Source organism: Olivibacter sitiensis DSM 17696, assembly GCF_000427965.1.
In the GTDB taxonomy this organism is placed as follows: Bacteria; Bacteroidota; Bacteroidia; order Sphingobacteriales; family Sphingobacteriaceae; genus Olivibacter; species Olivibacter sitiensis.
This window is the reverse complement of sequence record NZ_ATZA01000013.1, coordinates 1-57,671: the sequence shown is the minus strand read 5'-3', so window position 1 is coordinate 57,671 and position 57,671 is coordinate 1. Positions and strand designations below refer to the sequence as shown.

General features: G+C 44.7%; 40 protein-coding genes and 1 pseudogene (1 of these 41 running past the window's edge). 9 read left to right on the top strand and 32 right to left on the bottom strand.

Annotated elements, in window-relative coordinates; all coding sequences use genetic code 11:
* From A37S_RS0108950 to A37S_RS0108935, 4 genes are all read right to left on the bottom strand, one after another.
* On the bottom strand, positions 1-1,780 hold the 5' portion of the coding sequence (locus tag A37S_RS0108950) for a GH92 family glycosyl hydrolase (protein WP_157278530.1). The gene continues 509 nt to the left of window position 1, outside the view; only the first 1,780 of its 2,289 coding nucleotides appear in the window; the start codon lies at positions 1,778-1,780; the stop codon falls past the left edge of the window.
* Between the two features lie 92 nt (positions 1,781-1,872).
* Positions 1,873-2,586: a basic secretory protein-like protein gene (locus tag A37S_RS0108945; RefSeq protein ID WP_084163828.1), complete on the bottom strand. Its 714-nt coding sequence runs from the start codon at positions 2,584-2,586 to the stop codon at positions 1,873-1,875.
* A 233-nt stretch (positions 2,587-2,819) separates the two neighbouring features.
* On the bottom strand, positions 2,820-4,451 hold the full coding sequence (locus A37S_RS0108940; RefSeq protein ID WP_028296691.1) for a RagB/SusD family nutrient uptake outer membrane protein: 1,632 nt from the start codon (positions 4,449-4,451) through the stop codon (positions 2,820-2,822).
* A 61-nt stretch (positions 4,452-4,512) separates the two neighbouring features.
* Positions 4,513-7,509, bottom strand: coding sequence for a SusC/RagA family TonB-linked outer membrane protein (locus tag A37S_RS0108935; RefSeq protein WP_051292910.1), 2,997 nt, complete (start codon positions 7,507-7,509; stop codon positions 4,513-4,515).
* 329 nt (positions 7,510-7,838) lie between these two features.
* On the opposite strand from A37S_RS0108935, the gene A37S_RS0108930 reads away from it, so the two are divergent.
* Together A37S_RS0108930 and A37S_RS0108925 are read left to right on the top strand one after the other, a co-directional pair.
* On the top strand, positions 7,839-9,233 hold the full coding sequence (locus tag A37S_RS0108930) for a sensor histidine kinase (RefSeq protein ID WP_028296689.1): 1,395 nt from the start codon (positions 7,839-7,841) through the stop codon (positions 9,231-9,233).
* Positions 9,234-9,244: 11 nt separating this feature from the next.
* Positions 9,245-9,946: a response regulator transcription factor gene (locus A37S_RS0108925; RefSeq protein ID WP_028296688.1), complete on the top strand. Its 702-nt coding sequence runs from the start codon at positions 9,245-9,247 to the stop codon at positions 9,944-9,946.
* 141 nt (positions 9,947-10,087) lie between these two features.
* Here A37S_RS0108925 and A37S_RS0108920 read toward each other — a convergent pair whose 3' ends face one another.
* A complete protein-coding gene (locus A37S_RS0108920) occupies positions 10,088-12,016 on the bottom strand; it encodes a RagB/SusD family nutrient uptake outer membrane protein (protein WP_028296687.1) in 1,929 nt (642 codons plus the stop codon).
* Between the two features lie 29 nt (positions 12,017-12,045).
* A complete protein-coding gene (locus tag A37S_RS0108915) occupies positions 12,046-15,333 on the bottom strand; it encodes a SusC/RagA family TonB-linked outer membrane protein (protein ID WP_211229749.1) in 3,288 nt (1,095 codons plus the stop codon).
* A 644-nt stretch (positions 15,334-15,977) separates the two neighbouring features.
* On the opposite strand from A37S_RS0108915, the gene A37S_RS24130 reads away from it, so the two are divergent.
* A complete protein-coding gene (locus tag A37S_RS24130) occupies positions 15,978-16,253 on the top strand; it encodes a winged helix-turn-helix domain-containing protein (protein ID WP_028296685.1) in 276 nt (91 codons plus the stop codon).
* On the opposite strand, the gene A37S_RS0108905 is transcribed toward A37S_RS24130, so the two are convergent.
* The 11 genes from A37S_RS0108905 to A37S_RS0108855 all read right to left on the bottom strand — a co-directional run bounded on the left by A37S_RS0108905 (position 16,240) and on the right by A37S_RS0108855 (position 31,355).
* Entirely contained in the window at positions 16,240-17,100 is an 861-nt protein-coding gene (locus tag A37S_RS0108905) for an ROK family protein (RefSeq protein ID WP_028296684.1), read from the bottom strand. The two genes, A37S_RS24130 and A37S_RS0108905, sit on opposite strands and share 14 nt — an antisense overlap.
* 33 nt (positions 17,101-17,133) lie before the next feature.
* Positions 17,134-18,159 (bottom strand): LacI family DNA-binding transcriptional regulator, encoded by a 1,026-nt coding sequence (locus A37S_RS0108900; protein ID WP_036601937.1) that lies wholly within the window; start codon positions 18,157-18,159, stop codon positions 17,134-17,136.
* Positions 18,160-18,240: 81 nt separating this feature from the next.
* The gene (locus tag A37S_RS0108895; RefSeq protein ID WP_028296682.1) at positions 18,241-20,556 is read right to left on the bottom strand and encodes a GH92 family glycosyl hydrolase; all 2,316 of its coding nucleotides are present in this window, start codon (positions 20,554-20,556) and stop codon (positions 18,241-18,243) included.
* A gap of 105 nt (positions 20,557-20,661) precedes the next feature.
* Entirely contained in the window at positions 20,662-22,080 is a 1,419-nt protein-coding gene (locus A37S_RS0108890) for a glycoside hydrolase family 125 protein (protein WP_028296681.1), read from the bottom strand.
* A 372-nt stretch (positions 22,081-22,452) separates the two neighbouring features.
* Positions 22,453-24,768: a GH92 family glycosyl hydrolase gene (locus tag A37S_RS0108885; RefSeq protein WP_245586343.1), complete on the bottom strand. Its 2,316-nt coding sequence runs from the start codon at positions 24,766-24,768 to the stop codon at positions 22,453-22,455.
* Between the two features lie 220 nt (positions 24,769-24,988).
* Complete coding sequence (locus A37S_RS0108880; protein ID WP_211229748.1) at positions 24,989-27,514, bottom strand: M1 family metallopeptidase; 2,526 nt, start codon at positions 27,512-27,514, stop codon at positions 24,989-24,991.
* A 64-nt stretch (positions 27,515-27,578) separates the two neighbouring features.
* Positions 27,579-27,908, bottom strand: a complete 330-nt coding sequence (locus tag A37S_RS0108875) for a type II toxin-antitoxin system RelE/ParE family toxin (RefSeq protein WP_028296678.1) — start codon at positions 27,906-27,908, stop codon at positions 27,579-27,581.
* On the bottom strand, positions 27,898-28,107 hold the full coding sequence (locus A37S_RS24125) for a DUF2683 family protein (protein WP_036601933.1): 210 nt from the start codon (positions 28,105-28,107) through the stop codon (positions 27,898-27,900). Before A37S_RS24125 ends, A37S_RS0108875 begins: the two co-directional genes overlap by 11 nt.
* Before the next feature lie 578 nt (positions 28,108-28,685).
* Positions 28,686-29,243 carry an REP-associated tyrosine transposase gene (locus A37S_RS0108865; protein WP_028296677.1) on the bottom strand — a complete coding sequence of 186 codons (558 nt, stop codon included), beginning with the start codon at positions 29,241-29,243 and terminating at the stop codon, positions 28,686-28,688.
* A gap of 157 nt (positions 29,244-29,400) precedes the next feature.
* A complete protein-coding gene (locus A37S_RS0108860) occupies positions 29,401-30,576 on the bottom strand; it encodes an NRAMP family divalent metal transporter (RefSeq protein ID WP_028296676.1) in 1,176 nt (391 codons plus the stop codon).
* Positions 30,573-31,355 (bottom strand): LamB/YcsF family protein, encoded by a 783-nt coding sequence (locus A37S_RS0108855; RefSeq protein ID WP_281169862.1) that lies wholly within the window; start codon positions 31,353-31,355, stop codon positions 30,573-30,575. Before A37S_RS0108855 ends, A37S_RS0108860 begins: the two co-directional genes overlap by 4 nt.
* 215 nt (positions 31,356-31,570) lie before the next feature.
* Here A37S_RS0108855 and pxpB point away from each other — a divergent pair, with 215 nt between their 5' ends.
* The 3 genes from pxpB to A37S_RS0108840 all read left to right on the top strand — a co-directional run bounded on the left by pxpB (position 31,571) and on the right by A37S_RS0108840 (position 34,845).
* Entirely contained in the window at positions 31,571-32,290 is a 720-nt protein-coding gene (gene pxpB / locus A37S_RS24120) for a 5-oxoprolinase subunit PxpB (RefSeq protein ID WP_036601931.1), read from the top strand.
* Positions 32,281-33,282: a 5-oxoprolinase subunit C family protein gene (locus A37S_RS0108845; protein ID WP_028296674.1), complete on the top strand. Its 1,002-nt coding sequence runs from the start codon at positions 32,281-32,283 to the stop codon at positions 33,280-33,282. Before pxpB ends, A37S_RS0108845 begins: the two co-directional genes overlap by 10 nt.
* A 138-nt stretch (positions 33,283-33,420) precedes the next feature.
* On the top strand, positions 33,421-34,845 hold the full coding sequence (locus tag A37S_RS0108840; protein WP_028296673.1) for an AAA family ATPase: 1,425 nt from the start codon (positions 33,421-33,423) through the stop codon (positions 34,843-34,845).
* Between the two features lie 7 nt (positions 34,846-34,852).
* Here the strand turns inward: A37S_RS0108840 and A37S_RS0108835 are convergent, their stop codons facing one another.
* From A37S_RS0108835 to murB, 13 genes are all read right to left on the bottom strand, one after another.
* Positions 34,853-36,190, bottom strand: a complete 1,338-nt coding sequence (locus tag A37S_RS0108835; protein ID WP_028296672.1) for an MFS transporter — start codon at positions 36,188-36,190, stop codon at positions 34,853-34,855.
* 180 nt (positions 36,191-36,370) lie between these two features.
* The gene (locus tag A37S_RS24115; protein WP_084163825.1) at positions 36,371-38,200 is read right to left on the bottom strand and encodes an alpha-amylase family glycosyl hydrolase; all 1,830 of its coding nucleotides are present in this window, start codon (positions 38,198-38,200) and stop codon (positions 36,371-36,373) included.
* Positions 38,197-40,512 carry a glycoside hydrolase family 65 protein gene (locus tag A37S_RS0108825; protein ID WP_028296671.1) on the bottom strand — a complete coding sequence of 772 codons (2,316 nt, stop codon included), beginning with the start codon at positions 40,510-40,512 and terminating at the stop codon, positions 38,197-38,199. Before A37S_RS0108825 ends, A37S_RS24115 begins: the two co-directional genes overlap by 4 nt.
* Positions 40,513-40,659: 147 nt before the next feature.
* A complete protein-coding gene (pgmB, locus tag A37S_RS0108820; protein WP_028296670.1) occupies positions 40,660-41,313 on the bottom strand; it encodes a beta-phosphoglucomutase in 654 nt (217 codons plus the stop codon).
* A 102-nt stretch (positions 41,314-41,415) separates the two neighbouring features.
* Complete coding sequence (locus A37S_RS0108815) at positions 41,416-43,266, bottom strand: glycoside hydrolase family 13 protein (RefSeq protein ID WP_028296669.1); 1,851 nt, start codon at positions 43,264-43,266, stop codon at positions 41,416-41,418.
* A gap of 140 nt (positions 43,267-43,406) precedes the next feature.
* Entirely contained in the window at positions 43,407-44,387 is a 981-nt protein-coding gene (locus A37S_RS26195; protein WP_051292908.1) for a cadherin repeat domain-containing protein, read from the bottom strand.
* Positions 44,388-44,433: 46 nt separating this feature from the next.
* Complete coding sequence (locus A37S_RS0108805) at positions 44,434-45,981, bottom strand: RagB/SusD family nutrient uptake outer membrane protein (RefSeq protein WP_051292906.1); 1,548 nt, start codon at positions 45,979-45,981, stop codon at positions 44,434-44,436.
* A 19-nt stretch (positions 45,982-46,000) separates the two neighbouring features.
* The gene (locus A37S_RS0108800) at positions 46,001-48,991 is read right to left on the bottom strand and encodes a SusC/RagA family TonB-linked outer membrane protein (RefSeq protein WP_028296667.1); all 2,991 of its coding nucleotides are present in this window, start codon (positions 48,989-48,991) and stop codon (positions 46,001-46,003) included.
* Between the two features lie 179 nt (positions 48,992-49,170).
* On the bottom strand, positions 49,171-51,060 hold the full coding sequence (locus A37S_RS24105) for an alpha-amylase family glycosyl hydrolase (protein WP_051292904.1): 1,890 nt from the start codon (positions 51,058-51,060) through the stop codon (positions 49,171-49,173).
* A gap of 234 nt (positions 51,061-51,294) precedes the next feature.
* Complete coding sequence (locus tag A37S_RS0108790; RefSeq protein ID WP_028296666.1) at positions 51,295-52,305, bottom strand: LacI family DNA-binding transcriptional regulator; 1,011 nt, start codon at positions 52,303-52,305, stop codon at positions 51,295-51,297.
* 240 nt (positions 52,306-52,545) lie between these two features.
* A complete protein-coding gene (locus A37S_RS0108785; protein WP_028296665.1) occupies positions 52,546-52,800 on the bottom strand; it encodes a cytochrome b5 domain-containing protein in 255 nt (84 codons plus the stop codon).
* A gap of 251 nt (positions 52,801-53,051) precedes the next feature.
* A complete protein-coding gene (locus tag A37S_RS24100) occupies positions 53,052-53,591 on the bottom strand; it encodes an RNA polymerase sigma factor (RefSeq protein ID WP_036601928.1) in 540 nt (179 codons plus the stop codon).
* Between the two features lie 172 nt (positions 53,592-53,763).
* The gene (gene murB, locus A37S_RS0108775; protein ID WP_051292902.1) at positions 53,764-54,798 is read right to left on the bottom strand and encodes a UDP-N-acetylmuramate dehydrogenase; all 1,035 of its coding nucleotides are present in this window, start codon (positions 54,796-54,798) and stop codon (positions 53,764-53,766) included.
* A gap of 172 nt (positions 54,799-54,970) precedes the next feature.
* Here murB and A37S_RS0108770 point away from each other — a divergent pair, with 172 nt between their 5' ends.
* A complete protein-coding gene (locus tag A37S_RS0108770) occupies positions 54,971-55,579 on the top strand; it encodes a TetR/AcrR family transcriptional regulator (RefSeq protein WP_028296663.1) in 609 nt (202 codons plus the stop codon).
* A gap of 96 nt (positions 55,580-55,675) precedes the next feature.
* On the top strand, positions 55,676-56,293 hold the full coding sequence (locus A37S_RS0108765; RefSeq protein ID WP_084163822.1) for a TetR/AcrR family transcriptional regulator: 618 nt from the start codon (positions 55,676-55,678) through the stop codon (positions 56,291-56,293).
* 39 nt (positions 56,294-56,332) lie between these two features.
* Here the strand turns inward: A37S_RS0108765 and A37S_RS24095 are convergent, their stop codons facing one another.
* Positions 56,333-57,016 carry an IS630 family transposase gene (locus A37S_RS24095; RefSeq protein ID WP_157278527.1) on the bottom strand — a complete coding sequence of 228 codons (684 nt, stop codon included), beginning with the start codon at positions 57,014-57,016 and terminating at the stop codon, positions 56,333-56,335.
* Positions 56,932-57,348: a helix-turn-helix domain-containing protein gene (locus A37S_RS0108755; RefSeq protein ID WP_028296661.1), complete on the bottom strand. Its 417-nt coding sequence runs from the start codon at positions 57,346-57,348 to the stop codon at positions 56,932-56,934. The genes A37S_RS24095 and A37S_RS0108755 overlap by 85 nt, the downstream gene beginning before the upstream one ends.
* 147 nt (positions 57,349-57,495) lie before the next feature.
* Here A37S_RS0108755 and A37S_RS28285 point away from each other — a divergent pair.
* Positions 57,496-57,671 (top strand): annotated as a pseudogene (locus A37S_RS28285) (IS982 family transposase); the annotation flags it as partial.

Sequence of the window (57,671 nt, the reverse complement as noted above, 5' to 3'; positions counted from 1 at the left end):
GATAGCGGGAAAGGCGCTTCTTGCCTCCCATATTCTCCATCATAGCGACGGGGTCATGTGGTACATAGAGACTGAAATTCCATGAATTGCCCTCTATGAAACCTTGACCATGCGTTTCCAATACGTCAAATTCCTTCTTAAAGCTGCCATCGGCCAGTTTGGGTCGCATAAAGCCAATGGATGGGTCATACACATTTTTCCAGCTGGCAGCCCTTTTTATGAAGGTATCGTATATATCGGTCTTGCCCAAATGTTTGGCCAATTGCGCAATGCACCAGTCATCGTAGGCGTATTCCAAGGTATTGGAAACCGACGTACCTGACTTTTCTGCCGGCACGTAGCCTTTGTCGATGTATTCGCCTATTCCTTCATAGCTCCTCCTGTTGGCCGTAGTGACACAGGCCTCCAACGCTTTTTCCGCGTCACCCTGATAGACCCCCTTGATGATGGCATCGGCCACTACGGAGACACTATGATAACCACTCATGCACCAATTATCATTGGCATAATGCGACCATACTGGCAACATGGGCAAGGCGCTCTGATCGTAATGCGCCATCACGGAAGCCACCATATCGGCATTGCGCGAGGGATTGATAAGGTTGAGATAAGGATGGAAAGCCCTGAAGGTATCCCAAATGGAGAAAGAGGTATAGTTGGTAAATCCTTCTGCCTTGTGCACTTCTTGATCTAGTCCCTTATACTCCCCATTCACATCCATGTAAATGCTAGGCATCAGCGCCGCATGGTACATGGCCGTATAGAAGTTGATACGATCTTCGTCCGTAGGTACATCCACCCTGATTTTTTCCAGTTCCTTTTGCCACTGCGTTTGTCCATCTAGCTTCACTTTGTCGAAATCCCAGTGAGGTACTTCGGCCTGCATGTTTTCCAGCGCATTGCGCATGCTCACCGGGCTCAGTGCCATTTTCACCTTGATCTGCTCACCTTCCTGGGTATCAAAATCGAAATGCATGCGCAGCTTCTTGCCCGCTACGTCCGGAAAGTTCTTGGACTGGTCAAATTTGCCCCAGAAACCTCGGTACACCTTAGGCCCATCGTTATTCTGTGTACCGTACTCTTTGAAAGGCTTGGAAAAGCTCATGGCAAAATAGACGGTTCGCGTGCGGGCCCAACCGTTGGTCTGGCGGTAGCCTGTGATCAGGGTATCGTTTACCACGCGTACCACCGTCCACACATTCTTGTCATCATAGTTGTATATCCCCGCCATCAGGTCTAGGATAATATGCGATTGATCCGACTTGGGAAAGGTGTATTGATGGAAACCTACACGCGTGCTGGTGGTGAGTTCGGCCAAGATGTTGTCGTCATCCAACTTCACCTTATAATAATTTGCCTCGGCTACTTCATTGTCGTGGCTATAGGCCGAACGATAACCACCCTTTGGATTATCGGCTGTGCCGGGATTCATCTGTAAAGCACCCACGGTGGGCATGATCAAAAAGTCGCCCAGATCGGAATGCCCTACCCCACTAAAATGGGTGTGGCTAAAACCAACGATGGTAGGGTCGTCATATTGATAACCTGCACAATAGCGATATACCTCACCATTGTACCTACCGTCTACGGCATAGGGAATGGTATCGGTATCGGGACTGAGCTGCACGGAGCCAAAGGGCACCGTAGGCCCTGGATAAGTGTGCCCCATTTTAGCCGTACCGATTATGGGCTTCACATAAGGTACCAAATCATTTGTTTGCGCCCATATGGCAGCAGGCGACAATAGCAACAACGTAATTAAGCTTTTCTTATCAATCATTCTTTCTATCTATCTAGATAAATACTAAAAACGATGACAATTTAGGTATTAATACCTAATTGCCACCGTTCACAACACACAAATCAAATTTATTATTTCAACACTGGGTTTTGGGCATACTGAGCCCACCACTCGTCGACGGTCTTTCCAGTTTCGTCTTTCCAGAAAGCATCGGTATATGTCTTGCTACGCATGGCATGATCCAATTTCTTCACCAAGTTTTTTTGTCCTTGCTGTTCCATCCAATAGAAAAACCGAGCGGTGATGCGGTAAGCATTTTCATAGGATTGCTTCTCGTTAAATGGAGTCAAAGACCATCCAGCGCCTTCATTGTCCACACCCATGGTATAGCGTACATAATCGGCTATACCTTCGGTTATCCATCCCGGACCAGCGCCACGGGGATAGCTTTGTACCAAATGCATCACCTCGTGCGTGACCACGTCGATGTCATTTGGACTTTTCTTGAACCATTGTGGGTTGAAACGTACCAAGCCTCCGCCAGCAGCTGCTACACCGTCATATGCGGGATCGACAAAAAAGGTTACCTGACGAGTAGTCTTGGGGTTATATTTTTTTGCCTCTTTGGGGTACACCTCAAAGAACGTCTCAATCAAGCGCTGCTTCAATTCGGGATTGAAATCGGGCGATTTGTCAATGAAGATCAAGGTATATTTACCTTTCTTTAACGTGTCTACGATAGCTCCCGTAAGATCCATATCGTTCCAACTTTTTCTCTGTGCCTTACCTTCTTGTACCGCAATGACAGCGATAATTACTACGGCTAATAATGTTTTTCTAAGCATATAAATAGTATCTTTTATCTTGTGAAGATACAGCAAATTTGCTACTAATCTTGTCAATGAATCGCTAACGAATTGTTAATAGAACACAAATGAACAGAAAATGAAATCTTTATAGGCCAAGGCTACCGTTTTATTCGGCTCGCTAAGGAGAAAGACAACAAAATAGATATAAAAAAGGGCGATTACCTCTATAGTAATCACCCTTTCTCACTAATCAAAACAACAAACCACAATTAATTATAGCCAGGATTCTGCTGTAAATTGGGGTTCATATCTATTTGCTGCTGAGGAATAGGGAACAAGCTTCTAGTAGCTTGACTAGCTTGGTGATCCCACCACGATTCTGAAGTGAACTTACCGAAGCGTATCAGGTCATTCCTTCTAAAGCCCTCAAAAATAAATTCCCTTCCCCTTTCTGCCAACAGCTCGTCCAATGTCAAAGTAGCTGGCGTATAGGCATTAGCCGCCCAATCTGCCTCTGCAAATGCTCTCTTCCTACACGTATTTATCAGGTCTACGGCCTCTTGATTGGCCGTTCCTCCATTTTGACGAATGATAGCTTCTGCCTTTGCAAAGTAAATCCAAGTGAGGCGATAGATATTCCAATCGTTGTTGTTATAGTTCAGGTCGATGGGAGTACCATCATGCCCAACTAGCTGATTGCCCAATTTATATTTATTGAAACGAACACCGCTATTTTCTTCACCATCACTCATGGTTGAAGACGTCTCATTGACCGAATTTCTCCTGATGTTGTCAACAAAAACTAATGGCCGTTCATTATACTCTTCGGATCCGGTTACAACGGCACCCGTAGCAAAGTTGTATTGCGTACCTTCAAGCAACCATTCAGATTTTCTCAAGTCCTGGTCAGAGTACGTAGTATAAACCCCTGGGATCAAAACGATACCGTTATTGCCATTTCTTGCTCCACCGTATATTTCGCGCTGTTTGAAATGGAAAAATTCTCCTGGCCAAGAAGGTTGAAAATTGGCGGTCGTATAATCATATGCGATAGACATGATTACTTCCTTGGACAGGTCATTGGTATTTTTAAACTGGTCGATAATATTCGGATCCAATTCCATGGTACCATTTTGTCCTCCGGCTTCGCTATTGATCAACTTGTTGGCAGCGGCGATACAGTCATCCCAACGTGGTGTTCCAGTCCAAACTTCTGCGTTGAGATAAAGCTCTACGAGCATGGCGTAGGCTCCAGCTTGTGACATCCTTCCCATCATTCCTCTGGACAATACGGGAGCTTGATTTACATTTTCCAGAATCTCAGATTCTATGAAATTAAAAACCTCCGCTCTTGGCCTAGTTTCTGGTTGTGCGGGTATGCCCACTTGAGTTACAATAGGAATATTTCCAAACAAGTCCATTAACTTCAGGTAATGAAATGCCCTTAACAACTTCAATTCAGCAATAAAAGCAGCCTTTTCTTCATCGGATATACCCATGTCTGCGCTTTCCCGCGCTTCTAGATTTTCTATCGGGTCATTACACAAGCCCATCCCCCAATACATTAATCTCCAGGCATTGTTCAGCCCTCCTTCATCCACTGTCCAGGTATGGTAATGTAAACGTTTCCATTTGCCTCCGTCTTCACCATGCCTCCCTTTGGTAGGCCATGCCAATTGATCTCCTGACAATTCAGCAGGCCGCCACCAACCATCTTGTCCCGAAGGTGTAACCCAGGCATTGGCATGGGTATAAGGCCTCAAGACTGCCGAAAGTACTTCGTTCCGATTATTGTAAAAATCATCGGTCAACATTTGATCATATGCATTTTCCGTTAAATCGGTACAGCTGGCAAACGCGAGCATACCTAAGAAAACTGCTTTAAATAAATTCTTTTTCATCTGTATATCTTTTGTACGTGACATTAAAGTCACCTAACAATTAGCCTTTAATTATTTATCCCTAGAATCCAAAATTAACACCTATCAAAAATGAGCGAGTACTTGGATAAGCTCCCCGACTATCTATCCCAGGTCCTAAACCAGTATCCTGAATAAAATCAGGGTCATTGCCAGAGTAGCCAGTGATAGTCGCCAAATTCTGTCCTGTAAAGTACACGCGTAAGTTACGGAAATAAGTAGCGGGCAATTTGAAGGTATAGCCGATAGTGACTTCATCTATTTTCCAGTGGCTGCCACTTTCTATGTAGTAATCGGAATACATATAGGTATCGTCAATCTCCGCGTATTTTGTAAAGGCATCCTGCAACAAATTACCTTGCCATACCTTATTGCCATAGCTCAAAGCCATGGTATTTAGGATGTCGTAATCAAACTTACCTCGCATGAACACCCTAAAATCAAAACGTTTATAGGTAAAACTATTATTGATGGACAACAGGTATTTGGGAACCGCATTACCAATAGGTGCTAGGTCAGTTAATTCACGATTTCTGGAATTATTGATCTGGTCGTTGCGAACGGCTTCGCCATTCCGATTATAGAACAACCATTTCCCGTCTTCCGTAAACCCTGCAAAGCGCTTGCCCCAAAATTCACCTACACGCTCCCCTTCGTAGGTGACAATGGCATTACCCAATGCTCCCGCGCCACCTATACTTCCAAATTCCTTGTAATCGAGTGTATAGATATCATTGGAATAGCTATCCAAGGTATTCTTGGTAGTGCTCCCCACGAGATCTACAGACCAAGAGAAGTCTTTCTTGTCGATCGCTTTATAGCTCAAGCCAAGTTCTATACCTTTTGAAGAAATAGTACCCACATTGGTATAGATATTTGATTGGATAAAGGGCGGCTGTGGTGTGGTATAAGTGTCCAGCAAATCAACCGTCTTACGTTGGAAAACATCTAAATTACCGTTCAATTTTTGATCAAATAGCGTAAAATCCAGCCCTAGGTTATATTCCCTTTTGCTCTCCCATCTCAAATTTGGATTCGGATTTCTGTTTGGGCCATAGGTTTCCCTATAAGCCTCATCTGGGTAGAGATACCTTCCTCCGCCACCCAAAGTTACACGAGAAGCATTGTTGCTAAATCCAGAGTTACCCGTTTCGCCATAGCCCACGCGAAGTTTCAAGTAATTGACAAAATTTACGTTTTGCATAAACTCTTCCTCAGAAACGTTCCAACCAGCGGAAACTGCTGGGAAATTGCCCCATTTATTGTTGGTACCGAAGCGAGATGAGCCTTCACGACGTATTACGGCTTGCAGCATATATTTGCCGTTAAAAGCATAGTTAACTCTTCCGAAGAATGCGATCAGCTTATTGTCGTTCTTAAAACTACCCATACCGGCCCTACCGTCTATCAATGCGGTTCCTTGTCCCAAATTGTCTTCGTGAAAAAGGTCGTTGATAAAGCCACGGTTGGAAGCGCTCATCCCTTCTTCCTTATAATAGCGGTAGCTATATCCACCTATAACAGTGAAATTATGTTTTTCTGCAAACAGCCGATCGTATTGCAAGGTAGGTTCGAACGCATAAGCTTGGGACAGAAAATCGCTTTTTGCTGCCCAGGCTCCTCCTGGGTAATCCGTATTTTCAATGGAGGTTTCGCTATCTTGCGGTGCATATTGACTATCATTCCAAGAATTTCGCTGATAAGAGCCAAAAACCGTCCCTTTCAATCCTGCGATGATATCTAGGTCTGCTTTGAAATCGGCCGAGGTTGTCTGCTGTTTTCTAAAACTTGTCTCCTGCATCAAACGCGCGTACTCATTGGTGCTTTGCAGATCAAAATAATACGATCCGTCGTCGTTAAAGTTAGAGAACGTGGGATTTTTAAACAGTTCACTTTCCCATGCGCCACCACCTAGCAAATTAGCATTGTTGAAGTTGTTAACCAAATTCAGCTGCACATTCAAGCGATCGTTAAATCCTCTTTGATTCATGTTCAACCTAGCACCGAACTCCTGACGGCCATTTTCGAGGCCTATGCCTTCCAGATTTCTGTAGTTTACACTTGCCCGGTAATTGGTATTGTTGGTACCTCCGCTCATGGCAAAGTTGTGGTTATGCGATAGATTGTCATGATTGATCATCATATCGTAGAAGTCCGTACTGTAACCCCTATCTGCCCGAGATGAGCTAAGCTCGCCCGATGCAATTTTGTCCCTGAACTCCTGTGCGGTAAGTACGTTAGGTTTCCGTTGTACGTATTCCTTCCTTACATAATTGTTGTAGTCAAAACTAGCGGCTCCGGGTTTGCCTTTCTTGGTTGTCACCAAGATAACGCCCGCGTTAGCACTAGATCCATATATGGCCGCACCTGAACCATCTTTCAATACGTCAATGGACAAAATATCGTCCTGCTGCAATAGATCCATATTGCCCCCTGGGATTCCATCAATTACATAAAGAGGGCTGGCAGAACCTGTTACCGTAACCACACCACGCAGTTGCACGCTGGGACTGGAGTTGGGATTAGATCCGCTGGTACGCGTCACCTGCAGACCAGGGACTTTGCCCTGTATCAAATCCAGTGCATTTCTAGAACCACTTTGCCTAAATTGAGAGGTATCCACGTGTGCCACAGCAGAAGTCACTTCTTTTTGCTTCAGATTTCCGTAGCCCACTTGGACCACTACTGTCTCCAAGGATTGAATGTCAGAGTCAAGGGACACATTGATACTTGACCTACCATTCACTGCCAATTCTTGCCCCACATAGCCTATGGATGAAAATACCAATGTTGCCTGTGCAGAAGCATTAATTTCATAACGCCCATTGCCATCGGTGCGCACGGTCTGTCCACCTCCTTTTACAGTTACCGTTACCCCTGGCAAAAGTTCTTTTGTTTGCACATCTCTAACAACACCACTTACTTTGATGTCTTGTGCAGAAAGATTTCCACTTAAAATAATAAGCGAAAATAGCATTATGAGCCCTCGTTTGAACCCGATTAATGCCGTTGTCAATTTTTTGAGTTGATAATTGTCCATAATTTACAAATTTTAGTTTAGTCAATTCTTACATGTCAAATTGCGAAAGCGAGGTTATAGTTATAGGTTTAGTTTAAATAAAAATTTTAATTTAACTCCAATTTTAAAACGATTTAGCAATTACAACTAACCCAATATTGAATCTCCTTGCTTAAATTCTCCACTCATAATTGGTAACGGTAAAATTACTTTAATTGGCCTAACCTAGTTGTCAACAGAAACCCAACGAATTGTTAATACATCTTTAACAAGCTCTTTTTTGATTGTATTTTTAACAATATTTGTATATCATATTTCATGATCACTAAATGGAATTAAGATTTAGTTAAATGCACAAAACAATCGCTTTCATAAGCTTGCTCATTTTATTTTTTGTTCAGTATAGACTCATCTATAACACCTATGAATTGAAGGATAGGGAATATCAGTTACAGGAAAAAAGCATCATAAACGAAGCCTATTCCAGCGCCATTAGAAACGATAAAATTTTTCCGGGTGGTCAAGTAATCATAGATCGCTATCTTAAGGGAAACATTCTCACACTGGAGAAACTATACAAAACCGATCGTGTACTATTTGAAAAAGAAAGGCAATTGATTTGTGACAGTTTGCTAAATGCATTACGTCAGTCCAGCACTATGGACAGTCTATTTCATTCCATTATAGAGCAACATCAATTGGAGGAAAACCTACATTATCTGTTGGTAGTAGATAACATAGGTATTACATTTAACGGAACAGATTATATTACACTCTACAGTAAACAATCTTCAAAAAAAGATAAAAGCAACAGTACTAATATTATAATAAGTGGCGATTTAACGAACACCAACAAGCAGAATCTGGTTTCCTCTATTACGGTAAGTGCTCCATCGGCTTATAGCAACAAAATCAGTTTCTCGCTCTATGTAGACAAGAACAATAGACGATTGGCCATCATTGAACAAATGCTGCCCACTTTTCTTCTGTCTATTTTGTCCATGACATCAATCGTAGGCATTTTCTTAGTCACCTATAACAATTGGCTCAAACAAAAAAAACTGGCAGAAATGAAGTCCGATTTCCTAAATAGTATCACACATGAGTTCAACACGCCACTTTCAACCATATTTGTTGCCAACAAAAGTCTACAAAATAAAGATATAAATGCGAAAAGTGAAAACATTCAGTCGCTCACCGAAGTGATACAAAGGCAAGCCAGTAGACTACAGCTACTCATAGGACAAGCTCTAGACATCACTTCCCTACATAAGGAAACGGTAGTGACGCAAAAGTACGATCTACATCCACTCCTGGAAGAAATAGCGTATGATTATAACCTAAAAGCCGAGGATCACGTAAACATCCTATTCAAAGAAACATCGCCAAGTACCGTTATATCATTGAACAAATTTTCCTTTACTACCATGATTTATAATATCATGGACAATGCACTCAAATACAATCTATCTAGTCAAAAAGAAATATGGATTACTACCTATGAAGAGGGGAGCTATATCGTTATTAGTATCAGAGACAATGGCATAGGAATGGATAAAGTCACTACCAAACGAATATTGGAAAAATTCTATAGAGGTAAACACGAAAATGTTCGTGCCGCCGGACTTGGGTTGGGGTTGTTCTACGTAAAGGAATGCTTGGAGGCCCATGGATGGCGATTGGAAATAAAGAGCGAAGAAGATGTGGGAAGTGAATTCATTATATTTATTCCCAAAAGCAATTAATAAAATACAGGATGAAAAAGCATCTACTATTTGTAGAAGACGAAATAGATCTGGGAAACGTCGTGAAACAATACCTTGAAATCATGGACTTTCAAGTGAGTTGGTTCAAAACGGCAAAAGAGGCTTTAAATTGTTATTGGAACAAACCACAGCTATTTCATTTATTAATTATAGACATTCAGTTACCCGACATGGAAGGCTTTGAATTGGCCGAAAAGATCTTGAAACGCAATAAGGATCAAGCGTTTCTGTTCCTTACTGCGAGGAATGAAAAAAAGGACCGTATTAAAGGACTAAAAATCGGTGCGGATGACTATATCAATAAACCTTTTGACATTGACGAGTTGGTATTGAGAATCAAAAACATTTTAAAACGCTATGAACTTACGGCTTCAAATGTTCAAAATGAGGAAGGCTTGACAGTAATGGGCGACATTACATTCCACAAAAACATGCTGAAGCTCCTCATGCCAACAGGCGATGAAGTAGATTTGACCGCTAAGGAGGCGGAATTGCTTGGATATTTGTCCCAAAACCAAAATAGAGTGTTGAAACGAGAAGAGATACTAATCACGCTATGGGGGGAGAACGACTATTTCCTAGGCAGAAGCCTTGACGTTTTTATTTCCAGGCTTCGAAAAGTTTTAAAGGCATCGTCAACCGTGAGCATAGAAAATGTCTATGGAGTAGGTTTTGTTTTCCGCGTATCTTAATATAAAATAGACATTCCAAATGCGGTGTCCACTTCTTTACGGAAATAGAAGATGTGCTTGAGCGATAATAAAAACTATCTTATATAAGCAAGAAAAATAAGGGACCAATATACCCACTGATAGACTGGTCCCTTATTTTCTTTACCAACCTGGATTTTGTACCAGCGTGGGCGATTGTTGTATCTCAGAAATCATTATTGGAAAAAGATAATGCCTAGGAGCAATGAATACCCTTTCCTCTACGCAATAGCGTTCCATTCTATACCTTTTGCCATTTACTTCTATTTTGCCGTTGGGGTCTTCCACTGGCTGCATACCATTGATCATACGCTGTGTCTTAGGATACGGGCCATAGCCATTTTCCCAATACCGACGCGAACGTTCATTGTTGTTAGCTCCTGCACTTCTCCATACTTCCTCTTTGTTCAACTCATCTTGTACAGTGGGCTCCAAATATAAGCGAAAATCAAAAGCACGTTTATTTTCATAGAAAAACTCCACCCTACGTTCTCGCTTGATGTACTCACGCATTAAATCTTGATCTGCTAGCGTTGAAGGAGGCATAGGAGCCATAAAAGAGCGAGCCCGCACTTGATTGACCAGGCCATATATTTCTGCATTTGGCCCATCTATTTCGTTGACGGCTTCGGCATAGATATAGATGAAGTCGGGCAAACGCCATATCGCTGGAGCACTGATACTGACACTTCCGTTCCGATTCCAAGCCTCTTGCAAATACTTACGCAGGTAATAACCTGTACGGGTAGCGTTAGACGCATTGATACGATCGCTTCCCTCTGCTGTATTAACGACAGAAGGGTTATTGTTGCCTCCCCGAAAAGGCGCACCATGGTACACAATATCTCTATAAAAACGGGGATCGCGCTTCACTGATTTATAGGGATCTCCGTCATCGTACCCGTCGTCTTTGGCACGGCTCGAATAAATAGGATAACCATAACCATCTGGGCCAATATACTCATATTCATCCACTTGTTCCTGTACAGGTTGCTGCCGAGACCCGCCACCTCTACTGGGAGGATATACATCTCCGAACCATCCTTCCCCTTTATCCCTGGTCACGAACCATACGGCTTCGTTTTGGAAAGATTCCATGTCATAGTACATTTGCCATAATCGCGTATACACTGTAGAGTTACTGGTATTTTGACCACCACTGTCGTTGAAATCCTGCTCACCATATCTTTGATATAGGCTGTATCGTGGTCCAGCGTCACCTTGCAAGTCCAACAACGCCTTAGCCGCGTCGCGCGCCCTTACCCAGCGCTCGACATTGTAACCATATTCACCTTCAAATTCCCTTTGACCCGTATATCCATAGTTGTTCGCGCCATTCCATAGCGGCGTAGCTACGGCCCATCGAGTCATGGCTATCAAACCTAGGCATGCGCCCTTATCAACCCTGCCAAAATCTTGATTCCCCCATCTTACTGGCACTCGATTGAATGCTTCTTGCGCATCACTTACTATTTTATCTGCAAGGGTATGTACCGATTCACGGTGAAACTCCATAGACTGGTTTACATCTACGACATAATCGATATAAGGTGCTTCGCCATAGATGCGAAAAACCAGATAATGCAGGTAAGCACGATGAAAATAGGCTTCACCGATCCGTCTTTCCAAATCTCCAGGCTGTATAGGGTTATCCGGAGTGTTATGTTCAGCTATACCAGCTAAAATAACATTCGCCCTCCTAATACTAGCATACAAATCATGCCAATATTGTCCTCTGCTACCAGGGATTCCATTTATATTCCAATCTCCTGTATTGAAGTTATTGGTTAGGTTACCTTCCACTGTCGTTCCCTCTGCTTCATCGGTAATGGCAGCACTAGAAAAGTGAGCAAACCAAGTTAATGGGCTATTTGCAGCTTTTGATCTAGCATACAAATCCGTCACCAGCTCATTCACCCGTTCAAATCTAGTAAACACTTCTTCTTCAGACAATTGATCGTCAGGCAATTTATCTAAGTACTTTTGACAAGACATGATGGCCGTGCAGATTAAAATCAAAAACAATAAGCCAATATTAATTGATGTTTTCATAATATACTATCTTTTTTCTATCATATCATTTAAAAATTCACACTAACCCCGAAGTTGTAGACTTTCAGAATGGGGTACCAATAGCCACTGGAACTGCCAGTTTCCGGATCCAAATCCACTTCATCTAATCCATCCCAAGTAATCAAATTTTGCCCTTGGGCATAAAAACGTATTTGATTAAAACCAATCTTCTGAACCCACTGACGAGGCAAATTATAGCCAATTTCTAAATTTTTTAACCGGAGGTATTTGGCGTCGTACAAGAACAAACTACTATTGCCATTCTTGTTATTGTTATGTGCTCCAATATGCAAAGCTGGGTATGTGGCTGTCTCTGCCGTGGCAGGCGTCCAACGATTTAAATGAATGGGGCGCACCGCTCCTGTTTTATCCTGATCAAATTGAGGGAAATCCCATATGGCGCCATCTGTCAACAATATGGAAGAGTTTAGTGCTCCTTGGAAGAGTAAACTAAAGTCCACACCTTTATATTGTAAGGTAATAGGTAATCCAAACTGGATTTCCGGGCTACGTGGATTACCCATGATCCTTCTATCAGCTACATCCGTAATTACCCCATCACCATTTAAATCTTTATAAACTACGTCACCAGGAATCAATTGACCCCAAGGTTGATACCCTTGGGCATTTAAAGCATCTGCATCTGCTTGATCCCGAACGAAGCGATCAAATTCATATACCATGAATTCATCCAATCGATGTCCTGTTCTCGATCTCCAAGGATATTCCCATGAAATCTCGTTTTGGAAAACTATTTTGTTTCTGGCAAAAGTAAAGTTGGGCTTCACAAAATAATGAAAGTCCTTTCCAATCATATCAGACCAGCCCAACTCAAAATCGATTCCCTTGTTATCCACTTCTCCAATATTAATATATGGCGCATTTTGTCCCACTACAGAAGGAAACCCTAACCGATAATCCGGTGACAAGTCAGTAAGAATATCATAGCGGTGCTCATGGAAGAAATCAACCGTAATGTTGAGTCTATTTTTTAACATGGCAGCGTCTAGACCAAGATTAATTTTTCTGGCTTTTTCCCATGTAATGGCCGGATTGGCCAAAAGATCCTCTCTTAAACCACCTAATCCTACATTGAAATTCTGATCGCCAAAACTATAGCCACTACCGCCTGTATAAAATTGCAAATACCCAAATCGGCGATTATTGGGCAGTTTATCACTACCTACTAAACCGAAGGAGCCTCTTATTTTCAGGAAATCCAACCAAGCCTTGGTATCTTTCATGAATTTTTCCCTGGATACTACCCATCCCAAGGCTCCTGCGGGGAAAAACCCATAACGACGATCCTCAGCAAAATTCTCTGACCCATTGTAACCAAAATTGAATTCCGCAAGGTATCTCTGATCATAGTTGTAGGTAAACTGCCCAGTAAGTCCCTGGTACCTGAAATCTACTTCTGCCCTTCCTCCGTCATAGGCACTTTGTGAAGAACGGTTGAATAGTAACATACCAGATACGGTATGTATATCGGCAAATGTACGGTTATAGTTCAGACGCCCCTGATAGAAAGTGCGGTTAAAGGGATTACTTTGGCTGAATTCATTGCCTAAATTCTGATCCATGTTATACCTACTTCCTGGAATATACGCCCCTTCATAGTGACCAGGCGTCATATAGATATCTCTTCCTTCAGCAGGCAAAAAAATGGCATATCCTGGATACACCCTATACCCTTCGGAATACGTCCCTACCTGTCGCCTCACCCATTGCTGCTCTCTGGCATCATATGAAAATACACCATCTACTTTCAATCCCTTCGTGATGAAATCTAGATCATAGCCCATGGAAAAACTCCCCTCTAAATAGGTGTTTTTATCCACATGAAATCCGGTACGAGTTAACTCCCCTAGCATATTGAAACGATAAATCTGATCGCCGTATAACATCCCTTTGGGATTGTTGAGGATATAGTTGGCATTATCTGGATTATCATTTGGTTCGACGATGATCGGCAGATAGGGTGGCTGTGTCATGGCAATGGTCATCAGCCTGTTTGCACTTGTTCCTGGGGCGGTGCGATCGGTAATTCGAGCTCCCAGATTCAGCTTTGCCCACAGTCTTTTCGTAATATTCACGTCAATATTAGAACGAAAATTGTACCGTTTGAATTTGGCAGATGTGTTGTAATCGGACAAGTCGATATGATCATAATTTGTTCCTTGGGACATATAGCCTCCCATTACAAAATAACGAGCGATATCATTTCCTCCCCGTATAGAAAGATTTGATTCTTGTTGCAATCCGGGCTTGAAGAGGTAATCTAAATAGTCCCAACTATACCCTAGACCATCGGAATTGTCCCCTTGTGCGTTTCTAAAGGTATTAATCGCATCGTCAGAGAAGAGATTCAAACTGCCTATGTTGGTTCCATCTCTCGTGGCATCGTTAATTAATGCCTCATTGTATAAAGTAGCATAGTCTGCTGATCCTAATAGCGAAGGTAGTTTTGTTGGGCTATTGATGCCGACAGATGATCTAAAATCTACCGTCGCTTTGTCATCCGCTTTGCCTCTTTTGGTAGTAATCACTATAACGCCATTTGCTCCACGTATTCCAAAAGGAGCAGTAGAAGACGCATCTTTAAGTATGGTAAAAGTTTCAATTTCGTCTGGAGCCAAATAGGACATGTCTCGCTCAATACCATCGATAATAACGATAGGCGATTGATCACCATAGGTAGCCTTGCCACGGATGAAAATTTCTGAACGATCCACGCCAGGCTCACCACCACTATATTGGTTCGCGATCAAGCCTGGCAATCTTCCTGCTAGCATATTGTTAATATTTGCCGTTGGGCTTTGTACCAAGTCCTTTGACGTAATGGTAGAAACCGCACCTACCAAGTTCTCTTTCTTTTGTGTAGTATATCCCACTACTACGACCTCTTGAAGTGCCTTGGTATCTTCAACAAGTGCCACATTGACACTATTTCGCCCCCTTAATGATACTTCCTCGGGTTGATAGCCAATAAATGAAAAGGTAAGTACGGCATCCTCATAGGGCACTTGAATGCTGTATGCTCCATTCACATCCGTTGTTTGGGATATTTTCGTTCCCTTCACAACAATACTAACTCCTGGGATAGGCACCTTGGTTGTGCTATCGATCACAATCCCTGAAATGGTTTTTCCAGGCTGTAACATAAACATGCGTTCCAAATAGACATCGATGCCCTTACCGTAAACAGATGATAGAGAAAGGATGGCAAACAACATCAACGGCATGGAAATCTTAAAGCCAAATAAATGCTTAATTGGTAATGGTTTAATTTTCATTTCATAATCAAGTTTAAAATTAAAAATCAGTTATTTATCCTCATCATTATTATCTTTATTGTATGGAAAATCGGTTTTGCAAATAATACGGATACTACCTTAGAAATAGGATGAAGCGTAGTAATAGCTTGGTTGATTCCTCTCTTGAGATATGTTGGATAATAAATCTTAAACGTGCGCAAAGCCGCACATAAAACGTTTTAGCTAAATCGAACGACTCAAGAGTAGGGGAGTATCCCTCTAATTCATATCAATATATTTACATGGATTATCATAATTGTCACTATTCGTAATCGGCTTATACAAAGCAAATCAATAAAATCAAAAACAATTGTTAATACATTGTTAATATATTGTTAATGCGTTAACAATTGTTTTTGACACGATCACAATCAACCTGATTGCTGTGAATCTGTTGCAAAATTAATTTAGAATGGTATTCTTAACGAGAAGAAGAGGTTAAATAATCATTATCAAACCAACTAACACTTACAGAACTACCTTTAGGATATTATAAATAATTTATTGTCAACTATTTACAAAATATATAAAAAAAGACACAGCAACACACAGACGCATAAAGGGGGCATTATTTGATTTCGACTAAAGTAGATATTGAGAAAAACAACTAAACAGCAGTAGATTTGACTGCTAAGGAAGCGGAACTGCCTGGCTTTTTGTCCCAAAACCAAAACAAGGTTTTGAAAAGGGAGGAAATATTGGTCACACTTTGGGGGGAGAACGACTATTTTCTAGGCAGAAGCCTAGACGTTTTTATCTCCAGGCTTCGAAAAGTTCTAAGGGCATCATCAACCATCAGCATAGAAAATGTCTATGGAGTTGGCTTTGTGTTTAGGATCAAGGACGAACGCTGCGGAGTTTATCTGTCAAACAAAAATCAACGCATTAAATTAAATTGACCGCACCGAACATGGCGGACTGTTCTCCAAGACTGGCCAACTTGACATCCAAAGACATGCCCTTGTCCAATAAGACCTTGCGAGTAGTAGCCAGGAAATATTCAGCCGCTTTGGCAATATTGCCACCCAGAACCAATACATCGGGATTCTGATTCCCAAAATAGCGGACGACAAATTCGCCCAGGTGGCGTCCAAACTCTTCGAAAATAGGCGAAACATCTGCGTTATCTCCAAAGCGCTCCACAAGGTCTTTCACGCCAGATACTTTTTCTCCCACCCGTTCATTATATATCGTGGTGAACCATCTGGAAGAAAGGTATTCTTCGGCAATACTTTCCTTAAAGGGTGCCTGCCAAAGATTCTCATCTTTTACCACACCATCCTTGGCACTGGAGGACCCTAATCCCGTTCCCAGTGTAAGTCCCACCACGTGATGATGCCCCTGCGCAGCCCCCGCGAAAATCTCCCCTTTCAGATAACATGCCGCATCGTTATTGAAATGAATCTTGGACGCTGGCACCTGAAGCTCGCAGGCCAGCAGCTCTTTCACATTGAGTCCATACAATTGTTCGTACTTATCCTGCCCTTTGATAAGCGAAATACCCTTTTCATAGTCAAAAGGTCCCGGCATGGCGATGCCGATATAGGCGGGAGGAAGCTTTCCCTCCATACTTTTTCTCATGCAAGAAGCCCAAGCAGCTATGATGGAGTCCGCATCTGCACCCGCATCTATATGCTCACGTACAAATGTACTTTCTACCTGCTTTTTCTCTCTTAAGTTGATAAGTGCACATGTAATATGAGTGCCTCCAATATCGCAACCCAATGCTATCTCTTCTGTGTACATTCAGGTAATATACTTTAGTCTTTTGATAATTTGTTAACGGAATAAGTTCTTATTTGACGAGGCTCTTAGCTGCAAGGTTGTAGGTAAGACAAGGTGCTGTGGCTCCAATATTCTATCAGTTCCTAATCTATCCAGCAACAAGGCGATCAATTTTTGTGCTATTTCCTCAATAGGTTGTGCTATGACGGTAATGGGTGGTTGATGAAGCTCAAACAGATCATGCTCGTCAAATGCGATCAATCCAAAAGTCTCCCCCACTTTATACCCCATGTTTCTCAAATGACGCAATCCTTTTATAGCCAAATAATTGGTAGTAAACAATATAGCATCAATACCGGCATGTTGTGTTAAAAAGGAGGAAAAGCCATTTTTGAAATCGTCATCACTGATATCAAAATCCGCTTTATAGACAATGGGAGACAAAGCACTATCTTCCAATGCTTTTACATATCCCTCTTCCCTATCTTTCATCTGTTGCTGTCTCGAGTCTAAGGTGACACAGGCAATGAGCTTGTAGCCATTACCCAAAAACACCTTGGTAGCATTGTAGGCACTGAATTCATTATTAATACTCACACTGTCCAAACCCAACTTATCTATCATGCGATCAAACAATACCACAGGCTTTTTACCTTCTACCAATCGCTGGATTTCCGCCTCAACTCCTTCGGGTGGGCTGATGATATAACCATCAACCTGCCTATCGGCAAACATCTGTAGAATGGCCCGCGTTCGTTCAATACTGTTTTCGGTACTACTATATAGTATGCGGTATCCATTAGCATAAGCGATATCTTCTATGGCACGTGCTATATTTGAAAAAAAAGTATTTGAAATGCTTTCTACCACCAAACCGATGGTATTTGTTTTGCCAGTGCGCAAACTCCTAGCTAGCGAATTGGGTTTATAACCTATTTCATTGACATATTTGAGTACTTGCTCTTCGAGCCGCTCACTGATACGCTTTTCTTTAGCACGCCCATTCAAGACAAAAGAAACCGTAGTGGGAGAAACACCCAACGCCTTTGCAATATCCAATATGGAGATTTTTTTTGCCATTATACTCCTTTATGCATAAACCCTGCAAGCCATTTCATAAGCTTGCAGGGCAAATATCTACTTTTTAGCTTAGCTAGCTAATTACTTTTTACTAAATTTATATTCATTAGAAAAAGAATAGGGAAAATCCTTTTGATCCGTACCCCGTTTTTCATTGGGTTTATCCGACATATCAAAGTCAAGCACTGCGCCTTTCATCAATTCAGAGTGACTAAGCCAATTTTTGGAATAATTCTTCCCATTGTACTTCAATTCAGAGACGAATCTATTATCTGCGCTATTTGCAGGGGCATTTACCACGATTTGCTTACCATTCTCTAGAGTAATGGTAGCTTTTTTGAACAAAGGAGTTCCCAATACGTATTGATCCACACCTGGCGTGACAGAATAAAAGCCCAAAGCTGAAAAGATATACCATGCAGAAGTTTGTCCGTTGTCCTCGTCGCCACAGTAGCCATCTGGGTTGGGATTGTACATCCTGTTCATCGTTTCACGTGCCCAATACTGCGTTTTCCATGGTGCACCTGCATAATTGTAAAGGTAAATCATGTGCTGGATAGGCTGATTGCCATGGGCATATTGCCCCATGTTGGCTATCTGCATCTCCCGAATCTCGTGAATGACTCCTCCATAATAGCTATCGTCAAAAACAGGCGGCAACGTAAATACCGAATCAAGTTTTTGTACAAATTTCTCATTACCTCCCATGAGTTCTGCCAGGCCTTTTACATCGTGGAACACCGACCACGAATAGTGCCAGCTGTTCCCTTCGGTGAAGGCATCCCCCCATGTGAAGGGATTGAACGGCGATTGGAATTTTCCATCTTTATTCTTGCCGCGCATTAATCCAGTTTCTGGATCAAAAAGGTTCTTGTAGTTCATGCTCCGCTGGGCGTAAATCTCGATTTCCTTTTTCGGTTTTCCCAATGCCTTGCCCAATTGGTAAATGGCAAAATCGTCATAGGCATATTCCAAGGTCCTAGCGGCATTCTCATTGATTTTCACATCGTAAGGCACATAGCCCAAGGTGTTGTAATATTCCACGCCTGCTCTTCCCACGGCTGTCATGGGCCCCGCGTTATTGGCACCATGTGTCACCGCTTCCCACAGCGTTTCTACATCATAGTCTCGCAGCCCTTTGATGTAGGCATCGGATACGACGGAGGCCGAATTGTTGCCTACCATGATGTTCGCATAGCCCGGGCTGCTCCATTCGGGCAACCAACCACCTTCCTTGAAATCATTGGCAAGACCTTCCTGCATTTCTTTGTTGATAGAAGGATACATCAGGTTCAGGAATGGATACAAAGCCCTAAACGTATCCCAAAAACCAGTTCCTCCAAACATATAACCAGGCAAAATCTTTCCATTGTATGGACTCCAGTGAACGATATCTCCCTTATCGTTTATCTCATACAGTTTGTTTGGAAAAAACAGGGTACGGTATAGGCAGGAATAAAAAGTCCGGGTTTGATCTACTGTTCCGCCTTCTACTTTTATTTGGGAAAGTTTCTCGTTCCACAAATCCTTTGCCTTTGATTTCGTATCCTCAAAGGAATCCTGTGCCAATTCACGCTTTAGATTGGTCTCCGCCTGCTCAAAGCTGATGAAGGAAGTGGCTATCCGCAAGTTTACCTGTTCTCCCTTTTGTGTCTTGAATCCCACGATGGCCCCGCTATGGTCGCTGCTTAGCTCCGTTTTTCCCGTCACAATTTTATCTTTTTCCCATACTTCGGTCGTGGCAAATGGCTTGTCGAAATAGATGACAAAATAGTTCTTGAAATTATCTGGCAAAGGACCACGTGCAAACTTGGTGCTGTAGCCAATGATTTTCTGTTCCGAAGGGATTATCTTCACATAGGAACCTTTATCCAAAGCATCTATAACTACAAAAGAGCTATCGGACTGCGGATAGGTAAAGCGAAATTGCGCTGCTCTTTCCGTCGGTGCGATCTCGGTAGTCACATCGGCATCCGCCAAATACACACTATAGTAATAAGGTTTCGCTACCTCGGCCTTATGGGAGAACCAGCTTGCTCTATCATCCTGTTGGAACTTTTTCCCTCCTGTCACCGGCATAATGGCAAATTGGCCGTAATCGTTCATCCATGGCGATGGTTGGTGCGTTTGCTTGAAACCCCTGATCTTATCAGCATCATAGGTGTATGCCCAGCCGTCTCCCATTTTCCCGGTCTGTGCCGTCCACAGGTTCATACCCCAAGGAACTCCCACGGCCGGATAGGTATTACCATTCGAAAGACTGGGTTTGGACTGTGTCCCCATTAAAGGATTCACCCATTCTACAGGATCGTCCACTTGGTTGACAAGTGGTTCTTGGGCGAACAAAGTGGTAGCCGAAAATAGAGCTATCACAAATTGGAGTGAAATACGACGCATACGAAGTAAAAATTCAAAAGTAAAAATTAAAACAGATATTAGACACAAGACATTGGACACAAGACAGCTTTGTCTTGATACTTACGCCTTGATACTTGATACTAACTAAGTCAGCAAATGGCTTTTTTCATTGAACACTTTCCATAGCAGCTCACCGAAAAGGGTATTTGTCCACGCAAACCAGCTTCTGGTGAAGTTCGTGGCGTCTTCCTTATGAAAAGACTCGTGCATGAACCCTTTTCCACCATGCGAATTTTTCAGCATGTCAATGCAGTGTTTTACTTCCCCTTCATCCGTAGAAGTAAAGGCACGCATTACGATGCTCATAGGCCATATCATGTCTTTTCCCACATGTGGGCCACCTATTCCTTCTCCTGCCTTCCCTTTATAGAAATAAGGATTGGCATCTGAAAGCACGAATTTTCTGGTATTCTGATATATCGGATCATTTAAATCTATAGCTCCCAGATAGGGCAGGCCAAGCAAACTAGGCACGTTGGCATCATCCATCAGGTAGCGTCCACCAAAGCCGTCTACCTCAAAGGCGTATATTTTACCAAATTTTTCATGCTCTACTATAGCATATTTTTGAATAGCGGCCTCCACCTCATTGGCAAGTGCCTGTAGCTCTGCCGACAGCTGCTGCTCTTCTCCAAAGGCATCCAACATTTCGGCGGCCTGCCTTAGGCTGGTCACAGCAAAGAAATTGGATGGAATGAGAAAAGGAAATATGGTGGCATCATCACTAGGGCGAAAAGCGGAGCAAATGAGTCCCACTGGATTGACCGGAAACCCGTAGCCCGCCATCGGAAGCGAATCTGTTGGGTGCGGCGTTTCGCGCTGGAAGTGATAGGGACCCAATCCCTCTTTGCGCTGTTGCTCTTTAAATGTTTTCAGCGTCAGCCGGATACTATCTTTCCATTGATTGTCAAAGGGCGATCTTTCCTCCGTCGCTTTCCAATAGTGATAGGCCAGCCTAATGGGATAGCAGAGCGAGTCTATCTCCCATTTGCGTTCATGGACACCGGGCAACATATCTGTTTTGTCCGTCTTCCATTCTCCTTGCTTGTTTGGGTCTCCATAGAAAGCATTGGCGTAGGGGTCTTTCAACACGCATTTCACCTGATGGCGAACAAGCCCCTGTATCAGCTTGTTGAGCGGTTTGTCCTGTTTGGCAAACTGCAAATAGGGCCACACCTGAGCCGAGCTATCCCTCAACCACATGGCATCTATATCTCCCGTAATTACATAGGTATCGGGAATGCCCCCCTGTTCGCTATAGTATACGGTAGTATCTAAGGTATTGGGAAAACAATTGCCAAATAACCAAGCCAGTTCCTTATCTTTTATCTTCGATTGAAACAGCTTGATGGCCTGTTCCACTGATTTACTTGAAAAATGGCGATCCTTTGCAGGAACCCTAACGGATGGAAATTCTTCTAATCCTAGACCAAGGGTCCACTTGGAGGTCAACATACCTGCAGTTAATAAGCTTGATTGCTGTAAAAAACTTCTTCTGTGCATATATTTAAGTCTGTACTGGTTTCTTGATCCCAAATGTACATAAATATCTTTAAAATAAAATAAATCGTTTTAGCAATGACGATATTAATGAATTAAGTAACTGACATTTTTCTTGTTTGCCGTCATTGCGAGAGACGAAGCAATCTGGCAAACAGAAACGCAGATTGCCTGACTGTCATCAGGCAGGCTTCTTCTCCGCCAAAGACGGATCATCGCAATTCGTTTTTTTGATACGCATAAATTTATCATGCATCAATATTAATGAATTATTTCTATTTCAATATATAAAATAACATTCCGTTAACAAGACTCCTTACTCGTTGCCATACAACACAGCCAATCACGGCTTTCAATCGAAAACACAAAAAAAAGTTAGTTGGAAAGCGAGAAAGGCCTGTCTTTCTTGTTTATGGACCTACCTTTCATTGGCTCATTCCCCATATTAAAATTCAAGTTGCCTCCTTTTATTATCTCCCCGTATGTCAGATAGTTCTTAGTGAATATTTCACCATTTAAGCTTGCGTCTTGGACATATACGTTTTCCTTGCTATTCCCTTGCGCATGGATCACAAATTTTTCCCCATTTTCTAAAGTTATGGTAGCTTTCTCAAACAAGGGACTTCCTATTACATACTGATCCGTACCTGGACAAACACTGTAAAAACCGAGCGCACTAAGGACAAACCAAGACGAGGTCTGCCCTTGATCTTCATCCCCCGGATAGCCGTTTTCTGTCCAATTGTAGAGCTTATCCATCACGTTTCTGGCATGGAATTGTGATTTCCAAGGTGCTCCGGCATAGTTGTAAAGGTAAATCATGTGTTGTATGGGCTGGTTGCCATGGGCATACTGCCCCATATCGGCCATGACCATTTCCGTCATTTCGTGGATCATACCGCCATAACTACCCACATTGACCCTATTGGGTTCCGTAAAAACAGAATCCAGTTTGGCCACGAAACGCTCGTCGCCGCCCAGCAGATCGATCAGCCCCTGGGTATCGTGAAATACAGACCATACCCAATGCCAGGCGTTACCTTCCGTAAAGGGACCTCCCCATTCCATTGGATCAAAATTTAAATTCCAATGGCCATTTCTATCCCGTCCGCGCATAAAACTGGTGGAGGGATCAAACACATTCCGATAATTATACATTTGCCGCTTGAAAATATCGGCATAAAACGGCTGGTCTGTCATAGTGGCCAAGCGGTAGCCACAGAAATCGTCATAGGCATATTCGAGGGTCTTTGCCGTCCCTTCCCGCACCTCACTGGGGACATACCCGAGCTGATAGTAATCTTTCCAACCATCGCGGCCATTGGCCGGCCCCCACGGGCCCTTGTTGGTAGCCTCGTGCAAGTAGGCTGCCAAAGCCTTCTGAGGGTCAAAGGTACGAATCCCCTTTGCCCAAGCATCTGCCAGCAATGAAATAGCATGGTTGCCGATCATGCTTCCCGCTTCGCTCGGAAAGGACCAAGACGGAAGCCATCCGCATTGGTCATAGGCGTCCAGCAAGGCTTGCATATATCGGCCGTGCATGGTGGGATATAATAACGCATTTAAGGGAAATTGCGCTCGAAATGTATCCCAAAACCCCGTATCGGTAAACATATAACCGGGATAGACCTTACCGTCATAGGGACTGAAATAATAGGGGTTTCCCTGTTCGTCATATTCGTAAAACTGCCTTGAAAAAAGGCTGGCCCGAAAGAAGCAACTATAGAAGGTAGCTTTGTCATCTTCGCTATCGCCCTCTACCAATATGCGCGACAGATGATCGTTCCATACCTTCCATGCCTGTTCTTTCGTCTGTTCCAATCTCCTGTTCTCTCCCAATTCTCTTTTTAGGTTCAACATCGCCTGGTCTTGACTGATATAGGAAGAAGCAACCTTAACTTGCACGATTGCTCCTTCTTGAAACTCGATATACGCTCCCTTCCCATCTCCCATTGCCTCCAAAGAATCGGGCGAAACGGTATTATCCCTGTTCTCCCAAGTGCCATAATGCCTGAAAGGCTGATCAAACTCGGCTACAAAGAAATTCTTAAAACCTTCCTTAAAGCCCCTGCCGTTGTTCACAAAGCCGATAATCTTCCTTTCCTTCGGCAATATTTTCACCATGCTAATGCCCGTATACCCATCCAGTACCAAGAATGATTTATGCTTTTTGGGAAATGAAAAGCGCAAATGTGCCCCTCGCTCACTAGGCGCCATTTCCACTTTTATATCATTTTCCATTTTCACGCTGTAATAGTTCGGCTTTGCTATCTCGTGGTCATGACTAAAAGCCGTTGCCCGTTTATCTTCATCTACCTGCAGGCTATCCAAGGTGGGAAAGAATGAAAAGACGGCATAATCATTGGACCAAGAGCTGCACTGATGAGCCTGCTGAAAACCACGTAGCTTATCCACGAAATACTGGTATTTCCAGCCATCTCCATTCTTGCCCGTTTGGGGTGTCCAAGTATGCATGGCAAATGGCAAAGCCGTAGTGGGATAGGTATTGCCACGGGTCAGCTCGTGCTTGGAATTGGTGCCCTGCAGGGTGTTGACATACTTTACCAAGTCTGGTTGCTGGCATATGGCATTTGGGAATCCAGAGAGGGACAAGAACAAAACTAACAAACTAGTTTTCATTGTAATCACATCAATGGCATCGGACAACTGGAATGAATGAGTTCGACTCATAAAGCTCAATTTATATTGGTTCGCTAATAAATCGTTTTAGCTAAGCAATGATAAGAAACATTATGTAATCGCGCAAAGGCTAAAAAATTAGCAGGCAATCGAATAAAAATCAACCCAGCATTAAATTCGGGCAAAAATCGGCCATCACCTAATATATTCACCATGTGTATTATTTTCGTTACAAAAATATAAACTTGAAATTTTGCCCCGAGTTGCTATCTCAATTGCTCGCCATAGCCTGTACCCTGCTTAGATTGTCCGTAGCCTGAAGAATCTTCTTCATCAGTATAGGATTATAATCAGGGTGTGATGACAAGAAATCCTGCAAAATCTGGCAGGCTTCCTTTGAACGATACTGCCCTATGGAGCTGCTCAGCCATCGCTTTGGGAAAAAGATATCTCCTGTTTGCTGTATTTCCTGCAACAATTCCAGCGAAAGCGCCAAATCCTTGATGGCATCCTTTTGCCTCAGGGGATGATGGATATTGTTCAAAGCGGTCAATACCCAATCTTCTTTTTCCCTGTTCTTGGCTTGTTTAAAGGACTGAAAGAAAGCACTTCTTTCATTAGGATCTGACGACAAGGATGGCAACAGAAAGGCAAAGCGTTTCTGCTTGTCCGCATTGCTAATGGCTTGCTGTGCCGTTTTCAGTATGTCATTGGTTTTAGGATGCTCGTAAATGGCCAAATCCATCGCCATGGCCGTATAGTCGTCCTCATTGAGCTTGAGGTTGGGTATTTGCGTGTTCTTATTCCAAATCTGATACAGCCTTTCCCTCCCTTGACTCGAATAAGCAATACCCTTGTACAGGTTGAAGATTGCTTTCTTGATATTCGGAGGCAGCGTAGACTGCAGTTTTGCATAAAGCTCTTCCTCTAACGATCGCTCTTCTTTGATTCGCTGTTCATCGGTCAGAAAAGTCCAAAAGACGTTATCTATCTCGTTGCTTACCAACCGCATGATCAGCTCATTCTTTTCTACCTTTATTCCTTCTTTCAGTAAGTTGAATATGGCTAAAGGAGCAATCTCTCCATTCAACATTTTCTCATAGCCATTGATATAGGCGTAGCCCCTGGCTACATCGTCCTTGATATTCAATATAGCGATCAGTTCTTCTTTATCCATCGGAAAAACGCCATATCCAAGGCCATCATAGTTACATATGATGGCATTCGGTTTGAGTAAGCCTTTGGCCTCTGGCAGACTGGCCACCTTTCCATCTATGTTCACAGTCAGCAGATGAATGGAATCTGGGTAGACAAATGCCACGTCAAACGTTTGTGGCCACAAATGATCACCGCCGTCTTCTGCTGATTGTTCTATCTCGAACTTGGACACTTTGTTATCAGCATCGTAAGCAATGTGTTCTTCAAAAACGGGACGCCCACTTTGGTTGACCCAAACGTCGCTCCATTTTTTCATGTCCCGTTCGGTCTTGGTATCCAAGATGTCAATCAGATCGGGCCAAGTGGCATTGCCATAGGCGTAAGTTTTGATATACTCGCTTATTCCTTCCCTGAACTTGTCCTTTCCAATGGCCAATTCCAATTGACGCATCATGATGGGCGCTTTATCGTAGATAATGCCACCATATAGGGATCCTGCATCTTTTAAATTAGCCAGTTGTTGCCTGATGGGGTTCGTACCCTTGGTGCGATCTTCGCCATAGGCAGCGGGATAGTGATTCAAAACGAACAGCAAGTCGTGATTGATATCGGGAAATGCAGGATTGATAATCTTATCGGCCATAAAGTTGGCAAAGACTTCCTTCATCCATACATCGTTGAACCATTCCATCGTCACCAGATCGCCGAACCACATGTGCGCCGTTTCATGGGCAATCAGTTTGGCCCGCGATAGTTTCTGGCTTTCGGTTGCCGTGTGATCCAAGAACAAGGCCGATTCGCGGTATTGAATAGCCCCCACATGTTCCATCCCTCCATACTGAAAAATGGGAATAGCCGCAAAATCCAGCTTTTGAAAAGGGAAAGGATAGGCCGTATAATTTTCCAGAAAATCGACCGATTGCTTGTGCAGATCAAAAATGGGGGCCAAACTGGCCTGTACCTTTTCGGCATTGTCCTCCCGATATAGAAAACGCATATCCAACTTCCCTAAGGTTTCCTTGGCCACCGAAAATTTACCTGCCACAAAAGAAAACAGGTAAGTGCTCATCTTGTCGGTTTTGCCAAACCGATGCGTTACGTAATCCCCTTTATCCACACGGCTTTCCTCTTTGCTTGCGCAAAGCACTTCCCAATCCTTTGGAGCAGTGATTGTCAGTTGATAGTTTGCTTTTAAATCGGGCTGGTCAAAACAGGGGAAAAGCGTGCTGGCTCTATCGGGCACCAGCAAGGTATACAGAAAATCCTCATTTCTATTTAGCGATAGCTCTCCTGCCAAAAAATCGATTTCAATGGTATTTGCGCCAAGCTTCAACCCATCGGGCGAAATAATCAGGTGCTCTTTTTCGTGTACGATATCCTCCTCTCGCCCATTGACGGACAGTTTCAGAAGATGGTCTTGCTGCTCATTGAAATCCAGATACAGAGGTTGGCTCAATGAGTGTATCTGCAGGTCGAGCTTCAGATGGGCAGGTATAGCCTGCTCTCTGCTTTCGGGAATATCGAAAGAGAGCGCATAGGTGATATCCGAGATCTGCTCTTTGCGATAAGTAGCCAATTCTTTGGAGATACCTACCCCCAACAGATGTTTCTTCTCCGAACCATTTTTACAAGACATCATCAACAAAACACAAATACTGGTGAAGCAAAAATATCTTGTCATGTTTATTTTATATTTTTGTACATTAAAATGGGATCTGTGATAGCAAATCCAAAATTTGCTTCTCTGAAATATTACCCTGTTCAGATTTATCATAAATGGTCAATAATATGACCGTCGATTCTTGTACATAAAAGTTAGTAATGATTCTTGCTCCCCCGCTCTTACCCTTTCCTTTACTGGTTATCGCTATCCTAATCTTGAAACAATTGTTGCCTAACGAAACACCGTATTCCGCATTTTCTTTCAATAGAAGCACCAAATTAACAAGCTCAGCTTTTAGGGAGGGGTATTTCTTTATTAAACGTTTGACCTGGCGATCGAACGATTTTATAGTGATAACGCTATAACTCATTGAGCAAGTCCTCTACTGGTTTGCCTTTTAGCTTCCCTTGCTTTATCAACTTTACTTCTTCCACAGCTTTGCGAAGTTCATCCATAAACATATCATCTTTCACCGACTTCACTTCAAAACTCATTTTCAAAGCCCTAGCAAAAGCTTTCACGGCAGCTAATTGCTCCTTATTATTTGGATGAATCAATATTGTTTCCATAAATACAAATTTATGGAAATGCTTTTACAATGATAAAGATATTTTTGAAATAACTGACAAGCTGCGCCTTAACAACAGTTTCCATTCAAAAATATGCTATCAACGAAACCACACTGATGTACCCCATGAGCAACCCTTCTCTATCCTTAGTCTGTAGCCGAGCCATGTGTGCTAGAGACTAAGGGTTAAACTTATGAAAATGGTAGTCTCCAGACTACCTTATCATTCATCCAATCCGTAGTCCCCAACACCTCTCCCTCCCGAAAGACTACGGATAGTACTTTTTCTATCTATCCTTAGTCTGTAGCAAGGCCACGAGCGCCAGAGACTAAGGGTTAAACTATGAAAATGGTAGTCTCCAGACTACCCTATCATCCCACAATCCGTAGTCCCCAACACCTCTCCTACCCGACAGACTACAGATAGTACTTTTTTTAACTATCCTTAGTCTGTAGCTGGGCCATGAGCGCAAGAGACTAAGGGTTAAACTATGAAAATGGTAGTCTCCAGACTACCCTATCATCCCACAATCCGTAGTCCCCAACACGTCTCCCACCCGACAGACTACGGATAGTACTTTACTTCAAAAAATCAATCGCAATCAACCCTTTTTCATCGGTATAATAATCAATTGCACTTGAATAAAGGTAATCTTCTTCTGACCTGACTATTCCTGCCCTAACCGGATTTTGATGCAGATATTTCATACGTGTCCCCAAGATTTCCATATCATGGCATTCTATCGGATGATTGCCTTGTTGCCAAAATTGATAATGTTCATTTCGATTGTTCCTTTTGCCATTACTCTCAAAAATCCAAAGCATCCAATTACGCCTACTTTCATTCGTATTCATCTGTATTGCTTCAATAATTTTATTCGCTGTGAACTTCTTAAAATCACGCAAAATATCGGACAATCGAAATGGGGCTTTAGAAGATGCTATCAAATGAACGTGATTAGGCATAATGCACCAAGCATGAATATTCAGCCCTTTCTTTTTTTGGCAATATTTTAAATTTTCAACCAAAATATCGACATACAATTTCCTTGTAAAGACATCCACCCATTCGACAACTGCAAACGTAATGAAATGCACAGCAAATTGATTTCTTATTTTATAACCATCATCAGACATTTATCAAAACATTAAAAAACTAAATCCCTTATACCTTACCATTCCACAATCCGTAGTCTCTATCACATTTCCCACCCGACAGACTACGGATAGTACTTTTTCTATCTATCCTTAGTCTATAGCAAGGCCGCGAACGCAAGAGACTAAGGATAGCGTTTTAAAAATACGCTATCAATGAAACCACACTGATGTACCCCATGAGCAAGACCACCACGAAGCCAGCGATGCTGAGCCTCCACGGATGCTTATACTCTTTTCCCACGATACGCTGACGATGTACGGCCAACAGCATCAGCAGCAAGGCAATGGGCAGTATCAGTCCATTCAGGGCTCCAGCCAATACAAGAACCTGCACCGGTTTTCCCACGATAAGGAAAACACTGGTGGAGATGACAATAAATGCAATGATCAGGTAACGTTCATAGTGCTGCAAAACCGGATGAAAACTTTTCACGAATGAAACAGAGGTATAAGCTGCACCGATGACCGAAGTGATAGCGGCACTCCACAAGACCAAGCCAAAGAGCTTGTACCCTACCTCGCCCGATACTATCCGAAAGACCGATGCGGCCGGATTGTCGCTGTCCAAGGCAATACCAACTGAGACCACCCCCAACACGGCCAAGAACAATACCGTGCGCATGATGGACGCCAGCACAATACCGGTCACCGCAGCTGTACTGGCATTCTTCACTTGGTCCCTGCCCTTTATCCCAGTGTCCAATAGCCTGTGCGCTCCGGCAAAAGTAATATAACCCCCAACGCTGCCGCCCACGAGCGTCAGGATAGCCGTAAAGTCAAAACGCAGAGGCATTACGGTCTCCTTGGCAGCTTGAGCCAAGGGTGGATTGGATTGCCACGCTACAAATACCGTCAATAAGATCATCAATATGCCCAAGACCTTCATCACGCCATCCATCACCCTAGCAGCTTCGCGAACGATGAAGATACCGATGGCCATTAAGGCACTCCAAAAAGCACCATGCGACACATCCATTCCAAATAGTATATTCATCCCCAATCCCGCCCCGGCAATATTACCAATGTTGAACGCAAAGCCACCCAATACCACTAGTCCAGCCAAGAGAAAGCCCATACCAGGCAACAGCTCATTGGCAATGTCTTGTGCCCTCTTCTCGGACACGACAATGACCCTCCAAATGTTCAGCTGGGCTATGATATCCAAGACGACGGTCACCAAGATGACAAAGCCAAAACTAGCCAAAAGCTTTTCGGTGAAGAATGCCGTTTGCGTCAAAAACCCCGGACCAACCGCGGAAGTCGCCATCATAAAGGCGGCGGCAAGGAACTTATTTCTCGTTGAAGTGCTCATGGTTGGTTTCTTTGGCTTTTGCTGATTGCTTCTATCGTTATCCCCTCGGCCCACAGTCGGGCATGGACAGCCTTTGCAAAGTCAAGCGCGCGTTTTCCATCGCCATGTAGGCAAATGGTCTGTGCGCGCAATGAAATGGAACAATTTTCTACGCTCAATACCTTTTTTTCCTTGGCCAACATTAATACCTGCCGCAAAGCCTCATCCGTGTCATCGATAAGTGCATTGGGCTTGGCACGTGACACCAACATTCCGTCTGCTTCGTACCGCCTATCGGCAAAAGCCTCACCCACAAAGCGCAAACCCAATTGCTTGGAACCCTCCTCCATTTTACTGCCGGGCAAACCATACAGCATCATATCCCCATCAAAATCAACCATTGCCTGCCCTATGGCCAAAGCAATTTCTAAATCTACAGCCGCCATATGGTACAGCGCGCCGTGCGGTTTCAGGTGGTGGATACTTGCGCCCGCTGCCTTGACAAAGGCGTACAATGCTCCTATCTGGTAAAGGCAAATCTCGTAGGCTTCGTTGGTCGAAATCTGCATGGCCCGCCGCCCGAAGCCTTGCAAATCAGGCAAACCGGGATGTACGCCTATGGCTACCTGTTTTTCTACGGCCAGGGCAACGGTTCGACGCATCACCGAAGCATCGCCAGCATGAAATCCGCAAGCGATATTCACGGAAGACACATAATCCATCATCGCCGCATCATCGCCAAGCTGATAATGACCAAAAGATTCTCCTAAATCACAGTTTAGATCAATAGAACACATCATATCTTGTTCGTTCAAGATGGTTTAGCCTCCTTGCCCCCATCTTTGCGCTTAAAACACCAAATATCCCTTATCCTTTGCACTCAAAAAAGCTTTTGGGAAAATTTATGTGCAATATCTTAACGCTAATGCTTAATTTTACTCATCAATTTCTGACAAACGCCCGATAACACCAAATGGAAATGGCAGTGGAGTCCTAGACAAATGACAAAATATTCATGATAAATATAAAAGTACTGAGCGAAGAGGCTGTCGTTGTCCAGTTCGGGGACGAAATCAGCGAAACAGTGCTCAACCACATCACCTTATTTAACAAGCTCTTGCATCAAAATCCTTTTCCGGGATTTATAGAAACAGTCCCAGCTTATGTGTCTCTAACCGTGTATTTCAATCCCGAGATGGTGTTGTCTGATACAAAAAAAGGAGTACATGCTTATGATTGGGTGATTCAATACCTGAAAAATCTGCCCTTGACCACAGATACCAGCTCACCGAACATTAAAGAACCCATCCAGATACCTGTATGCTACGCATCGCGCTATTCGCCAGACCTACCGGTAGTGGCTGAACATAATCATTTATCGACGGAGGAAGTCATTGCCATCCATACTGCCGCCACCTATACCGTTTACATGATAGGTTTCATGCCTGGCTTTCCCTATTTAGGGGGCATGTCTCCCGCTATTGCCACTCCGAGAAAGCAATCACCACGTCCTTTGGTCGAAAAAGGATCGGTAGGCATAGCTGGTGCTCAAACGGGCATCTATCCTGCCGACTCGCCCGGTGGGTGGCAGCTTATCGGCAGAACCCCCATCAAGCTGTTCGATGTGTCGCATCCTCCCTATAGCTTGCTGAAAGCTGGCGACAGACTGCAGTTCTACGCCATAAGCGTACAGGAATTTGAAAAGCTTCAAAATGCCGCCCGCTTATGCGCATAAGCATCCTCAAACCCGGCCCGCTCTCCACCATACAAGATCATGGCCGTCATGGTTATAGGCAGTTGGGAGTACCTTTGGCTGGATGCATGGACAAGGTAGCAGCCACCATAGCCAATCTACTGGTGGGCAACAAAGGGCATGAAGCCGTGATAGAAATGATCTATAGCGGTATGACCTTTATTGCCGATACTCCCCTATTGATCGCTTGTTGCGGCGGGGGAAGCAAAATAATGGTAGACGGGCAGAAAATCCCATTGTGGACGCCGCTATTCATACCCCAGGGCACCACGGTAAAATGCATGCCGGACGACCAAGGCTGTATTGCCTATATCGCCATCGCAGGCGGTTGGGACGTGCCCGAAATATTGGGAAGCTACAGCACTTACCTACCTGCCCAAATAGGCGGATTTCATGGCAGGGCCCTGCAAAAGGAAGACGAGCTGAGCAATAATACGAATATCTCGGCGCTATCCGGTAGGATATTACTGCAACTGCATCAATCAAATCAGGACATCAATCACCCTAAATGGTATGTCAATGCTGGGAGATTCGTGGATTATGGGAACGAAACCGTCCGCTACACCGAGGGCTTGGAATATGACTGGTTTGATGAAAAAGCCCATCAGGCACTTTCCACCGCAAGGTATTTCCTAGACCGGCAGTCCAACAGGATGGGTTATCGTTTAGCAGGTCAAGTCCTGCGCGCTCGGACAGAAGGTCACGAGCTACTTTCCACAGCGGTAATGCCAGGTACCGTACAGGTCACCAAATCGGGTGAAATAATCTTATTGATGGCCGACTGTCAAACAACGGGCGGCTACCCACGTATAGCCCAAGTGATACAGGTCGACATCCCCATTTGTGTCCAGCTAAAACTTGGCGAAGCCATCCGTTTCGAAAAAGTCAGCCTGACAGAGGCCGAAAACCTATACCTCACCCAGCAAAAGCAATTGGCCGCATTGGGCAATACGATAAGAAAACTGTTTGCGTAACATGTATCCCCAAAAAAACACTAACGCCAAAACCCAATAAAAATAATTACTTTTGGCGTTAGTTAATATATTCACTTACGCCAAAAGTAAATAAAAATACATACTTTTGGCGCAAGTAAAATCAGAAAACAAAGAAACATGAATCTACAAGCAGTAGCAGGACGAAAAGAAGAGATAGCTATTTTACAAGATGCGTTACAGTCAAAAAAAGCTGAACTGATTGCACTCTACGGCCGCAGGAGGATTGGCAAAACATTCTTGGTGAGGGCGTTTTACAAAGACCACCTATGTTTTGAACTATCTGGAAGCCAACATGCGAACATGGAAACCCAGCTTTTCAACTTTGCCCATGTCCTAGGGAAATTCATGGATATAGGTATTGTTCCGCAAACGCCCACAAGTTGGCCAGCAGCGTTTATCATGCTAGGCAACTATATCGAACGATTGCCCGGCACAGGCAAAAAAGTAGTCTTCCTTGATGAGTTGCCTTGGTTGGACAGCATGCATTCGGGGTTTTTGAGTGCCTTTGATTATTTCTGGAATGCATGGTGCACAAAACGGACGGACATCATCGTGGTTATCTGCGGCTCGGCCGCATCATGGATGATCAATAAGATCATTTTCAATAAGGGCGGTCTGCACAACCGAGTTACCAGGCAAATCAGGTTACTGCCTTTTACATTGACCGAAACAAAGGATTTTTTCCAAAGCAGGGGCATTAAACTCGACCTATACCAAATAGCACAGCTATACATGGTCATGGGTGGGGTGCCACACTACCTGGAACAGGTAAAGGCCGGAAAGAGCGCCACGCAAAACATAGACGAATTGTGCTTTTCGTCCCAAGGCCCCTTGCGGGACGAGTTCGACAGGCTCTATACGTCCTTGTACGACAATGCGCATACACACATCGCCATCATCAGGTCACTTAGCGCATACCGCACAGGGCTGACGCGCAACGAGATAGTAAAGGAAGCGCAGCTAAAAAGCGGGGGCTACCTCAGTAGCATATTGAACGAACTGGAAGAAAGCGGCTTCATCACTTCTTACCTGCCATTGAACAGAAAATCAAAAGATGCGCTTTTCAGGCTGACGGATGAATACTCTCTCTTTTACCTGAAATTTATCGAAAAAAGACGTTCATCACAAAAAGGCACTTGGGCATTACTCAGCAGCCGCCCAAGTTGGAAAGCATGGAGTGGGTATGCTTTTGAAAATCTATGCCTAAAACATGTAGAAAAGATTAAAATGGCCCTCCAGATAGGGAGCATCTATTCCGAGCAATCGGCTTGGTACGACAGGAAGCTCGGCGCCCAGATAGACCTTGTCATCGACAGGGCCGACCGGTGCATCAATCTCTGCGAGATCAAGTTCTCGGATACCCCATATACATGGACTGCCAAGTACGCCAAGGAGTGGCAACAGAAAGTGATAGCTTACAAGAGCACGCTTCAAACCAACAAAACCATCTTCACCACGTTCATCACCACATACGGCCTTAAGCCAAATGATCATAGTGCACAATATGTGGATAGTGAGGTGACTCTCGAACAGTTATTCTGACTATGCATCACTCTCTCACCCGCAGCACGCTGATAGCGCCCAGAAACATGAATACACCGGCCATGACCAATGCAAAAATCGCTTGCCCACCAAACGCGTACTTCACGATATAGCCACCGAAAAATCCATTGACGATCTGTGGGAAGGTGATGAAGAAATTGAATATGCCCATATACACACCCATCTTCTTGGCAGGCAAGCTTCCTGACAGTATAGCATAGGGCATAGAAAGGATACTCCCCCAGGCCATGCCTACACCCACCATAGACCATATGAGCATGGTAGGGCTATTCATAAAATAAATGGAAATCAGTCCTACTCCGCCGGCTATCAATGAAAATGCATGGGTTTGCTTTCTACCAAATTGCCTGGCAAGCCTAGGCAATAGCAAGGCATAGAGTGCCGAGGTACCATTGTATATACCAAACAAAATACCTACCCAGTTTCCCGCATCGGCAAAGGCTGCCGAGCTAGAATCGCCCGGTACCACACCATAGATATGCACTGCAATGGCCGGCGTGGTGAATACCCACATGGAAAAGAGGGCAAACCAACTGAAGAATTGCACCAAGCCCAATTGCTTCATAGCCTGTGGCATTAGCCTGAAATCGTCCACGATGGCCAATAGTCCTTTTTTTTCTTCCACTTCGGGCTGCTGTCCCTCTGCTTCGGCATAGGCTTCCAATTCCTTCGGGCTGTATTCTTTGGTGGTGACAACCGTCCAGATTACCGTAGTCAACAAAATAGCCGCTCCAGTATAAAAGGAATAGATCACATTGTCGGGCACCACCCCATTTGGAGCCGTCTTGCTTACGCCCATGTATTCCGCCAACACATAAGGCAGCCAAGATCCCACTACCGCACCAATACCTATGAGGAAAGTCTGCACGGAAAAACCCGTTGCCCGTTGCTCATCGCGCAACTTATCCCCTACCAATGCGCGGAACGGCTCCATGGTAATATTAATGGAAGCATCCATGATCATGAGCATACCAGCTCCTATGGCGATAGGTGGAAGGAAATTGGCCAGTATACCCGCGTCGGGCATGAACAGCAGCGCGATGGACGTGAATAGCGCACCAAATAATATATACGGCCTACGTCTCCCTAGCCTCGTCCATGTTCTATCGCTATAATGGCCAATGATAGGCTGAATGAGCATACCCGTAATGGGAGCCACTAACCAGAACAGGCTCAAATGCTCCACATCCGCACCGAAAGTTTGCAAAATACGGGAGGCATTGCCGTTTTGAAGAGCAAAGCCAAATTGAATGCCCAAAAAGCCTATGCTCATATTGATGATCTGCCCTAGGCTCAAGGCTGGTTTTTTATAATTGGTTTTCATAATTTAAATATAGGAGATTGTTTCAAAAGTATTAAATTTCGTCATTCGAGCGAATCCGCCAATCGGAATGACAGGTTTCGTCATCTCGACCAGAGCAAGGCGGAGTGGAGAGATCGGTGCACAGGCATTGACTCCTCCGCTTCGGTCGGAATGACGGCGCATATTACTTTTCGGACAGCGTCAAAAACTCAAGATCAGCGCATCGGTAGAAATCATTTCCAATAAGATACCATCTTGTATTTGTACTGTCTTATACTGTTTCCCCGAGAGCAGATCGGTCAGCTCCAAAGCCGTCCGTTTGTCCAAGTTAAAATGAGCAAGCACCTCATCGGGCAGGTAGACCTTCACCTCTTTGTCCCTTCGCTCAAAATTGGCCACGATGAGCAAGCGCTCTTTTTCGGTATAGCGCAAGAAGGCATAGGTTTTGCCATTGAACCCGGTAGACCAGGTATTTCCATTCAACAGCTCAAAAAAATCGCCCTCCCTGATAGCTTCATGGTCGGTAACAATTTGCAGCAAGTCGGCATAAAATCGGCGTAAGCCCCTTTCATCATCATTCAGTTGTCCTCCGTCAAAAGCACCGCCGTTCATCCAACGCTGGTGATGGGGTACACCCCAATAGTCGAAGATGGTGGTACGTCCATCGTCTCCGCTGAAACCCATGGCCCCGATTGCCGGCTCTCCCACTTCTTGTCCGGAATAGATCATCACGGGGCCCGAAGACAAGGTAGCACTCACCACCATTGCCGCTTTGGCAAACCAAGCATTGCCCGCAAAGAAGCGCGAAGCGATGCGCTGCTCGTCATGGTTTTCCAGAAAACGCAGCATGTGCTTGGAAAAGCCGTTGCTTTCATATTTCCATACATGCGTGATGCTATCCACATGACCCGTGCTATCATCCTCAACAAGTTTGCGCAAGCCATCATATAGCCCCACCTTATCGTAAAGGTAGTCGAAATGTCCCTGCTCGATATAGGTACGATAGGCTTGCGGATTGTAAATCTCTGCAATAAAAATAAGTGCTGGGTATTTTTCCTTCACCTGGGGGATCACCCACTCCCAAAACTCCACCGGCACCATCTCGGCCATATCACAGCGAAAGCCATCCGTGCCTTTTTCTGCCCAATACAATAGAATATCCCGCATCTTTTCCCATAGCGGCGGAATAGGGTCTATGTGCAGTTGCCGGCCCTGAAGATAGTCGACCCCATAATTGAGCTTGATGGTCTCAAACCAATCATCTATACTCGGATTGGCACTGAAGACATCATTGCCCGTGGCCTTGGCTGGGAATTCTTCGAAGTGTCCGTCTTTCAAGGTACTTTTAAAATCGTCGCCCCCGGGATTGTAGCCCGCTGGTACTTGAAAAGCCTCATTCGGCACATAGTAAAAGTCGTTCCTTGCACTGAACGCCTTAGTTGTATCGTCTTCTGCACCGATATCGACCACACCATCGGGCTTCTTGTCCGAAGCATAGGTACGTGCCACATGGTTGGGGATAAAATCCATCAAGACTTTCAATCCATATTGATGCGTTCTGACTATCAATTCTTCAAATTCCTCGATGCGCCTATCCACATCTACAGCCAAATCGGGATCCACATCATAATAATCCTTGATGGCGTAAGGCGATCCCGCCCTGCCCTTGACCACATCCGGATCATCGGGATGTATGCCATAAGTACTGTAATCGGTCATGGTAGCATGCTCGATGACACCAGTGTACCAAACATGCGAAATACCCAGCTTCTTTATTTCTTCCAGTGCCTTGTCATTGATGTCGTTAAATTTGCCACTGCCATTTTCGGCTAAGGAACCATAGAATTTGTTGAGGTTGTTCTTGTTCCCAAAATGGCGCACCAACAACTGATAAATAGTCAGCTTATGATCGCTCAATCGTTCAGCAGTGCTATTTTCACTATCCAACATGGCTTTTTTATTTAGATTTCCACAGGCAATCAAGGTAAGCAATATAGCCGAAAATCCTATAATAATATAGTTCGCTTTCATACGCTTTCCAAATTGACGGCCACTCTATCTCCCGGGAGAATGGTATACAACATATCATTGATCATTACTTCAGCAACCTTGCCCTCGTTGGAAATATGCACTTGTTCGTGCGCTATTTTCACATAGAGCTTGGCTCCACGGAACCGCACGTGGAAAGCATAAGATTTCCAGTTTTCGGTAATAAAGGGATGAAAGGTCAATTTTCCATTTCGCACGCGCATACCCGCAAAGCCTTCTACTACGCTCATCCAAGTACCAGCCATGGAAGTGATGTGTAGGCCGTCCTCGGTATCGTTGTTATAATCGTCCAGGTCCAATCGTGCCGTGCGGAGATAGAACTGATAGGCACGTTCACCATCGCCCAGCTTGGCAGCAAGAATGGCGTGCACACAGGGCGATAGTGAACTCTCGTGTACCGTCCTCGGCTCGTAGAAATCGTAATTGCGCTTGATCGTTTCCAGATCAAAACGATCTTCGAGGAAGTAAATTCCCTGCAGCACGTCGGCCTGCTTGATATAGCACGAACGTAGGATGCGATCCCAGCTCCACTTCTGGTTCAAGGGGCGATCTTCCACTGGTAGGTCCTTCACCAGTATCTGCTCCTTGTCCAGGTAATTGTCCTGCTGCAAGAAAATACCCAATTCCTTATCCTCACCAAGGTACATGTTATCGCGGATATGCTGCCATCGCAGGGGCTCTTTATCGAGATTAAAGCTAGTCTTGTCCAAGATTTCATCAAAACGCCCTGCATCCAACTGCTTCACCTTGTCCAAGGACTCCAGGGTATATTCCAAGCACCACATGGCCATATAGCTGGTGTACCAGTTATTGTTCACGTTGTTCTCATATTCATTAGGTCCTGTCACTCCCAACATCACGTATTGCCCCTTGGCTCCGCTCCAGTTTACACGCTGAGCCCAAAAGCGCGAGATGGCGACGAGTACTTCCAAACCATATTCGACCAAATAATGCTCATCGCCCGTATAACGTATATAGTTGAAAATGGCAAAGGCGATGGCCGCGTTGCGGTGGATTTCCTCAAAGGTTATTTCCCACTCGTTGTGGCACTCTTCGCCGTTCATGGTCACCATGGGATAAAGAGCAGCCCCATCCCTGAAACCGAGTTTCTCGGCATTTTCTATGGCCTTTTGCAGGTGGTTATAGCGATAGATAAGCAGATTTCGCGCTACGTGCGGTTCAGCCGTGGCCAAATAAAATGGAACGCAATAGGCCTCCGTATCCCAATAGGTGACTCCTCCATATTTTTCACCGGTGAAGCCTTTTGGCCCTATATTGAGACGGGCATCTTCTCCCGTATATGTTTGATTGAGCTGGAAAATATTGAAGCGGATGGCCTGTTGAGCCGCCACATCGCCTTCAATGACAATATCGCTCTCTGCCCATTTTTCTTGCCAAGCCTTCGCCTGCTCTTCCTTCATCTTATCAAAGCCCTTAGTCGCCACTTTTTGGAGCGTTTCCTCGGCCTTTGCTGATAAGACCTGCTTTGCGTGGTTCTCAGAAGATAGGTTTACCGCATATTTCAGTAAGGTGATTTGCTGTCCCTTTGCCAAGGGAAACTCCAGTACCTTACCTACCAACTTATCTTCATCCCTATCTACCTCATCTACTTCCACAATCTCCTCATCCACCAAGATGGCGTACTGCATGGCCGTGGCTACCCAAAAAGCCGTCTTCTTGGTTTCCATCAGCAATGAAGCAGATTGGCTACCTTGTTTTTTGTCGATGAGGTTCCAAAACTGCTCGTCGTAATTGGAATCCCTATTGCTGATATTTCCGTCCAAATAGGGACTCATCTTCACATGGATGTCACCGCTCAATGCCTTGATGCTGTAACGAATAGCACCTGCCTCGTCGTCCACCAAACTGCACAACCTGGTCGATTGTACTTCTACCTTGGCACAATGGGACAATGTAGCCTCGAAGCTACGCTGCAAATAACCCTCACGCATGTTTAAGACGCGCTTGAAGTTGCTGACCTCCACCGTGGCCAGGTCTAGTGTTTCTCCGTCAATCCATACGTCTATGCCAATCCAGTTGGCGGCATTGATGACCTTGGCAAAATATTCGGGATAGCCGTTCTTCCACCAGCCCACACGGGTTTTATCGGGATAATACACCCCAGCTACATAAGAGCCTTGCAAGCTCTTGCCGCTGTATCGCTCTTCAAAATTGGCCCTTTGGCCCATACGACCATTACCAATACTGAAAATACTTTCGGAAACCTCATTCACGGCAGGATCAAAACCCTCCTCTATGATATTCCATTCGTCCTTTATGATATACTCTTTCATTTGCTTTTAGATATGAGATTTTAGACATCAAACTAAAGGCTAAGGCTTTGCACGCGTTTACCAGCTTTCGGCCCCCTGCACAGTTTAAAACTTACTACTTACAACTTATCACCTAATTTAGCGGCTATCGGCGGTCTGCAACATCAGCTAACGCTGCCCCACCTTTAACCCTCTCAAATCTCTTATAACAAAATCTGTCCCGTGCAGATCCTCTGCCTTGCCTATGCCCACCACGTGCATGCCTCCCACCCTTGCGGCATCTATGCCCGCTTGTGCATCCTCGAAAACCAAGCAATCGGCAGGCTCCACGCCCAATGCTTCGGCACCTTTCAAGAACACTTCTGGGTCGGGTTTGGACGCACTTACGCCATTGCCATCTATTATGGCATCAAAATAATCGATGATGCCCGTTTTCTCCAGGATAAGACGGGCGTTCTTACTGGCAGAACCGAGCGCTATCTTGTAGCCAGCAGCCTTGCTTTCTTTCAAAAATTCCTCCGCACCGGGCAGCGTATCGCCCATTTTCATTTGATTTACCAACTCCAGGTACCAGTCGTTTTTCTTCGCCGCCAGTGCTTCCTGTTCTGCCTCTGTTTTTTCAATACCTGCCCACTTCAGAATCAATTGCAAGGACTGCACCCTACTTACGCCTTTCAGTTGCTCATTTTCCCTTTCGGTAAAGTCATAGCCCAGGGTATTGGCCAAGCGTTTCCATGCCTGAAAATGAAAAACTGCCGTATCGACCAAGACCCCATCCAGATCGAATATCAGTCCTTTTATATTTTGCGGTATACCTGTCATTATCTACATTCAGTTATTTTATCTTATCACTAGTTTTAAGTATTAAGCTTTAAGTTATAAATCTTCTTATAACTTATGACTTACTACCTACAACCTCTTACCTTACTTTATCAACTCCAAAACCAGTGTCTGTCTAGGCCTTAACGCCAACGATTTTAGACTGTTAACCGTTTCGCTTGTTACAATGTTCTTCGCCGTATTCATACCGTTTATCCCTTCCGAAAAGCGATTCAGTTCCACTGTCTTCTCCTCGTCGTTACCGTTCATCACCACCATCACCCTTTTGTCGTCATGGATTCGAAAGTACACATAGATACCGTCTTCGGGCACATACTGCAGCATTTTTCCATCCTGTAGTATCCTGTTCTCCCGACGGTAGGTAGCTAACGCTTTCACATGCCGAAAAAAGTCCTCTTCTTGGTCCGTTCTGCCCGATGCCGTAAACTTATTCTGCTTATCACCACTCCATCCCCCCTTTACATCTTCACGCACCTTGCCATCCGGATCGGAAAAGTTCTTCATCAGGAGTTCGTCCCCATAATACCATTGCGGGATTCCCCTTGTGGTCAATAGCCAAGAGGTTGCTGACTTCATTTTCTCCACATCCTCACCCACGATGGACAGAAAACGGCTCAGGTCGTGATTTCCCAAGAAGACGACATTGCGCGTGGCATCTTCATAAACAAAATCGGTCGCCAAGGTAGTATACAACCTATTGATCCCCCCGGTCCACTCGAAGTTGCCATTCAGGGCCTCGGCAATGGCATAGTTGAGCTGAAAATCGGTTACCCCCTGCAATCGGGTATCAAAACCTTGGTGCAGCGTATTGCCCTGTGTGAAATAGGCCTGATTGGCCACGCCATGTACCCAAGTCTCACCAAAATACGTGAAATCTGGATATTCATCCGTCAAGGCTTCCCCCCACTTGGCCATGAAATCCAAATCATTGTAGGGATAGGTGTCTATACGGAATCCGTCCACGCCGGCGTATTCTATCCACCAGATATGGCTTTGGATAATATAGTTTTGCACATAGGGATTATTTTGATTCAGATCGGGCATGCTGGGCACAAACCAACCATCTGTCATGATTTTCTTGTCGGCCTTTGCCGCATAGGGGTCATATAGGGTTTGGTCCTTGTATGACGTGTTGGTATAATCTGTCCACTGGTGCACCCAGTCTTTCATGGGCATGTCCAGCACGGTCCAGTGATTTTTGCCCACATGATTGGGTACCACATCCTGTATTAGCTTCATGTCTCTCCGATGCAACTCTTTTGCCAACTCCCGGTACAGTTCGTTGGTACCGAAGCGGGGATCGATATGGTAGTTTTCCGTGTTGGCATAACCGTGGTAGGACGCCTGTTCCATATCGTTGGTAAGCACAGGTGTAAACCATAGCGTCGTCACGCCCAGCTCCTGCAAATAATCCAAATGGTCTAATACGCCTTGAAGGTCCCCGCCGTGCCTGTAGTACATGGAGTCTCTATGGAGTGACGTTTCACGCATATCCTTCACCATATCGTTCTTGGGATCGCCATTGGCAAAACGATCGGGCATCAGCAGGTAGATAAAATCACTCGTATTGATGCCTTGGGCTTTCACCGTCTGGTGATTCCTGACCAGTAAGGGATAATCATATACCAATGTTTTGCCTTTTGCCGGCTTAAACTGTATGGGAATCTTACCGGGCTTTGCCTCGGCACCAATTCTTAGGTCCAGAAATGCATAGTTTTCATTCTCCACGCGACGCACTTTCTCCAGTACTACCCCGGGATAGTCTATCGTCACCTCGGCCTTGCCCAGCTGCTGGCCATGCACCATGAGCTGCACCTTGGGCTGGTACATCCCCACCCACCAGTTTAACGGTTCCACACGATCTATTTTTAGATCCTGAGCATTGGCCAGATGACAGCAAAAGTATAGCCATAGCCATCCTATTCGAATATTCATATCAAAAGCAATTATCCTTGCACAGTTATAGGTTGTTATCTACTATTATCCTATACTTATTCCAATGTTTTGGGAACGTTCCCAAAGCTAGATAAAAAACAGCCCAATCACTGTTTCACAAGTTTTGGGCTATTTTCTTATCAATTTTTGGCCAAAGTAGTGACATACCCACCTTCTGGTTTCAGGTTGAGGGTAATGGTGTAATTTCCAGCCGACGTTATTGCAATATTGGCCCCATCATAGGCCAAATCGCTCATATCGCCACCAAGGTTGATATCCCAACTGTCATTTGCCCGGAACTTAAATTCACCGACGCTCAGATTCATGGTTTTGGTCCAGGTGTAACTACCCTTACCTCCATCAAAGTCCATCGCCGTACTATTATCCCAAGAGCCCGTAGCATCGCCTATCACGCCCCAGTTGCTCAATACGGCCGTATAGGTCAGCGCTTGCTTGTTCATCCGCACATGATAGAAGCCCGAGGTAGCGACTTCCAGGTTGGGGGCACCGCCGTCATCTACGATTTTCCCGTCGGCACTTTCATCTTTTCCGAGTCCGCCATCCCAACCGTCCTGCGTGGGCAAGAACTTGAATCCGCCATCCGCTGCATCCATGTACACGTAGATTTCAAAGGCATTCTTATCGTCGCTATAGACACGCATGGGCAATGCCAGGTCAGGCTCCCATCCGCTCGATATGGAACCGCCCACGATATAGAATACGGGATCGCCCTCACGGAAAAAGATCTGCTTCGTTTGCTCCGTTTGTCCACCATCATAACTGGCTCTGAGGAGAAAAGCACCATTCCAATCGCCATTTGCGGGTACTCCTATGCTGACGTCCACTATGGCATTCACTTTATCTACCTGTACCAGCGTATCAAAAACACTGGTGCCTCCGCCCTCGGGCACCAAACTCAAGGTAAAATTGCTTACATTATTGGTTATAAGTTTCACGTTAAAATTACTCCCGAAAGTGATCGTATCCGGCGCACTATTGATGGACAACCGTACTCCTTCGAGCCCGTGCTCATATTTACTGCAACTGGTCCACGCCAACAAGCCCAAAGCGAAGCATAGCATCCATGCCAAGGGGTTGAAAAATTTTATATACTTGTTCATATTTTTCTCTTTTTAAAAGAACTATCAATCCATGTTCTCCTTATTTCTAATACTGCGGGTTTTGTGTCAAATTACCGTTTGTCGCAATCGCTGTATTCGGAATCGGAAAAATCCGCTTATAAGCTTCTCCCGGATTGGCCGGTTTGAAAAGCAGAGCGTCTTCCCAGCGACCAAAGCGGATCATATCCGTACGGCGTGTCACCTCAAAGGTAAATTCGCGTCCTCTTTCTGCATAGATGGCATTCAAATTGAGGGTACCGGCGGTAAATGTTTTGCTAGGGTCAGTAGGGAATGCTCTTTGCCGCACCTCATTGGCTGCAGCCACTGCTTCTCCTATCGTTCCGTTGCTTGCTCCCCTCAATATGGCTTCTGCTTTCATGAGGTACACATCTGCCAAGCGGTAGATGACCACATCATTTCCTGCATGTCCGCTCACCTGGGCCGGATCGACCGAGTATTTCAAGCTCCTGGCTCCAGCCAGACGTCCCTTGGCATCGTCCCCACCAATATCGAAATCCGATCCGGGCAAGAGCTCGAAGCCATAGGGATCGAGCACGATATTGACTCCGTTGAATACCAATGGCTGGCCAGCCGCGTTGTACTGCTGTCCATACACCCACTGCTCTTTGCGGATATCATCGTCCTCAAACAGGTCGAAGTAACTTGGTTGGGTACACCATCCGTTCCAAGGGTTGACGTTCAGCCCATAAGTATCGCGCAGGGCATAGTGCAGCACCTTCATGAACAGCTGATTACCCGTGGCACGTACTGGGTCAAAAGGCAAGGAAAAGATAGGCTCCGAATCACCAGCGCCGTTGGTTGGTGCAAACTGAGCCAGAAAATTGGCATCCAGTGCATACTGGCCCGAGCCGATCACGGCATTGGCTTGCTCTACTACCTTGTTCCATTGCGCCGTACCAGTGTATACCTGTGCATTCAGGTACAGCTTGGCCAACAACGTATGGGCCATCCATTTGGTAGGGCGCCCATAGGTCACTTCACTTTTATCCTCGTTTAGGTTATCCAGATTGGCCAGGAGCTCACTTTCTATAAACGCGTAGATTTCGGCCCGGCTGGATGTAGACGGCGCAGCCGCACTTTCATCAAAAGCCGTCACCAAGGGGATATTGCCAAAGGTATCCATCATGAGGTAATAGTACCATGCCCGCATGGTCTTCAGTTCGGCCAGCGTTGTTATCTTTTCATCCGAGTCCTCGGTTCCCTCGATAATGCTGATCACCTGGTTACAGGTACCTATGGCGTTGAACCCCCAGTTCCATGCACCCGTGAGGGTTACGTGCGAGGCATCCCAGCTATGGTAGTGCATCGCACGCCATTTGCCCCCGTCAAACCAGTCTCCTCCCCTAGTGGGGATAACAACTTCATCGGCACCGGCAGTTTGCATATCGAAATAATCACCGAAAAAACCACGCGCCGAAGTATATACCGGCCCCGTGATGGCCATAAAATTGGGCACCTCCGTGTATTGCGCGTATACCTCGTCGTCAAACTTAGTACACGATTGGTTGAACAGCATGGCCAATGCCAATAGGGCCACGCTCGTTCCTTTTGCTATATATCTTGTTGCTTTCATCCTCTTCATCATTTATGGTTTAAAAACTAACATTCACTCCCAATAGGAAAGAGCGTGTCTGTGGGTAGTAATTGCGATCGTCTATACCCGGAGATAGTCCGCCCATATTCACCTCGGGGTCTACCCCCGTATAGTTGGTGATAATAAACAGGTTCTGCCCAGTCAGGTATACCCTGGCACTCTTCAGGTACTTCATATTGGCCACGTTGAAGGTATAGCCCAGTGTGGCGTTGTCCAAGCGCAGGAAAGAACCATCTTCCAAAAAGCGGCTAGAGGCAATGACAGGAGTCTCAAATATCCCTTCTTCCACGGCATCTTTCGACAGGTTGGTTACTCCTGCCTGTGGCAAGCGCGAAAGATCTGCTCTTGTGGCATTGAAGATACGATTGCCATATACGCCCCGGAAGAAAAAGCCCAGATCGAATTTCTTGTAGTTGAACGAGTTGTTCCATCCATAGGTGAACTTGGGCAAGGCATGGCCCATCACCTGAAAGTCCGTGGGAGCCACGATCTGGTTCTGTGTCACCAAATCGCCATTGGGTTTTTCATAGATAGTCTGGCGCGCATCAGCATCATAGCCCACATACTTAGCTACGTAAAATGTACCTATCGGCATGCCGGGCATCACGATGGCCACCGTCTGGTTGGTCCAGCCCTCCAGTCCCACGCCCCCTTCATAGCGTTCACTCACATTGAGGTTGGCGATATTTCCTGATAAGGAGCCTATCTTGTTGATGTTCCTGGCGAAGTTCACGGCGGTGTTCCAGCTAAAATCCGAGGTGCTCACCACTGAGGCATTCAGTGCTATTTCTATACCCTTGTTGTCCATGCTGGCCCCATTGGCCAATAGTTCATTGAACAAATAGGGTGGCGATGGCACCTGATAGGTATAGAGCAGATCTTTAGTCTTCTTTTGGTATACATCTACTGCTCCGCTCAACCTACCTTTCCACAGTTCAAAGTCGAGTCCCGCATTGATGGTGGTCGTACTTTCCCATTTCAGGTCGGGATTAGGATTCTGATTCACCCCATAACTACTCACCCACTGACCATTGTAAAGGAAGTATCCGTCACGCTGACCATATAGCGTAAGCGAGCGATAGGGATCGATATTCTGGTTACCTGAAACACCGTAACCGGCGCGCAACTTCAGGTCGCTTATCAGCTCTTGGTTTTGCATAAATGTTTCCGAACTGATGCGCCAAGCGGCAGACACAGATGGGAAAATGGCCCAGCGATTGTTCACCCCGAACTTGGACGAACCATCACGGCGCAAGCTGGCGTTGATGAGGTATTTGCCGTCGTAGTTATACACTGCACGGCCATAGAAGGAGATGAGTAAGGCCTCGGATTTTAACGGGAAGTCCGAAAAACTCCGAAATCCCGATGGTGGATTGGCTACATCCAGGTTATTTGCTCCCAAATCGTCCGACAAGAATCCGGTTGCCTTGGCCAATATCCCGTCTCCCAAGAATGTTTGCTGGTAGGAATAACCTGCCAAAAGTTCTAGATTATGCATGTCATTAAATGTCTTCGCATAATTGAGATAGGTTTCAAAAATACGATCGGTATCCTTGGTGGCACTTCGCTCGGCATAGCCATCGCCCAGGTAGGCAGAGGCAAAATCAGTAGTAGGCTGGTAATAGCTCCTATCGTAGCTCGATCGTTGGAAAGACCCTATATTGGTCCATACCAGACCGGGCAACAAATCCAGCTCCGCCTTGGCCGATGCCAAGAATATATTCCTTCCCCTTGTTTCATCGCGCTGGTTGAGCATAGCTACCGGATTGAAATAGTTGGTACGCCCAGGCACCTGGAAATAGCCGCCGTAGGCTGCATATTCCGGTGCCTCGCTCCTCACGGGCGATACGGGCACAAAACGCCCAGCCCCGTTGAAGATACCGTAATCCACGTGATTGGATGTAATGACGCTGTTGCTCACGTTCAATGATAAGCGAAGCTTGTCGTCAAAGGCATTCTGGTCTACGCCTAAGCGCGTAACCACACGTTCTATATCATTTTTATTGACGATCCCTTCCTGGTTATAATAGTTGACGGAGGCGTTGTAGCGCGTACTGGCCGTACCGCCAGTGAGTGATATATTGTGGTTGTGGGAGATTCCCGTGCGGAAGATCTCATCCTGCCAGTCGGTCCGATAGCCCGACTCGCTCTCGGCCACCGAGATATTGTTATCGCTCAAAAATTGCAGATATTCATCGGCACTGAGTACGTTCACCCTACGGGAAACATTCTCCACGGCTGCATATGCATTATAGCTCAGTATAGGCGCGCCTTCCTTTCCTCTTTTAGTGGTCACAAAAATTACCCCATTGGCAGCCCTTGAGCCATAGATGGCGGTAGAAGAGGCGTCCTTCATCACGTCCATGGACACGATGTCGTCCGGTGCCACAAGATCGATATTGGCTCCCGGAACACCGTCTATCACATAAAACGGTGACGTGCCAGCAGTAAGGGAAGAAGGTCCACGTAGCTGTATGGTAGCTCCTGCCGTCGGGTCGCCGCTATTACGGCTGATGGTGAGCCCCGGTACCTTACCGGCCAAGAGCTGATCTGGCGTTGCCACTACCCCTTGGTTGAACTCCTTGGGGGATACCGTGCTGACGGCACCGGTCACATCCCCTTTACGCTGCGTACCGTAACCGATCACCACTACCTCGTCTAGGCTTTGCGCATCATGCACCAGATGGATATCCAGCTTCACCTGTTGTCCATTGGCAATAAACACCTTTTTCTCGGTGGTTTGATAGCCCATAAAAGTGACCAGCAGCGTGTAGCTCCCGTCGGGTAGGCCGGTGATGTTGTACACTCCATTTACATCGGTACTTACTCCTCTGTTTTCTTCCCGTATACGTACGGATGCTCCCGGTAGTGTATTTGTATCCTCGTCAAACACCGTACCGCTGATGCTTCCATTCTGCGCGTAGGATGTCAGTGACATCAGCAACAATAGGCAAGACACCATGAGTTGAATCATGTAGCTTTTTTTCATTTCTGACATAATTTAGTTTGGCTAGCCTTCAGATAGACTAGGTGTGTTTATTATTGTGTGTATTATTATTTACAATTGGGTATTCATAAAAGGACTATTGTTTCCTCATTTAGTTTTGTTCAAAGACTTTACATAGGCAATTCATTTTGGTTCAACCATCATTTGTTCATATATCTTTTCTATTCGTTCAACAAGGTTTTGCTCAGTATATAGTACTGTCCTGGGGCCAATTGTTGCTGAAATGTGGCTGGCCAGTTTTTCCTTTCGCCAGTCATCGCATCGTACCATTGACCTGCCTCAAACTCGGGAATGCTTAGCTCGTGGGCCACTACGTCAAAATTGCCCATCACATATATTTCCTCCTCTCCTTTGGTGACGCGTACGTACTTGACCCCATCGCGTACCTGTGGCGTAGCTATACCATCACGAAAGATGGCATTCTTGGTCTTCAGGCGTATCAGTTTGGCCATCTTACTGTACAGTGTCTTCCGTGCAGGCTGTTCCGCATATTGCCATAGTATCGGCTTATTGCCCGTCCTTCCGTTTTCGTCTATGGAAATGTCATAACCCAGCTCGCCAAACTGCCATAACATTTTAGGTCCCGGCGCCGTATACAAAAAAGCTGCCGCTGCCTCCACGCGTTTTAGCCCCACCTCCAGCTGCTTCACATCGTAACCTCCTACCGCATTGCCATACTGCCCGTTCTTGAACATCAGGCGCTCTTCGTCGTGGCTTTCCATATAGCTGATGAGATCCGGCGCGTCAAACCCATGCGACTGGTGGTACAGGCGTGATATATCGGATCCTCCATTATTCACCCAACCCATAGTGGCTTCGTTGAAGGCATGGTTGATGTTGTTCCAGAGCATCATGCCCTGTGCGGCAAGCTCCTTTTCCTCTGTGTCTTCCGCAAAATGTTCCAATATGACGTAGAAAGTAGGGTCTATGCTTTTCATGTAGTCATTGTATTCTTTCCAGATGGCTATACGCGAAGCATCATAGGCTCCCCACTGTTCCACCCCACTGTCGGAAGTGCCCGAATTGACCTGAGTAAAGCCTTTGGACAAGTCGAAGCGGAAACCGTCTAGCTTAAATTCCTCCATCCAATATTTGACTACGTCTTTCACGTAAGCCTTTGTGGCGGCACTCTCGTGGTTGAAATCGTATCCCACGTTGAAGGGATGCATGGGCGTCATGTTGAACCAGGGGCTGCCATTGCTAGGGCGACCATTGGCAAAATAGAGCTGTACCATGGCCGACTGCCCAAATGCGTGGTTAAGCACCACGTCGTGTATCACGGCCATGCCGCGGGCATGACAAGCATCCACAAAAGCCTTCAAAGCCCGTTTGGTTCCGTAATATTTGTCGACGGCAAACATATAGGAAGGATTATACCCCCAACTCAGGTTCCCTTCAAACTCGTTGACGGGCAAAAGCTCTATGGCATTGACACCTAGGCGCTGCAGGTAGTCCAATGTATCGATCAAGGTATGGTAATCATGCGCTGCCACAAAGTCGCGCACCAGCAGCTCATAGATGACCAAATCGTGCTTGTGAGGTCGTTGAAAGGAGGTCTGTTGCCAGCTGTAGCCATCCCCTCCGTACTGTGCCACAGCCACCAGTCCGGTAGTCTTCCCGGTAGGGTATGTCATTAGGTCGGGGAACACTTCGTTAGATATATAGGGATCATTGTCGGGATCCAATATAAGTTCCGCGTAGGGGTCGGCTATGCGCTGCTGGCCATTCACCAAATATTGGTAGGCATAGGTTTGGCCGGCATCCAGCCCCTCCACTTTTGCCAACCATGCTTGGGATTCCTCGTCCCAGCCCATATCGCCACCCGCTTCCTGTCCCCAGCCATTGAAATCGCCTATGACGCGCACGGACTGTTTGCCTGGCGCACGTAAGGCAAAGATGGTGGTATGCCCCCCATCAGCAAAACGGACGCCATAGCCAGCAAAAGTCACTTCTTGCTCACCACGATCGATATCTGGATTGGGGGTTTTCTTGCAGGCACTGCCTAACAGCAAAAAACAATAGGTAGCAAGCAAAAAGTAAAACTTTTTCATAGAATCATAATTTGGTACGTATTGGTTTTTTTCGCAATCGTCTTCGTTCTTAAAATGGGAACGTTCCCGATTATGGAGTAAAAGTAACCGCTCTTAATTTAATTTCCAAGGAAATAAGAAAAAAAATTAAATGAAAAGCATTATTAAAACAACACAATAACCTAACAAACAATAACTTATAATAAAATCTTTTTCTAAGTTTTGACTGCTATACTTGACTACGACTTATCGTTGTTAGCCTATTGTAGATTTTTGAGGTATCAATTTAGAAGGGAGTAAAATGATTTGAGGTTCATCGTCTTTTCTATTGCCTTGCAATAGTTCAAAAAGAATTTGGGCCGCTGTCCTCCCCATTTCCATAGCTGGTTGTTGAACCGTACTCAACGCAGGGTTAAGCATGTCGGCAAATTCCAGACAAGAAAAACAAATAATCTTTAATTGCTCTGGGATAGCCACTTGTTCTTCATGACAAATACGAATCATTGGCATGGCCAATCGTTCCACCGAAGCAAAAATACCGTCTGGTCTTAGCTTGGCAAAAGATTTTTTTAACACCCGATAAATTTGGCCTTTATCATTGCCACATTCGATAATCAATTCCTGCAGCATATCTATACCTGCGTCCTTCAACGCGTCACAATATCCCTGCATTCTGATTTTTCCAATGGAAATATTTTTGTCAACAACCAAATATGCAGGCCGTTTACAGCCTAAATCCAATAAATGTTTAGTTGCGGCATAACTACTTTCATAGTCATTACCCGTTACTACCGGTGCTTCTACATCTTCATAATAACGGTCAAAAAATACCAAGGGGATATTCCGTTCTTTTAAAAGTCGGAGGTAATTATGCTTTTTTCCTTCGCCGGAGGCAGACATCAATACACCTTCCACGCGTCCGTTACACAACTCCTTTATGAAAGTGGATTCTTTCTCAACATCGTCATCCGTCACAAAAATCAAGGTGTAATATCCTTTCGCACGCGCTTGCTCCTCAATCCCCTTTATTGCTTGAGAAAAAAAATTGTTCCCAAATTCAGGAATGATTATAGCGATTGTTTTGCCCTTAGCTCCACGCAAATTACTGGCATACAGATTTGGCCTATATCCAAGCTCTTCCGCTGCTGCAAGAATCCGTACCTTGGTCTCCGGCTTTATGTCACTGTTATCGCGAAATGCCCTAGAAACAGTTGATTTTGAAATGCCTAAACTTTTTGCCAAGTCCTTGATGTTTATCTGCTTCATCTTTCTATCAACCAAATAATTAAATCGGCTTGTATGTTTTAAACACAAAAATTTAGAACACAACTCGATTTTTCTTTCATTTACGAACTTTGCATTTCAGACCCTCAAGCAGGAATGTAAGAAAAGTAGCTGTTTGCTCAAACGAATATTGTCAGGTCTTTGGCAGTATTCGCATCAAAATGTGAATCGAATTTTTTTCCGTAAAACAAATGTACATATTGTTTTTCGTAAATGCTTTTTTCAGTAGGAAGGTTTTGTCAGTAAACCGATCGTTTCAAAACGTTCAAACACATTGGCGCTATGGGGAGCATCAATCAATTCAGCAGTCAGGTCTTGCCCAGCCCAATGCTCATAGTGCATTCCATCTAGCCAGAGGCGGCTGCTGCTCACATCATAAATAATTCCTTTATAGGCTACCCAAATTTCAGTGCGATCTATACCATTACGCTTAGCGAGTTGGGCAGTAGTATAGCGAGGTAGTTCATCGAGGCTCATTCTGCAATGATAAAAAGAATAGACCAAAATGAAAATAATTATACTGTTTTTGTCTACATGAGAAGTCTTATCATGTATAGACTCGGACGATCGTATCAAATATTTGGTTTCTCTAGTGGCAGAAAAACCTTCTAAAAAAAATAAAGCCGCAATCTCTTGCGGCTCCTCAATTTCGTTTTCCATAGGTAGACACTTATCTGATCGGTAGTAAATAAGTATCCATTAATATTTTAATTAGCAGACAATGAAAACTACCCTGCTACTGCATAATTTGGCATGGTAGCCCCTACCTGATAAGGCTTCAAGGACTTTTTCAATGTCTTTCTTGCTACGTGAATACGAGTCTTTACAGTACCTATAGGAATTTCCAAATGATCGGCAATTTCGTGATACTTATATCCTTCGAAATACATAGTGAATGGAATGTAGTAGTCGTCTGAGAGGTTGTTGAGCGCATGCTTAATATCATCCATTACAAATTTGTTCTCGCCTCTGTTATTGGTGGCACTGTATGATAGGTTTGCGGATGAAATCTCATCTGACTTAGTCACAAAAGAACTAATCTTTATAAACCTTCTATAATTGTTTATGAACGTATTTTTCATGATGGTATATAGCCATCCTTTTAGGTTAGTACCCTCTTTAAATTTGTCGTAATAGGTAATTGCCTTCAAGACCGTATCCTGTACCAAGTCATTCGCGTCTTCATCATCGTGAGTAAAGTGCATTGCATACATTTTCAACGATTCAGCATGTTTTGTTACCATGGTGTTAAACTCCAGCTTTGTCATAACGTTTAGAGGTTGTGATAGCAAGTCTAAACTCTCATTAAACTTGTTATCAGATTAATACTTAATTATCGTGAAACCTCTCCATTTTTAGTTTCACCCTACCGATTAAGTTCATACAAGTACCTCGCCAAAAAAAGGACTCAACAAGAAAGAATAGGAATTTAACAGCAATTTAATACTTTGCCAGCAGCGGCACAATGTTCACTTCGCGTTCCAAGCGGATGCCAAACTTGCTGTCCACCATGTCAATAATCTCTTCAGAAAAACCATAAACATCTATACCTGTGGCATTTCCAAGATTAACCAATACGAGAGCTTGATTTTTCCATGTGCCTACTGGGCCTTTTTTGATACCTTTCCAGCCACATTTTTCGATGAGCCAACCAGCGGCAATCTTCACATGTGTATCACCAACTGGATAAGACACGATGTCCACAAAATTGGACAATAGCTTTTCGTACATGCCTTTAGACACGATAGGATTCTTGAAAAATGACCCCGAATTGCCAATCATCGTTGGGTCGGGCAATTTATGAACCCTGATGGCAGAGACCACTTGCGATACATCCCTAATAGTAGGCTCTTGAATGTTTCGTCGGTGCAGCTCCGCACTAATAGCTCCATATGTAATGTTTGGTTTGGACTCTTTAGAAAGCAAAAGGTTTACTTCAGTGATAATATACCTCCCTCGATATTGATGCTTGAATACACTATCGCGATAGGCAAAAGAGCAATCATTGCGGTTTAACGTGACAAATGTGCCAGACGAGACATCAAAGGCCCGACAAGAATAGAAGACATCCTGCAGCTCCACGCCATAAGCACCTATATTTTGTACCGGCGCCGCTCCTACCGAGCCAGGAATGAGGCTCAAATTTTCAACGCCTCCAAATCCCCTATCTACACAATAATTCACTAAATCATTCCATATCACGCCGGCTCCTGCCTTAATATATACATCATTACCAAGTTCATCGTATTTCACGTACCTGATTCCCATGTGTACCACCAACGATTCCACGTCAGCCACAAAAAGTGTATTGCTCCCCCCTCCCAATATGAAGAAATCCTTGAAACGTTCAAATGCCCCCTCTTCATGCAATTTTTCCAGGTCATCTTCTTCTGCAATTTCCACAAAATAATTTGCCTTTGCATCTACCCCAAAAGTATTGTATGTCTTGAGGGAAACATCTTTCTTAATATACATTTCCAGTTTCGCTTTTATCTTTGGGCAAATCTGACTAAATTTAGCCTTTATTACAACATCAATTAACCAATGTATATATTTGTTGCTTTTGAATCAATCAAATATTGGACGAATATCCAAGCGCAAATAAATATAACGTTTTAACTTGTAGGGGTAGTCACTTACTATAAACATGGACAATCAAGATAAAAAGCGATTGCAGATAGTGGATGCTGCGACAAAACGGTTTACGCACTTCGGTATGGCCAAAACCACCATGGCCGAAATTGCCAAGGACCTATCTATTTCTAAGGCTTCGCTTTACTATTATTTTCCGGACAAGATGCATCTCGTGATGGCAGTAACGGAAAAACTGGTCAGTAGCATATTCGATGCATTGAATCAGAAAATTTTCAAGCTACAAACACTGGAAGAATCCATTTACTTCCTGCTGGAACTGAAACTCAAATTTACCATAGACCACTACAATCTCCTTGAAATGATTTTGGGCACCTTCAGTGAGACACCTCCCGAATTGGAGGAGTTGGCAAGAAAATCACATCAGGAAGAAATAAACATCATCAGTAAGCTACTGCAACAGGCAGATCAAAGAGGAGAAATCAAGGCCAGTGACCCAGATGAGTTGGCCGAGATCTTTAGCAACGCCATGACGGGCATGCGCTTCTCTGTGCTGAAAGACGGAAGAAGAATCATACTACCGTCAAAATCAAAGTTTGACGAAATGGTCAAAAAACAGAAAAAACTGGCAAAACTTATCATTAAAGGTTTGAAACAGGCTTAATTGACCACCAATTTCAAAAATGCATTTGCTTATCTGAAAAGCCGTCCCTATATTTGACCAATTTTTAATTAAAGTCAAAAAGTTTAAAGGTCAAAATTGGCAACAGACAGTAGACAACAGCAGATAATCGAGTCGGCCTTGAGGCGTTTCTCTCACTTTGGAATCAACAAGACCACTATGGGCGAAATAGCAGAGGACAATGGTGTCTCCAAGGCTAACCTCTATTATTATTTTCCAGATAAGACTGCGCTCGTAATAGCTGTTATCAAACACCTCATTGCCGATTCGTACAACACCTACAGAGAAAGGGCAGCAGATCGTGCCAATGTACTCACTTGTCTAAATGCTTGGATAGACGTCAGAAGGGAATATTTTGAGAAATACTACCTCCTCCATGTCACCTTGGGCACGGCAGATAATAGCCTGAACATGGAACAACTAACAAACATAGCTACCTACGCACAAAGCATGGAGTCAAAAATGACAAGTTCCATTTTGGAGCAAGGTGTTCAAAATGGCGAACTTGTAACAATGGACATCGGAGCAACATCTAATATTTATGTGAATATACTAAAGGGGCTAGCCATGGTGTATATCTCATGCGAGATGAACAAGGATTTGCCGGAACTGGGAACCTTCACTACCATCAGTAATCAGCAAAAGTTGGCAACGGAGATCTTTGTCAACGGGCTAAGAAAACAGAAAAAACAATAATTGAACTATCTTTAGCGAAACATAAGTAAGTAATCAAAATTAAGCGGCAATATGCGAGTAGTTAATGAACAGTCTTTTTCCAACCGCGGCCAACGCCCTGTTGGTGGTGTAGAAAAGCGTTTCTGTACTCACATAGTCCTGTGGCCTGATCCATTTCCCCTTCAATATTCTCCAGAGTGTTTCGGCAATGTTCAGATGCGGGGAATACGGAGGCAGATAGAAAAGGAAAAGCCCTCTTTTCTCCCAAACAGGCCGCAACTTCCGTATTTTATGGTTGCGGTGAACGGAGGCATTGTCCAGTACGACAAACGTATCTTTACGCACATGGTAGGAGAATGTATCGAGAAAGCTGGCAACCTTGTCTGCGGTGATACTCTCCGTAGTGGTGAAACCCTCATAATGGTTCTTGCGGTCAACCATTCCGAAAATGTTGAGCCTTGCGCTTCTTTGGGAAGGGATGCGTACCTGCTCTCCGGGCAGCTGCCAGCCGTAGGGAACGTATCCCTCGGTGCAGACGTGGCTCTCATCGGCATAGTAGAGGGCAATACGCCCCCCACGTTCCTGTTGTTCAAGTTCTTGCAGCTTCTCGAATTTGTACTCGTAGAGCTGCGGCGAGGGGACTCCCCTTGGGCGTTTCCTTATACGCTTATATCTTGCGCCAATGCGGATAAAAAACGCTTGAACGTCAGATTGCTCGCCTCTTTCCCCGTAGCCTCCTGCCATGCGGCCCGGGCTTTGCCCACGCTCTGCCTGTCCTGCTCGATGGCCGCGCGCACGGCTCCCTCGTCCGAGCAGTCCATAATAGGTTTGCGGCCGCGGCCCGGCCGGGTTTGCAGGCCTGTAATGCCTTCCGAAAGGAAGCGTTTCACCCATGCGTTCACCGACACTAAACTCATGTCCGTCTGCTCTCCGGCTTTTGCCGAAGACAGGCCATCGGCCTTGAGAAGGACCGCACGGCAACGCATCCGTAAACAGTGGCTCGTGCCATTGCGGAAGCCGTTCTCGAGTCGCACACGCTGGGCATCCGTTAATTCCAGTTTTTTTATCTTTCCCATTGATAACCGTATCTACTATAATAGAACGAATAGAAAAACTAAATATTTGATGTAAACTAATTAACCCAAGTTGCGGGTTAATTAAAGATAAAAAGTAAGCATCAAAACCAAGAACTTTGGTTTACCACAACTAAATGTACTTGTATGATGCTTACAGAAGATAAAATTATAGGAATATTTTGCTTTATCGATGATATGTTGAAAACAATTAACCACTATGAGGACAGCCGCAGACGTGTTAGCGACAGTGAGGTGATCAGCACCGCAGTTGTTTCCTGTCTGTACTTTGGAGGACATCAGGATAAGGCCAGGCAATTTATGAA

Bases quoted from the DNA above. Each gene is read 5' to 3' on its own strand.
- A37S_RS0108805 (WP_051292906.1), bottom strand. From the start codon at position 45,981: ATGAAAGCAACAAGATATATAGCAAAAGGAACGAGCGTGGCCCTATTG.
- A37S_RS0108800 (WP_028296667.1), bottom strand. From the start codon at position 48,991: ATGAAAAAAAGCTACATGATTCAACTCATGGTGTCTTGCCTATTGTTG.
- A37S_RS0108925 (WP_028296688.1), top strand. From the start codon at position 9,245: ATGAAAAAGCATCTACTATTTGTAGAAGACGAAATAGATCTGGGAAAC.
- A37S_RS0108755 (WP_028296661.1), bottom strand. From the start codon at position 57,348: ATGGGAAAGATAAAAAAACTGGAATTAACGGATGCCCAGCGTGTGCGA.
- A37S_RS0108785 (WP_028296665.1), bottom strand. From the start codon at position 52,800: ATGAGCCTCGATGAACTACCTCGCTATACTACTGCCCAACTCGCTAAG.
- A37S_RS0108865 (WP_028296677.1), bottom strand. From the start codon at position 29,243: ATGTCTGATGATGGTTATAAAATAAGAAATCAATTTGCTGTGCATTTC.
- A37S_RS0108835 (WP_028296672.1), bottom strand. From the start codon at position 36,190: ATGAAAACCAATTATAAAAAACCAGCCTTGAGCCTAGGGCAGATCATC.
- A37S_RS0108875 (WP_028296678.1), bottom strand. From the start codon at position 27,908: ATGAGTTATAGCGTTATCACTATAAAATCGTTCGATCGCCAGGTCAAA.
- A37S_RS0108790 (WP_028296666.1), bottom strand. From the start codon at position 52,305: ATGAAGCAGATAAACATCAAGGACTTGGCAAAAAGTTTAGGCATTTCA.
- A37S_RS0108895 (WP_028296682.1), bottom strand. From the start codon at position 20,556: ATGCGTCGTATTTCACTCCAATTTGTGATAGCTCTATTTTCGGCTACC.
- A37S_RS0108930 (WP_028296689.1), top strand. From the start codon at position 7,839: ATGCACAAAACAATCGCTTTCATAAGCTTGCTCATTTTATTTTTTGTT.
- A37S_RS0108885 (WP_245586343.1), bottom strand. From the start codon at position 24,768: ATGAGTCGAACTCATTCATTCCAGTTGTCCGATGCCATTGATGTGATT.
- A37S_RS0108815 (WP_028296669.1), bottom strand. From the start codon at position 43,266: ATGAATATTCGAATAGGATGGCTATGGCTATACTTTTGCTGTCATCTG.
- A37S_RS0108840 (WP_028296673.1), top strand. From the start codon at position 33,421: ATGAATCTACAAGCAGTAGCAGGACGAAAAGAAGAGATAGCTATTTTA.
- murB (WP_051292902.1), bottom strand. From the start codon at position 54,798: ATGTATATTAAGAAAGATGTTTCCCTCAAGACATACAATACTTTTGGG.
- A37S_RS0108940 (WP_028296691.1), bottom strand. From the start codon at position 4,451: ATGAAAAAGAATTTATTTAAAGCAGTTTTCTTAGGTATGCTCGCGTTT.
- A37S_RS0108890 (WP_028296681.1), bottom strand. From the start codon at position 22,080: ATGCACAGAAGAAGTTTTTTACAGCAATCAAGCTTATTAACTGCAGGT.
- A37S_RS24100 (WP_036601928.1), bottom strand. From the start codon at position 53,591: ATGACAAAGCTGGAGTTTAACACCATGGTAACAAAACATGCTGAATCG.
- A37S_RS0108770 (WP_028296663.1), top strand. From the start codon at position 54,971: ATGGACAATCAAGATAAAAAGCGATTGCAGATAGTGGATGCTGCGACA.
- A37S_RS0108880 (WP_211229748.1), bottom strand. From the start codon at position 27,514: ATGATGTCTTGTAAAAATGGTTCGGAGAAGAAACATCTGTTGGGGGTA.
- A37S_RS0108825 (WP_028296671.1), bottom strand. From the start codon at position 40,512: ATGAAAGAGTATATCATAAAGGACGAATGGAATATCATAGAGGAGGGT.
- A37S_RS26195 (WP_051292908.1), bottom strand. From the start codon at position 44,387: ATGAACAAGTATATAAAATTTTTCAACCCCTTGGCATGGATGCTATGC.
- A37S_RS24105 (WP_051292904.1), bottom strand. From the start codon at position 51,060: ATGAAAAAGTTTTACTTTTTGCTTGCTACCTATTGTTTTTTGCTGTTA.
- A37S_RS24095 (WP_157278527.1), bottom strand. From the start codon at position 57,016: ATGGCAGGAGGCTACGGGGAAAGAGGCGAGCAATCTGACGTTCAAGCG.
- A37S_RS0108920 (WP_028296687.1), bottom strand. From the start codon at position 12,016: ATGAAAACATCAATTAATATTGGCTTATTGTTTTTGATTTTAATCTGC.
- A37S_RS24125 (WP_036601933.1), bottom strand. From the start codon at position 28,107: ATGGAAACAATATTGATTCATCCAAATAATAAGGAGCAATTAGCTGCC.
- A37S_RS0108905 (WP_028296684.1), bottom strand. From the start codon at position 17,100: ATGTACACAGAAGAGATAGCATTGGGTTGCGATATTGGAGGCACTCAT.
- A37S_RS0108945 (WP_084163828.1), bottom strand. From the start codon at position 2,586: ATGCTTAGAAAAACATTATTAGCCGTAGTAATTATCGCTGTCATTGCG.
- A37S_RS0108915 (WP_211229749.1), bottom strand. From the start codon at position 15,333: ATGAAAATTAAACCATTACCAATTAAGCATTTATTTGGCTTTAAGATT.
- pxpB (WP_036601931.1), top strand. From the start codon at position 31,571: ATGATAAATATAAAAGTACTGAGCGAAGAGGCTGTCGTTGTCCAGTTC.
- A37S_RS0108855 (WP_281169862.1), bottom strand. From the start codon at position 31,355: ATGATGTGTTCTATTGATCTAAACTGTGATTTAGGAGAATCTTTTGGT.
- A37S_RS0108845 (WP_028296674.1), top strand. From the start codon at position 32,281: ATGCGCATAAGCATCCTCAAACCCGGCCCGCTCTCCACCATACAAGAT.
- pgmB (WP_028296670.1), bottom strand. From the start codon at position 41,313: ATGACAGGTATACCGCAAAATATAAAAGGACTGATATTCGATCTGGAT.
- A37S_RS24115 (WP_084163825.1), bottom strand. From the start codon at position 38,200: ATGAAAGCGAACTATATTATTATAGGATTTTCGGCTATATTGCTTACC.
- A37S_RS0108935 (WP_051292910.1), bottom strand. From the start codon at position 7,509: ATGGACAATTATCAACTCAAAAAATTGACAACGGCATTAATCGGGTTC.
- A37S_RS0108900 (WP_036601937.1), bottom strand. From the start codon at position 18,159: ATGGCAAAAAAAATCTCCATATTGGATATTGCAAAGGCGTTGGGTGTT.
- A37S_RS0108860 (WP_028296676.1), bottom strand. From the start codon at position 30,576: ATGAGCACTTCAACGAGAAATAAGTTCCTTGCCGCCGCCTTTATGATG.